Origin of the sequence: Streptomyces sp. WM6372, assembly GCF_001279655.1 — a bacterium.
GTDB lineage: Bacteria > Actinomycetota > Actinomycetes > Streptomycetales > Streptomycetaceae > Streptomyces.
In genome coordinates this window covers 55468-112009 of sequence record NZ_LGDB01000104.1, presented here as the reverse complement: position 1 = coordinate 112009, position 56542 = coordinate 55468, and the positions used below count along the sequence as shown (strand labels likewise).

At 69.6% G+C, this 56542-nt stretch carries 45 protein-coding genes and 7 pseudogenes (1 of these 52 cut by a window edge); 18 read left to right on the top strand and 34 right to left on the bottom strand.

Going from position 1 to position 56542, the window contains the following annotated elements; genetic code table 11:
• Positions 1 to 203 precede the first annotated feature (203 nt).
• Positions 204 to 530 (top strand): annotated as a pseudogene (locus ADK52_RS09650) (helix-turn-helix domain-containing protein); the annotation flags it as partial.
• 409 nt (positions 531 to 939) lie between these two features.
• On the opposite strand, the gene ADK52_RS09645 reads toward ADK52_RS09650, so the two are convergent.
• Positions 940 to 1884 (bottom strand): pentapeptide repeat-containing protein, encoded by a 945-nt coding sequence (locus ADK52_RS09645; RefSeq protein ID WP_053689351.1) that lies wholly within the window; start codon positions 1882 to 1884, stop codon positions 940 to 942.
• Between the two features lie 731 nt (positions 1885 to 2615).
• Positions 2616 to 2948 (bottom strand): cupin domain-containing protein, encoded by a 333-nt coding sequence (locus ADK52_RS09640; protein ID WP_053689350.1) that lies wholly within the window; start codon positions 2946 to 2948, stop codon positions 2616 to 2618.
• Between the two features lie 71 nt (positions 2949 to 3019).
• On the opposite strand from ADK52_RS09640, the gene ADK52_RS09635 reads away from it, so the two are divergent.
• Positions 3020 to 3967 carry a helix-turn-helix domain-containing protein gene (locus tag ADK52_RS09635; protein WP_053689349.1) on the top strand — a complete coding sequence of 316 codons (948 nt, stop codon included), beginning with the start codon at positions 3020 to 3022 and terminating at the stop codon, positions 3965 to 3967.
• Between the two features lie 327 nt (positions 3968 to 4294).
• Here the strand turns inward: ADK52_RS09635 and ADK52_RS42920 are convergent, their stop codons facing one another.
• Entirely contained in the window at positions 4295 to 6448 is a 2154-nt protein-coding gene (locus tag ADK52_RS42920; protein ID WP_199828476.1) for an NACHT domain-containing protein, read from the bottom strand.
• Between the two features lie 717 nt (positions 6449 to 7165).
• On the opposite strand from ADK52_RS42920, the pseudogene ADK52_RS44975 reads away from it, so the two are divergent.
• Positions 7166 to 7505 (top strand): annotated as a pseudogene (locus ADK52_RS44975) (transposase); the annotation flags it as partial.
• Between the two features lie 24 nt (positions 7506 to 7529).
• Here ADK52_RS44975 and ADK52_RS09615 read toward each other — a convergent pair.
• From ADK52_RS09615 to ADK52_RS09600, 5 genes and pseudogenes are all read right to left on the bottom strand, one after another.
• Positions 7530 to 7973 carry a DUF4279 domain-containing protein gene (locus tag ADK52_RS09615; protein ID WP_053689346.1) on the bottom strand — a complete coding sequence of 148 codons (444 nt, stop codon included), beginning with the start codon at positions 7971 to 7973 and terminating at the stop codon, positions 7530 to 7532.
• Positions 7974 to 8187: 214 nt separating this feature from the next.
• A complete protein-coding gene (locus tag ADK52_RS42915; RefSeq protein ID WP_199828477.1) occupies positions 8188 to 8607 on the bottom strand; it encodes a transposase family protein in 420 nt (139 codons plus the stop codon).
• Between the two features lie 313 nt (positions 8608 to 8920).
• Positions 8921 to 8989: pseudogene (locus ADK52_RS43505) on the bottom strand (hypothetical protein); the annotation flags it as partial.
• A gap of 557 nt (positions 8990 to 9546) precedes the next feature.
• The gene (locus tag ADK52_RS09605; protein ID WP_159045893.1) at positions 9547 to 10584 is read right to left on the bottom strand and encodes a hypothetical protein; all 1038 of its coding nucleotides are present in this window, start codon (positions 10582 to 10584) and stop codon (positions 9547 to 9549) included.
• 59 nt (positions 10585 to 10643) lie between these two features.
• Positions 10644 to 11330: an SDR family oxidoreductase gene (locus ADK52_RS09600; protein WP_053689344.1), complete on the bottom strand. Its 687-nt coding sequence runs from the start codon at positions 11328 to 11330 to the stop codon at positions 10644 to 10646.
• Positions 11331 to 11453: 123 nt separating this feature from the next.
• Between ADK52_RS09600 and ADK52_RS09595 the strand changes: the two genes are divergently transcribed.
• Positions 11454 to 12014 (top strand): TetR family transcriptional regulator, encoded by a 561-nt coding sequence (locus ADK52_RS09595; RefSeq protein ID WP_053689343.1) that lies wholly within the window; start codon positions 11454 to 11456, stop codon positions 12012 to 12014.
• 249 nt (positions 12015 to 12263) lie between these two features.
• Positions 12264 to 12431, top strand: a pseudogene (locus ADK52_RS39765) (IS5/IS1182 family transposase); the annotation flags it as partial.
• 50 nt (positions 12432 to 12481) lie between these two features.
• Here the strand turns inward: ADK52_RS39765 and ADK52_RS09590 are convergent.
• Complete coding sequence (locus ADK52_RS09590; RefSeq protein ID WP_063783802.1) at positions 12482 to 14908, bottom strand: helix-turn-helix domain-containing protein; 2427 nt, start codon at positions 14906 to 14908, stop codon at positions 12482 to 12484.
• A 300-nt stretch (positions 14909 to 15208) separates the two neighbouring features.
• Between ADK52_RS09590 and ADK52_RS09585 the strand changes: the two genes are divergently transcribed.
• Positions 15209 to 16678, top strand: a complete 1470-nt coding sequence (locus ADK52_RS09585; protein WP_053689342.1) for a phosphatidylinositol-specific phospholipase C domain-containing protein — start codon at positions 15209 to 15211, stop codon at positions 16676 to 16678.
• 492 nt (positions 16679 to 17170) lie between these two features.
• Complete coding sequence (locus ADK52_RS09580; RefSeq protein WP_053689341.1) at positions 17171 to 17485, top strand: hypothetical protein; 315 nt, start codon at positions 17171 to 17173, stop codon at positions 17483 to 17485.
• A gap of 477 nt (positions 17486 to 17962) precedes the next feature.
• Here ADK52_RS09580 and ADK52_RS09575 read toward each other — a convergent pair whose 3' ends face one another.
• The 5 genes from ADK52_RS09575 to ADK52_RS09565 all read right to left on the bottom strand — a co-directional run bounded on the left by ADK52_RS09575 (position 17963) and on the right by ADK52_RS09565 (position 20287).
• Positions 17963 to 18403, bottom strand: a complete 441-nt coding sequence (locus tag ADK52_RS09575; RefSeq protein WP_053689340.1) for a hypothetical protein — start codon at positions 18401 to 18403, stop codon at positions 17963 to 17965.
• Positions 18404 to 18644: 241 nt separating this feature from the next.
• The gene (locus ADK52_RS42905; protein WP_199828475.1) at positions 18645 to 18797 is read right to left on the bottom strand and encodes a hypothetical protein; all 153 of its coding nucleotides are present in this window, start codon (positions 18795 to 18797) and stop codon (positions 18645 to 18647) included.
• 81 nt (positions 18798 to 18878) lie between these two features.
• A complete protein-coding gene (locus ADK52_RS39755; RefSeq protein ID WP_324615894.1) occupies positions 18879 to 19310 on the bottom strand; it encodes a hypothetical protein in 432 nt (143 codons plus the stop codon).
• 221 nt (positions 19311 to 19531) lie between these two features.
• Positions 19532 to 19822 carry a DUF4287 domain-containing protein gene (locus ADK52_RS09570; RefSeq protein WP_053689339.1) on the bottom strand — a complete coding sequence of 97 codons (291 nt, stop codon included), beginning with the start codon at positions 19820 to 19822 and terminating at the stop codon, positions 19532 to 19534.
• A gap of 51 nt (positions 19823 to 19873) precedes the next feature.
• Positions 19874 to 20287, bottom strand: a complete 414-nt coding sequence (locus ADK52_RS09565) for a dihydrofolate reductase family protein (protein ID WP_234343595.1) — start codon at positions 20285 to 20287, stop codon at positions 19874 to 19876.
• 10 nt (positions 20288 to 20297) lie between these two features.
• On the opposite strand from ADK52_RS09565, the gene ADK52_RS09560 reads away from it, so the two are divergent.
• The 4 genes and pseudogenes from ADK52_RS09560 to ADK52_RS43500 all read left to right on the top strand — a co-directional run.
• Positions 20298 to 20924, top strand: coding sequence for a TetR/AcrR family transcriptional regulator (locus ADK52_RS09560; RefSeq protein WP_053689337.1), 627 nt, complete (start codon positions 20298 to 20300; stop codon positions 20922 to 20924).
• Positions 20925 to 21354: 430 nt separating this feature from the next.
• A pseudogene (locus tag ADK52_RS09555) lies at positions 21355 to 22594 on the top strand (IS256 family transposase).
• Between the two features lie 42 nt (positions 22595 to 22636).
• A complete protein-coding gene (locus ADK52_RS09550) occupies positions 22637 to 23620 on the top strand; it encodes a GNAT family N-acetyltransferase (RefSeq protein WP_053689336.1) in 984 nt (327 codons plus the stop codon).
• Positions 23621 to 23672: 52 nt separating this feature from the next.
• A pseudogene (locus tag ADK52_RS43500) lies at positions 23673 to 23837 on the top strand (IS5/IS1182 family transposase); the annotation flags it as partial.
• Between the two features lie 384 nt (positions 23838 to 24221).
• On the opposite strand, the gene ADK52_RS09545 reads toward ADK52_RS43500, so the two are convergent.
• Complete coding sequence (locus ADK52_RS09545; RefSeq protein WP_234343593.1) at positions 24222 to 25244, bottom strand: helix-turn-helix domain-containing protein; 1023 nt, start codon at positions 25242 to 25244, stop codon at positions 24222 to 24224.
• Positions 25245 to 25511: 267 nt separating this feature from the next.
• On the opposite strand from ADK52_RS09545, the gene ADK52_RS09540 reads away from it, so the two are divergent.
• Positions 25512 to 25949, top strand: coding sequence for an ATP-binding protein (locus ADK52_RS09540; protein WP_053689335.1), 438 nt, complete (start codon positions 25512 to 25514; stop codon positions 25947 to 25949).
• Positions 25950 to 26088: 139 nt separating this feature from the next.
• On the opposite strand, the gene ADK52_RS09535 is transcribed toward ADK52_RS09540, so the two are convergent.
• From ADK52_RS09535 to ADK52_RS09485, 11 genes and pseudogenes are all read right to left on the bottom strand, one after another.
• A complete protein-coding gene (locus ADK52_RS09535) occupies positions 26089 to 27408 on the bottom strand; it encodes an MFS transporter (RefSeq protein ID WP_053689358.1) in 1320 nt (439 codons plus the stop codon).
• A gap of 5 nt (positions 27409 to 27413) precedes the next feature.
• Complete coding sequence (locus ADK52_RS09530) at positions 27414 to 28052, bottom strand: isochorismatase family protein (protein WP_063783801.1); 639 nt, start codon at positions 28050 to 28052, stop codon at positions 27414 to 27416.
• 334 nt (positions 28053 to 28386) lie between these two features.
• Positions 28387 to 29106 (bottom strand): annotated as a pseudogene (locus tag ADK52_RS44970) (LysR family transcriptional regulator); the annotation flags it as partial.
• Positions 29107 to 29194: 88 nt separating this feature from the next.
• On the bottom strand, positions 29195 to 30175 hold the full coding sequence (locus tag ADK52_RS09520) for a hypothetical protein (RefSeq protein ID WP_053689332.1): 981 nt from the start codon (positions 30173 to 30175) through the stop codon (positions 29195 to 29197).
• Between the two features lie 11 nt (positions 30176 to 30186).
• Complete coding sequence (locus tag ADK52_RS09515) at positions 30187 to 31689, bottom strand: APC family permease (protein WP_053689331.1); 1503 nt, start codon at positions 31687 to 31689, stop codon at positions 30187 to 30189.
• A gap of 107 nt (positions 31690 to 31796) precedes the next feature.
• Entirely contained in the window at positions 31797 to 32507 is a 711-nt protein-coding gene (locus ADK52_RS09510; protein WP_053689330.1) for an ABC transporter ATP-binding protein, read from the bottom strand.
• A complete protein-coding gene (locus tag ADK52_RS09505) occupies positions 32504 to 34288 on the bottom strand; it encodes an ABC transporter permease subunit (protein WP_053689329.1) in 1785 nt (594 codons plus the stop codon). Before ADK52_RS09505 ends, ADK52_RS09510 begins: the two co-directional genes overlap by 4 nt.
• On the bottom strand, positions 34275 to 35135 hold the full coding sequence (locus tag ADK52_RS09500) for a branched-chain amino acid ABC transporter permease (RefSeq protein ID WP_053689328.1): 861 nt from the start codon (positions 35133 to 35135) through the stop codon (positions 34275 to 34277). The genes ADK52_RS09505 and ADK52_RS09500 overlap by 14 nt, the downstream gene beginning before the upstream one ends.
• Before the next feature lie 32 nt (positions 35136 to 35167).
• The gene (locus tag ADK52_RS09495; protein WP_053689327.1) at positions 35168 to 36388 is read right to left on the bottom strand and encodes an ABC transporter substrate-binding protein; all 1221 of its coding nucleotides are present in this window, start codon (positions 36386 to 36388) and stop codon (positions 35168 to 35170) included.
• Between the two features lie 539 nt (positions 36389 to 36927).
• On the bottom strand, positions 36928 to 37863 hold the full coding sequence (locus ADK52_RS09490; protein ID WP_053689326.1) for a helix-turn-helix domain-containing protein: 936 nt from the start codon (positions 37861 to 37863) through the stop codon (positions 36928 to 36930).
• Positions 37864 to 37967: 104 nt separating this feature from the next.
• Positions 37968 to 38957 (bottom strand): helix-turn-helix domain-containing protein, encoded by a 990-nt coding sequence (locus tag ADK52_RS09485; protein ID WP_053689325.1) that lies wholly within the window; start codon positions 38955 to 38957, stop codon positions 37968 to 37970.
• Positions 38958 to 39205: 248 nt separating this feature from the next.
• On the opposite strand from ADK52_RS09485, the gene ADK52_RS09480 reads away from it, so the two are divergent.
• Positions 39206 to 40213: a phenylacetaldoxime dehydratase family protein gene (locus ADK52_RS09480; protein ID WP_234343590.1), complete on the top strand. Its 1008-nt coding sequence runs from the start codon at positions 39206 to 39208 to the stop codon at positions 40211 to 40213.
• A gap of 97 nt (positions 40214 to 40310) precedes the next feature.
• Positions 40311 to 40991: an alpha/beta fold hydrolase gene (locus ADK52_RS09475; protein ID WP_053689323.1), complete on the top strand. Its 681-nt coding sequence runs from the start codon at positions 40311 to 40313 to the stop codon at positions 40989 to 40991.
• A gap of 215 nt (positions 40992 to 41206) precedes the next feature.
• On the opposite strand, the gene ADK52_RS09470 is transcribed toward ADK52_RS09475, so the two are convergent.
• The 8 genes from ADK52_RS09470 to ADK52_RS09435 are packed head-to-tail and all read right to left on the bottom strand — an operon-like array spanning position 41207 to position 48791.
• On the bottom strand, positions 41207 to 42388 hold the full coding sequence (locus ADK52_RS09470) for a 4-hydroxybenzoate 3-monooxygenase (RefSeq protein WP_053689357.1): 1182 nt from the start codon (positions 42386 to 42388) through the stop codon (positions 41207 to 41209).
• On the bottom strand, positions 42388 to 43512 hold the full coding sequence (gene pcaC / locus ADK52_RS09465; protein ID WP_053689322.1) for a 4-carboxymuconolactone decarboxylase: 1125 nt from the start codon (positions 43510 to 43512) through the stop codon (positions 42388 to 42390). The genes ADK52_RS09470 and pcaC overlap by 1 nt, the downstream gene beginning before the upstream one ends.
• Positions 43509 to 44882, bottom strand: coding sequence for a 3-carboxy-cis,cis-muconate cycloisomerase (pcaB, locus tag ADK52_RS09460; protein WP_053689321.1), 1374 nt, complete (start codon positions 44880 to 44882; stop codon positions 43509 to 43511). The genes pcaC and pcaB overlap by 4 nt, the downstream gene beginning before the upstream one ends.
• Positions 44869 to 45408 (bottom strand): protocatechuate 3,4-dioxygenase subunit alpha, encoded by a 540-nt coding sequence (gene pcaG / locus ADK52_RS09455; protein WP_053689320.1) that lies wholly within the window; start codon positions 45406 to 45408, stop codon positions 44869 to 44871. Before pcaG ends, pcaB begins: the two co-directional genes overlap by 14 nt.
• Positions 45405 to 46178, bottom strand: a complete 774-nt coding sequence (gene pcaH, locus ADK52_RS09450) for a protocatechuate 3,4-dioxygenase subunit beta (RefSeq protein ID WP_053689319.1) — start codon at positions 46176 to 46178, stop codon at positions 45405 to 45407. The genes pcaG and pcaH overlap by 4 nt, the downstream gene beginning before the upstream one ends.
• An 8-nt stretch (positions 46179 to 46186) precedes the next feature.
• Positions 46187 to 47377, bottom strand: a complete 1191-nt coding sequence (locus ADK52_RS09445) for a thiolase family protein (protein WP_053689318.1) — start codon at positions 47375 to 47377, stop codon at positions 46187 to 46189.
• Positions 47374 to 48024, bottom strand: a complete 651-nt coding sequence (locus ADK52_RS09440; RefSeq protein ID WP_053689317.1) for a CoA transferase subunit B — start codon at positions 48022 to 48024, stop codon at positions 47374 to 47376. Before ADK52_RS09440 ends, ADK52_RS09445 begins: the two co-directional genes overlap by 4 nt.
• Positions 48021 to 48791, bottom strand: a complete 771-nt coding sequence (locus tag ADK52_RS09435; RefSeq protein ID WP_053689316.1) for a CoA transferase subunit A — start codon at positions 48789 to 48791, stop codon at positions 48021 to 48023. The genes ADK52_RS09440 and ADK52_RS09435 overlap by 4 nt, the downstream gene beginning before the upstream one ends.
• 112 nt (positions 48792 to 48903) lie before the next feature.
• Between ADK52_RS09435 and ADK52_RS09430 the strand changes: the two genes are divergently transcribed.
• The 4 genes from ADK52_RS09430 to ADK52_RS09410 form a co-directional block, all read left to right on the top strand.
• Positions 48904 to 50580 (top strand): IclR family transcriptional regulator domain-containing protein, encoded by a 1677-nt coding sequence (locus ADK52_RS09430; RefSeq protein ID WP_053689315.1) that lies wholly within the window; start codon positions 48904 to 48906, stop codon positions 50578 to 50580.
• Between the two features lie 475 nt (positions 50581 to 51055).
• A complete protein-coding gene (locus tag ADK52_RS42230) occupies positions 51056 to 52345 on the top strand; it encodes an RICIN domain-containing protein (RefSeq protein WP_078988172.1) in 1290 nt (429 codons plus the stop codon).
• Between the two features lie 209 nt (positions 52346 to 52554).
• Positions 52555 to 55404 carry an ATP-binding protein gene (locus ADK52_RS09415; RefSeq protein ID WP_053689312.1) on the top strand — a complete coding sequence of 950 codons (2850 nt, stop codon included), beginning with the start codon at positions 52555 to 52557 and terminating at the stop codon, positions 55402 to 55404.
• A gap of 209 nt (positions 55405 to 55613) precedes the next feature.
• Positions 55614 to 56542, top strand: partial view of an RICIN domain-containing protein gene (locus tag ADK52_RS09410; protein WP_053689311.1) — the 5' portion only. It continues 274 nt past the right edge of the window; the window shows 929 of its 1203 coding nt (coding positions 1-929); it begins with the start codon at positions 55614 to 55616; the stop codon falls past the right edge of the window.

The window sequence follows — 56542 nt, the reverse complement described above, 5'->3', positions numbered from 1 at the left end:
CCGCCAGGATGCGAACCGCGCTGGGGTGGGCCCCTGTTCGCGGATACCGCGCCGGATCGACGAGCGAACGGAACCACTGAGCGTTTTCAGCGTGGCCACTGATCGGGTGATGCCGGTCAGGTCGAGGTGAGGGCCGCAACGCACAAAGCCCCGTGCCATTGAGGGAGGTGTCGACGTCTCAACCCACCGGCAGAGGAGCCCTGTTGGTTCCCTATCCTGCCGCACTCGACCTCCCTCACGCCCTGGTCGAGTGGGTCACCGTGCTCATCGTTACCCGCGAGGGTGACCGCCGCTGCAAGCTCCCGCCGCACCGGCGTGCGCTTGTCGCTCTGGTGCACCTGCGCCGCCACGACACCCTCGCCCGGATCGTGGCCGGGTTCGGGATATCCGTCGGAACCGTCCACGCGTACGGCACCAGCGGGGCCGGCCTGTTCGCCGAACGAGCCCCTGGCCTGCTCAAGACGCTGCGCGAGCATGATCCGGACTTCGTCCTGCTGGACGGGACCCTCGCCGAGTGCGACCGCGTCGGCCGGCCGTCAGGCAGCATTCGCAGCGGCACTGGCGAAACCTTCATCGAACAGTGCTGTCCGGGAAGACCACCGTGTTCCAGGGGGTGGGGAAGGCCGGCTCCACCGCACATGCGCGCACGGGCCGCCCCGCGAGGGCAGCCCGACACGCAGTTCGGTGTGCCCGGCTTCTCGCAGCTTCTCAACGTCAGGGGCGGTGGCGACCTTCTCTCCGTCGATGGTCAAGGGTGCGGGTTACCTGGGGCAGTGACGGTCGTCGTGGGCCGCGTTATGCCGGAGGAATGAGGTATCCCGATGACAGCGGCCTGACGGCTGAGGAGCGGGCTCGGCGTGAGCTGGTCCGTTGGCAGCCGTCCATCTGATCGAGGCAGGAGCCAGTGACCGGGAGCGCCAATAGGATCTCTGAATATCTCTAGCGGCTCGACGACGGCAGCCCTCGGGCACCTTCCACCTTCGCTCCGTTGAGCGTCATTCCTCTGAGACGTGCGCCAGTGAAGTTCGCGTTCGTGAGGTCTGCGTCGGTCAAATCCGCGTCGGTCAGGTCCGCGCCAGTGAGGTTTGCGCCGGTCAAATCCGCGTCGGTCAAGTATGCGCCGATCAGTTTCGTGTGGGCCAAGCTCGCGCCACTCAGTTTGGCTCCACCCAAGTCTGCACCGGTCAGATCCGGGCAGTAGTACATAGACTTCCCAGTCTCAGGGTTGATGAACGTGTCGGTGCCGCAGAAGCTGGTCTTGGTCAAGATCGCATTGTTCAAGTGCGCACCACTGAGATTCGTACCCAACAGGATTGCCTGCGTGAGGTTCGCGCCGAACAGCGACGCTAGGCTCAGGTCCGCATCAGAAAGGTCCGCGCCACGGAGGTCCGCCCCTGTCAGGTCCGCTTCGCGGAAGTTGATCGTGCCGGTTCCCATGGACTTCAGCCCGCTCAAATCAGTGCGACTCAGATCGACCTTCGTCCCCTTGTCGAAGGCGGGTCGGCGGTGAGCCAATACATTCATGACTGCCTGAACATCCGCATCCGGCGAGTTCTCTTCCAACGTAGCCTGCGACTTCTGGGTGCCGCCGGCCGGAAGAGGGGCGTGCTGACGTACGTACGCGGACAGGACAGAGACGACCGTGGGATGGTCGCGCGTGGAATCCTGCATGATGCGCTGCAGGGCGTATATTCCCCCGAGGCGTACATCGATCGACTGCGATCCCAAGTTGTTGATCGCGGCGTTGTACCGGGTGGTGATCTGTCCCTGCTCACTGATCCGTAGTTCCATACTGGCCTGCCCCACCTGCCTCCAGGTGAACAGCAGCGCGGCCAGCGCAGCGAACCCCGGCAAGCTCACCGCCACCAAGCCGACCCACTGCATACGATTGCTGCCCGTGGGACCACCCGCCGCGAAACGCGGGTTCCGTCGCCGCCTACGTCGCCCGGCAGCACGCCGATCTGCGATCCGCCTGAGCCATCCGATGCCAAGGTTCCTGGTCACTTCCCCATGGCACGCCACAGGACCGAAGCAGTTACGGCGCCACACCGCCAAGGCACACGAACGGGCGTTCACAGGCCGCAATGTGAGGCCCACACCACAAACCACGGACATAAACCTTCGAACGAACGAGTGGCGGTTCCTGGCCAGAGGAGACGCCTGCCCGTACGCCAGACCTCGGTCCGCGGGATGGTGGGCGGCCCGGTGCTACTGCCGCAGCCGCCGCGGCACATGCCACCCAGCCGATGCGTCTCCTGCGTGAAACCCTTGGAAATCTGACCGCCCGTACCCGGTCGGGTTGGCCGTCCTGTCTGCGCGCTCGATGGCGTGCCGACGGTGTTGCGTGAACCAGCGCCTACGGCGACCGGCTGGGTGACCTGCGCCCCGCCTACGGCCGTGTACCGCGCAGCCCGGCTCGCGTACGCGCAAGGATGCACGGGCTCGTTCCCCGCATTTCTTCGCCGCTGGAGTTTTCAGTCCACACCGCCCGCAACCACCCGCACAGTCGAACATCCTGCTCCCGGTCCGGGCCCCGTCCCGGGCACGCGCCGACCGGCCGGTCGGTCACCCGACCGGCCCGTGGTGTCGTGGTGGCCGAGGACGATGGGCCGTGATCAGTGTGCCCGCACCGTAACCCCCAGCATCCGTGCGCCTGTCTCTGTGCGGGGGCGGTGGCGGCTCCCCGGGGCGAACACCACGTAGGTCCCCGGACCATGGCGTTCCTCTCCCTCGATCACCTCACCGTTCAGTACGTAGTACCGCTCTTCGGTGTCGTGGACGTCGACGTCCGGCCACTGGGTGCCCGGGGCGAAGTCGATCAGCCAGCCGGTGGCGAATTCGGTCGCGGGGAGCCTGCGGCGGACGATGCCGGGAGCGACGCCTCCTGGCTCGATGTCGTCGATGTGGACCGTGGTTTTCAACGGGCCCGTAGGCGTTGTTTCGCTCATGCGCCCACGATCACGCAGAGCGGGTACCCGGGCCGAGAGTCTGGAAAGACATCATCAGGTACATTCCTGCCATGAGCCGCCATCAAGTGGTCGCGCTGCTGAACGCGCCGCAGTCGCCGTTCGAACTCGCCTGTGCCGCCGAGGTGTTCGGGTCCGTGCGGCCCGATCTGCCGGTGCACTACGACTTCACGGTCTGCGCCGAGCGTCCCGGAGTGCTCCCGGCGACGACCGGGCCCGCGATGTACGTCGAGGCCGGGTTGGACGCGCTGACGGACGCGAACACCATCGTCGTTCCGGGCTGGCAGCCCACCGGGGCGACCGTGTCACCGAACATCCTGACCACTCTGCGCGCGGCGCACCGGCGCGGGGCGCGGGTGGTGTCCATCTGCACGGGAGCGTTCGTGCTGGCGCAGGCCGGGTTGCTGGACGGGCGCAGGGCGACAACGCACTGGCGGCGTGCGGAACAGTTCGCTGCCGCGTTTCCGCGGGTGGAGGTCGACGCGGACGTGCTGTACGTCGACCATGGCGACGTGGCCACCAGCGCCGGGTCCGGAGCGGGCATCGACCTGGCCCTGCACCTGGTACGCCGCGACCACGGCGCCGCCTATGCCGCCCAGATCGCCCGCAGCATGGTGCTGCCCCCGCACCGGGAGGGCGGCCAGCTCCAGTACGCCGCCCAGCCCGTGGCCATCAGGACCGACCAGTCGCTCGCACCGCTGCTGGAGTGGGCCCTGACCCGGCTCGACACCGAACTGACCGTGGATCGCCTCGCCGAGCAGGCGGGAGTGTCCGCCCGCACACTCGCCCGGCGCTTCACCGAACAGCTCGGCCGCAGCCCCGGCAAATGGCTGCTCACCCAGCGCCTCGCCGCCGCCCGCATCCTGCTCGAGCAGACGGACCTGCCGGTCGAGGCCATCGCCAACCGGGTCGGCCTGTCCTCCGCCGTCAACCTGCGACGCCGCTTCCGGTCCATGCTGGGCACGACACCCGGCGCCTACCGAAGAGCCTTCGGCCGCTGAACGAACAGCTGACCTCGGGTGGCGACGACGAGCCCGGTGCCTCGGCCGGCGGCGTCTCCGTCGACCAGGGCCGAACCTCCGGCGTCCCGGCCGCACTGATCGGAAGTTGGAGCGGTGGCAGCTCCGACGGCTTCAAGTCCTCCGTGTATAGCTTCTACCCGGACGGCTCCTACAGGTTGGATATCGGCAACGGGCGCATCGTCGGCCGTTTCACGGTCGACGGGAACCTGCTCACGACCTACACCCAGGGGGGATCATCACAGACGTACCGGTGGGGGATCGGACCCCAGGGGTACCTGTTCCTCAACGGCCAGAGCTACGTTCCGTTCAGCTAACCCGGCCAACCTCCGCTGTCGAGGTGGCGGCCAACCACTTCTGGAATTCGCGGTGGCGGAACTGGTAGGCGCCGCCGGCTGTGCGGAGCAGACCGCCCTTGTACGCCCAGTCCAGAAACCGCCCGAGCCGCCGCGGCAGCCGACGACCCAGACACAGCACGAACACCAAGTAGCGGCGGCCTCCCCCGAAGAGCGACGCCCATTTCATGCACACGGCGAGCAGGCCCATGATCATCGCGTCGGGGCCGGGCGTGGAACCGAGCACGAGTACGTCTGAGAACGACATCACCCACCACGCGGCCATGACGGACATTCCCGCGGCGACGAGGGCCACGCAGCCGATGAGGAGGTCGCCTCGGAAGACGTGGCGCCACTTCACGGCGGCGTTGGTGTCGGGCGCGTACATCCGGCCGTACGCCTGGGTGATGCCGCTGCCGATCACGTTGACGATTCCCAGCCGGACCGCCCAGAAGGCGGCGAGGGCAGGAAGGAATGCGACGAAGGAAGAGAAGCCGGCCTCGGCCGCCAGCCAGGCCAAGGGGAGGGCGAGAAGGCCGCCCAGCGGGGCAAGGACGAGCACCGCCGGCAGCGAGTCAATCAACAGGGTCGCGGTCGCCCGGGAGAACACCCTCCCCCAAGGCACACAGGCCGGATCGGACGGGAATTGCAATGCCGTGTGAGCTGTGAGCGCGGCGCCCAGACAGATGGTCGCCGCCATCGCCCATGGGTTCGCACTCCCGCCGAGAAACGGGATCGGCAGGAGAAGGAGGAACGCCAGAGCGACCGTCACCGCGTCCAGACAACGTACCCGGATCCGGCCGGCGATCGGCCAGAGCCGCTGCCTGTGGATATCGGTACGCTCGGCGCCGACGGGGCCGGGTGCCAAGTGGCGGGCGATGGTGCCCAGCCAGCGCCGGATGCTCTCCGCGTCGTGCGACGTCGGGTGCAGGTCGACGACGGCCGGGATGAACAGGGAGAGCAGGTGTTCGCGCAGCGCCTGCTCCGTGGCGTAGCCGAAGAGCTCCGTGGGATCGCCGCCCCTTTGGTAGACGGTCTTGAGGAGGAAGAGCCACCAGGGCGTGGACAGGGTCTCGCGCAGCGCACCCGACCAGTGCGTGGGCAGGGCGGCAAGGAAGGCCCGCCAGCGCTCGTCGTGCCGGAAGAGGTGGGTCAGGTGGACTTCGATGTCCACGCGGCCGAGGGGGGCGATGTCGATGCCGGCCGCATGCCACAGGCGCTCGGCGACGGGCAGGGCGTTGTAGTGGCCGGTGCGGCACACCAGGATCAGCGGAAGTCCGGGCGCGACGGGCCCGTAAGCGTTGAGAGCCCTCAGCACCTTCAAGGCGCGTGGCGCCCGGGGGTCGGGTAGTTGCAGTCCGTCCGGGCCGTACACGGGGGCGCCGCCCTCCGTGGTCAGGCCCGGATCCATCTCGTCCAGTCCGTCCAGGACCGGAATCAACAGCCGGTGCTCGATGATCCAGGCTGCGCGCTGCGGTGAAATGCCATGGTTCTGAACTACTTGGGCGGCCAGGAAGTGCTCGAACGGGGTGTCGGTGTTCCATTCCGCCAGCGACAGCCGCACGGGTACGGGTGCGCCCGCGGTACGTCGCCCGATGAGTCGCATCAGCAGCTCCACCGACAGCACTGTCTTCCCCGCTCCAGGAGGTCCAGTGATGACCAGGCGTCCCGTCGACGTCCTCTCGTAGTAGGTGGCGATGTCGGGCACACCCGAGGCGCTGTCGTGTTCGAGCTGCCCATGGGGTGGGGCCTCGCCCGGGAGTCTGTCGTCGGGGCGGCGCGAGTAGGACAGGTTGAGCCGGTGCCCGTCCTGCCCCACCATGGCCCCCAGCCCGCCCGCTTCGTCCTTCGCGATCGTTCCGGCCAGCGTGTCGACCGCGCCTTCGGCGAGCCTCCGCGCGTCATCCGGCTGGCCGGGCGAGAGTCGGGCGGCGTTCAGGCCCGCCCGTGCGAGCAAGAGGCCGGCCACCGCGGCCACCATCGACACGATCGAGGAAGTGTCGCCCGCGTTCTGGCCACCTCTCGCCAGCTGTGTGATCCCCCACCCGCCCGCGGCGGCCAGCACAAGCCCCCCGACCAGTTGGAGACAAGCCTCCACCAGCCGGCCTCCCCGATGCTTCCGACTCATTCCAGAAGTGTGCTCGGGCCACCCGTACCGGACACCCCAAGGGATCGGACCGTGACAGAAACATTGGACGCGACACGCAGCATCCTGCACTCCGGAGTGCAGGTGTGATCTCCGCCGGGGTGGCTGCGGTCAGGTTCCCGGCTTTGCTGACTTACGGGCGTGCCAGCGCTGGCATCCCCATGTCCGCGTCGGGAGATTCGTGAAGCGATGGAAGCGATGGAGACGAGACCGGATACCGAGGGACGAGATGGGCATTCAGTCTCTGGATGAGAGCGGCCCGTACGGTTCGGCGTCTTTCCCGTGATCGGCCGTCTCGGCGCAGGCGGCATGCGACACGTCTATCTACGACGTTCACTCGCGGACGGCAGCCTGGCTGCTGCCAAATCCCCGATCTCCTCCGGGGAGGTCACCTCCGCTGACCGCCGACGGTTCGCCCGTGAAGTGAAACTGGCTCGCCTGGCACAGGGGGTGCACACGGCGCGTGGTGGCATCGGATGCCGGGGCAGAGCAGCCTTGGATGGCGACCGAGTACATCCCGGCCCCCTCAATGGCCGAACGGTCGCCCGCGGCGGCCCGCTGGAGGGCATGCAGCCCGGTGGGCGACCCGGCGCCCCGGCAGGGGTCGAACTCACCCTGATCTTCGGGTGTTCGACGATGAGGCAATCGACCTCGAACGGGGCCGTTCCCAGGGCTGCCGAGGCCTCGCACAAGAGAAGGTGGCGCGACTTCCGCGACCTGGTCGTCCGCGCCCGCATCCAGCTCGGCGGGCCGATCTTCCTGGTATGGGACAACGTCCGCCTCCATGCGACGTCCGGCATGCGGGAGTTCATCGAGGCGAGCGCCGAGTGGCTCACGGTGTTCCAGTTGCCCACCTATGCCCCGGAACTCAACCCGCAGGAGGGCATCTGGTCGCTGGTCAAGCGCGATATCGGCAACCTCGCTGCGCCCGACCTCACCCAGCTCACCCGAGCCCCTGAAGCGCCGGCTCAAGAAGATCCAGGACCGCCCGGGCCTCGTTGACGGCTGCCTCACCGGAACCGGGCTCACACTCGCCTGACCGCGCGAGACGGCCCTCGCGTCTTCAAGCGCGAGCGTCGGCCGCCTCTGGTTCGGGCGGATAGAGGTCGAGCACGACATCCAGCCCGAGCGCACCGACCTCGGCGAGCAGGCGTGCGGGCAGGACACAGCCTCCCTGACCATTCTCGCTGCCGAAGCCGAGACGCAACTCCAGGTCACAGTCGACGGACAGGCTCGCCAGCTTCTCGCGATGCCCGTCAACGAGCGCGACCAGCACGCGCACATGGTCCGTGAGATCGCTGTCATCAGACAGTCCGCTTCGCCTGATCCAGACGCTGCTCTCCCGTCGAGCGCTGGTCGGATTGCGAGGACTCATCGGGCTGTCCCGCTCGAACTGCTGGTCCGCCGCGATCCCCAGGCAGCCCGAGATCTCGCCAGCGGTGACTGTGCGGCTCGTGATCCGGATCGAACCGGCCGTCCACTTCGCGACCGGTGCGGCCGGCTGCATCCTTCGGTCCTCTGGCACGTCCTCACAATCGCAGGGCAGCCGACCGGGCGCGAACCGTTTTCCGAAGGTCTCAGGCACGGATGGAGGGCAACGCGACCGACATCACGAGTTCAGGTTCAGTGACGGCGCCGGTCGGCAGCTACACACCAACGAGTTCGTGCATGGTTGGCGGTGAGACGTGAAAAGGTGCAGGTCGGCCCGGTGGTCACTATGGCTAACCGGCCTTGCGGGTGACGGTTTGCAGGTGTGACAGCAGTCCGGCGATGGCTTGGATCGTGTCGCTCATGTCGCGTCGGCCCAGGTGCCGGGCGAGGGCTCGCCAGTTCTTGAGGTGTGCGATGCCGTGCTCGACGCGGATACGGCGTGCGGAATGCGCCTTGCGCTGCCGCTCGTGGATCTCTTCGTACCAGTCCGGCGGGTTCTTCTTGAACTTGCGGTGCGGTTGCGTCACGACGCGGCCACCGGTCTGAGCACCCAGCCCCTGATAGCCGGCGTCAGCGAGAACCTCCACGGCCGGGTCGTTGACCAGGTGCTTGACCAGGCCCAACTGCCGGGCATGGGTGATGTCGGCACACCTTCCCGGCTGGGCTGGACTGCAGAACAACAACCTGCCAGCAGAGTCGGTGAGGACCATGACCTTCACGGCGTTCTGCTTGTTCTTGCCGGAGATGACCTTCTCCCGGTCCTGCGGCCGGCCGCCGGACTCGGATCTCGGTGCCGTCGATGATTCCGGTCTCTCCGCTGACGCCGAGGTGGTCGATGAGCTGGGCTAGGGTGCGGAGCCGGATGCCGGATGCCGGATGCCGGATGCCGGATGCCGGATGCCGGATGCCGGATGCCGGATGCCGGATGCCGGATGCCGGATGCCGGATGCCGGTGGCGACGGTGCAGCCCCGCTCGGCGAGCAGCGCCCGCACCTCGCCGATCACCCGGGTGACCGTGGAACGGTCGACGCCGAACCAGCGGGCCAGCACGTCATGAGTGGTTGCGTGGCGGAGATGGACGAGCGGGGCCAGGAGCCGGTCGATGAAGACCAGCCGGTGCTTTCAGCCGGCCCCGATGGCCCGCATCCGCGGCCTGGACTCCAGTCCCGCCTGCTGCCGTTCATGCCATAACGGACCCCCTCGGAGACGATTTCCGCGATCACCTCGGCCCGCAGTCCTGTGATCCGCCGGTCGCTGACGATCGCTGCACGAGCCTCATTCCCCACCGCACGAACACGATCAGGGATCAAGCTCCAGCGTCGCACCGCCAACCATGCACGAGCTCGTTAGGGCCACCAGCCTGGGGCGCGGCAGGTACGGCCGCGGCGGAACGCCGGTCCGTGCGTGCGCTCCCCGCTTCTTCCTCGGCTGCGTCGTCTCGTGCGCCTGCTCCACGGCGATCTCCAGCCGGACCCAGCCCTCGGCCGGGGTGACGTCGAAGGTGACGAACGAGCAGCAGCCGCCTCGCGTGCCACCAAATCCCGGAACCTATCCTCGGCACCCGGCCCGCCGACGAGGTGAGCACGTGTCACGGGCAGCGGCACCGCAAGGGTCGTCGCCCGCGCAGGATGAGTAGAACGGCCGGAGCGTCAGGAAGCCTCAGCAGTGCGGCGCAGGCGGGACCGCAGGCCGAGCAGGAGCGCGGCGGTCACGGCCCAGGCGGCCAGGGTGAGGAGCGGGCCCGTGACGTGGGCGCCTCGGAAGTAGCTGAGGTCGGTGATGGCACGGACCGCTGCCCCCGGCGGCAGGAGCGCAGAGACGGCACGCGCGGCCGGCGGCAGGAGATCCGCGCTGATGGCGGCGCCACTGGTGGAGTTGCCCACGGTGAGCAGCAGCAGGGTCGCGGCGGGTACCCCGACGGGACCGAGGTGCGTCCCCAGCAGCTTGGTGGCGAAGGCAGCGGCCGCGGCCAGCAGCGTGAGGGTGAAGGCCAGAGGGACGATGGGGGCAGGTACGGCACCCAGGACGGGCCCGGCAAGGATCGCGGCCACGGTCCCGATTGCGGCGGAGACGGCGCCGAGCAGCCAGAACCGGTGACGCAGGTGGAGCAGGCCGGCGAGACCCAGGGCGTTCTGGGCGAGGACGAATCCTGCGAGGGTCACGCCGAAGGCCAGGTAGAAGCCGGCCAGGCCGCGCGAGTCGTAGCGGGTCAGGGGCACGACGTCCTGGGTGGTGACCTGCCGGCCCACGCCCTCGGCGTAGGCACCGACGAGGCTCTTGACGGCCGAGGTGGTGGACGGGCCGGAGGCCCCGGCGACCTCCAGGTGCAGCCGGCCGCCGGGGCCCTCGCCGAGCGCGGCCGAGACCTCGTGCCGCTCCAGGGCTCCGCGGGCGGCCGTGGCGTCGGTGACCGGGTGCACGTCGACGCTGTCGCCGAGTGCGCCGCTCACCCGGTCTGCGAGTTCCTGTCCGGTGACGGCGATGGTGACGTGGTGGGGCTGAGGGTCACGCTGCAGGCCGATGTAGCAGCCGATGAACGCGGCGGTCAGGACCAGCGCGATCACGGCAGGCTGAAGCCAGGCCCGTACGGGCGGGCGACGGCGGGTGCCGGGGACGGGCTGGGTGGGGGCTTCGCCCACTCCGGCGGCCGCAGGGACAGCCGGAAGGGATGTGACGGGGGAATTCATGGAGGGTCTTCCTGGCCCGGTCCGGCGGTGGCGGACTGCGGGCGGTCGGGGTGAGTGAGTCAGGCGGCGGACGGGACGCCGCCGAGCCCCTGCCTGACGCTGCGGGTGAGGTCGTCGGCGAGGACTTCCCGTGCTCCGGCGGCCAGGCCGTCGAGGGCCAGGGCCGCGACGAGGGCGGGGTCGGTCTTCTGGCCGGCCGGAATCCGGGCGGCCATGTCGGTGTCCATGTAGGCGACGTGGAGCGCGGTGACCGCGATGCCCCGCGGGGCCAGTTCCTCCCGGATCGCGTCGGTCATCGCCCAGCCGGCGGCCTTGGCGGCGGCATAGGCACCGACTCCGGCCGGGTGGACCCAGGACAGGACGGAGAGCACGTTGAGGACGGCCCCGCCCCGGTTGCCCTCGATGACCGGGGCGAACGCTCGGGTGGCGGCCAGGGGGCCGAAGAAATTCGTCTCCATCTCCAGCCGCACCGCGTCCCAGTCACCCGCAACCAACGGGGTGCCCGTCATGATCCCAGCGTTGTTGACGAGCAAGGTGGCGTCCGAGGCGATGCGGGCAGCCTCCCGCACCGACCGTGGGTCAGCCAGGTCCAGGTGCAGGGGTACGACGCCGGGCAGGTCCACCGACTCGGGGCGGCGGGCGGCGGCATGGACCTTGGCCCCGCGCTCGACGAGCTGGGCAGCGAGATGGCGGCCCAGGCCCCGGTTGGCTCCGGTGACCACGGCGACGGCGTCCTTCAGTTCCATGACATCTCCCAAGGGGTGGACGGCCGGCCGGGCATACACAGCTACCGGCCCATTTAGATTACGTCCATAATCTATACCCGGAGTAGGATAGATGCCAGCCGTCATCCAAATGAGGAGGTGCCCATGGGCCGCGTATCGCAGGCGCAGGCGCAGGAGAACCGCAGGCGGGTCGTGGAGATGGCATCGCGGCTCTTCCGCGAACAAGGCACGAGCGTGAGCGTCGCCGACCTGATGAAGGCGGCCGGCCTGACCCACGGTGGCTTCTACAAGCAGTTCGCCTCCAAGGAAGCGCTCATCGACGAGGCCGTCACGCACGCCTTCGAGGAACTGGCCGAGCGGCGCGCCACCGCACTGGAGGACAACGGCGGCGAGCGCCCCGCGGCCCAGCAGGTGGTGATCGAGAGCTACCTGTCCGCCCGGCACCGGGATTCCCCTGCCGCCGGCTGCCCCGTCGCCGCGCTGGCCACCGACATGGCCCGCGACCCCGGGGACCTCGGGGCGCACCGCACGTACGCCGACGGCGCGTCCGATTTCGCCGACTGGCTCGCCTCCGACGACCAGGACGGCATCGTCCGGCTGTGCACGATGCTCGGCGCGGTCGTACTGGCCCGCGCCACCAAGGGCACCCCGCTCTCCGACGAGATCCTGGACGCCGCCCGGGCCGCACTGACCCCCGCGCCCTGACGGACGGCACAAAACCGGGGGACCAACAGAGCACCGCGGCCGGGGGGCAAGGCATGAAAGAAGCCGCCGGCCTCGGCTTCGGACACGAGAAGCACCTGCCGCCGGGCCGCCGCGTCCGCGACCTCGCCTCCGGTACGGAGGGCGAGCTGATGGCCGTCGTCCGCGAAGAGGTCGCCACCCACACCGGCCGATGCCGGCCCCGGCGCGCCTGCATCCGCCCCGAAGCCGGCGGCCGGGGACCGCCGACCGCGGTGGACCGTCGAACGAACCTTGGCCCGGCTCATGAGCCACCACCGACTCACCCGCGACTACGAAGCCCACCCACACCGCTCCGAAGCCATGATCCACCTCGCGATGATCAACCTCATGACCCGCAGGCTCACCACCGAATCCACACCCACATGGCGTGGTCCATGAATCCCACTCAACCCGACAATCCAGGACGAAACAGCGGGATGGAACGCCCTCTAAGCGGTGCTGGCGGCGGCTTCCAGGGTGCTGAGCTCGGCGGCGGCTTCGAGCTGCCGGGGGTGGTTCAGCCGGACCAGGGCTTCGTGGGCGGCCGTCAGGGTTTCCCTGGCCTCCTCGTGACGGCCGAGGTGACGCAGGACGACGCCCAGCTCAAGCCGGGCGGTCTCGCTCCAGACGGACATCGGGTTCGCCGCACGCAGGGTCAGCACCTCACGCAGCGGGGCTTCCGCCTCGCCCCACCGGCCGAGCGCGGCCAGGTCGTTGCCGACGTACTGGCTGACCAGGGCCAGGTAGGAATTGCTCACTCCGGTCGTCCGCCCCGGGATGCCCGCCCGGCAGAGCGCCTCGCTGCGGCGGTGGATGGCCAGCGCCTCCTCGGGCCAGCCGTCCATGCGCAGGACCTGGCCCAGCGCGTTGAGGGCGGTGAGTTCGGCCAGCCTGCTCTCGCCGCAGGACAGCCCGGCGAACTGGGCGACCGACGACCTCAGCCGGGCGACGGCCTCCCCGGTCCGACCGATCCGTTGGAGCGCCCCCGCGCCGTACCCCAGCGCCCAGCCCACCTGGAGCTCGTCGCCCGCCTCCCGGGCCGCCTCCAGAGCGGTGTCCGCGGCGGCCAGCGCTCCGACGTAGTCGAAGACGCACATGTTGCGGGCCCAGGCGAGGTAGTTCAGCTGCACGGCCACCTCACGGGTGCTGCCCAGCGCCCGGGCGGAGTCGGCGGCCCGCCGGAACACCTCGGCCCACAGCTCCCAGTCCATCGTGGCGTCAGAGAACCAGTGCATCGCCTCCGCCGCGTCGACGACCTGCCGGTGACGGCCGGTCGACTGGGCGTGACGCAGGGCCCCGAGCCACTGGGCCCGTTCCTCCTCCAGCCAGGCCCGGGCCTGGTCGCGGCCGACCGACGCGGTGGCCGGGTCGGGGTCGTCTTCCGCGTCACCCTGGTCGGCGGCCGACCCGTACTCGGCCTCGAAGTGCAAGCCGGCGGCGGTGGCCCGGCGCAGCGTCCAGCGGGCGGCCCGGTCCTCGGCGGCGGCGATCTCCTCGGGCCCGTCCTCCTCGGCCAACTGCTCGGCGGCGAACAGGCGCAGGAGGTCGTGGTAGCGGTAGCGGTCAGCGGTGGGGTGAGGCTGGAGGAGGCCGGCGTCGACCAGGTCCTCGGCATACCGGGCGGCCGTACGGGTGGGCAGGTCGGCCAGTAGGGCGGCGGTCTGGGGGCTGAAGTCGGGGCCGTCGGCCAGGCAGGAGCGTCGGAAGACGGTCTGTGCCTGCGGGCTCAGTTGCCGGTAGGAGAGGGCGAAGGCGGCCCGGACCTCGAGTGAACCGGCCTTCAGGGTGTCGAGGCGACCGCCTTGTTCGGCGAGTTGGGTGGCGAGTTTGGTGATGTGTTCGGTGGGGCGGGCGGCGAGGCGTTGTCCGGCGATGCGGACGGCGAGGGGGAGGTGGCCGCAGAGTTCGGCGAGGTCGCGGGCGGCTTGGGCTTCTTGTGTGATGCGGTGGGGGCCGATGATGCGGGTGAGGAGTTCGACGGCTTCTTCGCGGCGGAGCAGGGCGAGTTCGGTGCGGTGGACGGCTTCGAGGCCGGCGAGGGCGTGGCGGCTGGTGACGAGGGTGAGGGAGGCACCCTCCCCGGGCAGTAGGGGCCGTACCTGGTCCTCGTCCGCCGCGTTGTCCAACAGGAGCAGGACGCGTCGGTCGCGCAGGAGGGAGCGCAGGAGGCCGCTGCGGTCTTCGGTGTCGGCGGGTACGTCGGTGGCGCCGAGGGCGCGTAGCAGGCGGGCGAGGGCGTCGCGGGGTGGGGTGGGTCGCAGGTCCATGCCGCGCAGGTCGAGGTGGAACTGCCCGTCGGGGAAGTGGGGTGCCAGGGTGTGGGCGGCGTGCACGGCGAAGGCGGTCTTGCCCAGGCCGGGCTGCCCGCAGACCACCGCCACCGGCGGACGGTCGGGGTCGGACTGCTCGGCCAGGGCCGCCAGCCGCGCCAGGGCGGGCCCGCGGGCAGTGAAGTCGCGCAGGTCGCGCGGGAGCGCGAGGGTGTGGCGGAAGGCGGGGTCCGGGGCGGTGGCGCCCGCCGGGCCGGCGCCTTCAGACGGCCCGGCCGCCGGCTTCCCACCGGCCGCCCCCGCCGGGCCGGCGCCCGCGTACGAGCCGGCCGCCGGCTCACCCCCGGCCCGGCGCGCGCGGGGCCGTCCCCGGCTGGCGGCCCGTTCCAGTTCCCCGGTGCCGGTCACGTCCAGCCCCAGCGCCGCGGCCAGGGCCGCCACGGTGCGCCGCTGCGGCCCCCGGGACCGGCCGCGCTCCATGTCCGACAGGGCCCGCACGCTCACCCCCGCGGCGTGCGCCAGCTCCTCCTGGCTCTGCCCGGCGTCCGTGCGCAGGCGGAGCAGGTGCTCGCCGAACCCGCCGGTGGCCGGTGTGTCCGTCCCCATGCCCGCTTGTCCCCCGGTGCTGCGCGGACCGGCCGGTCCGCCGGTCCTTTCGTCCGGCAAAAGTATGCCGGACCGTACTTCTGCCGGTGGAACTGCCTGGTCCGGATCGGCCGGCCGCGGTTGGCTGGGGCGACCCGGGAGGGAGCCCGACCAGCCCCCATCCGGGCGCCGGTCCGTCGCCGCTCCGCCCTCGCTCCCGCGTGCGGCTGCGCGCCGGGCGCGGGGGACCTCCGTACACCCGGTCGCCGCCGTACCGTGCCCGCGGTCGCCGGCGGCCGCTTCCACCAGGGGAATTTCACAATGAGAACCAGTGGTACCGCGCCCCGTCCGGGCGCCGACCGCCGTGCTCGCCTGCCGCGCCTGCTCGCCCTGCCGGTGCTCGCGCTCCTCGTCCTGGCCTCGGTGCTGACGGCTCCCACGGGGGCGGTGGCGGCGAGCAGCAAGTACGGGAACGCGCGCTACCACCAGTGGTCGTTCGTGACCTCGCACAACGCCTTCGCCAACACCGACATGCACTGGCCGGTCCCGCCGAACCAGTCGCAGAGCATCAAGGACCAGCTCGACGGCGGGGTGCGCGGGCTGATGCTCGACACGTACGACCCCAAGGGCACCGGTCCCGTCGAGCTGTGCCACGGCGGCACGTCCCTGTGCTACGAGCAGTTCAACTCCGCGCTGCTGACCGTCGTGAACTTCCTGCAGAAGAACCCGCAGGAAGTGGTGACGATCTTCCTGGAGAACTACGCGAGCCGCGAGACGCTCAGCAAGACCGTCACCGACCTGCTGGACGCCAAGGGCGCCGGCAAGATGCTCTTCGACCAGAACGACTGGGGCATCTTCAGCAGCAACTGGCCGCGGCTGAAGGACATGGTCTCCGCCAACCAGCGCCTGGTGATCTTCCAGGACAGCTGGGGCGACGTGGCCGCCGGCTCCGGCACCCTGATGAACACCTGGTCGCACACCGTGGAGAACCGGTACAGCTACGGCAAGGGGCAGCCGTTCGGCTGCGAGTCGCGGAACGACAATCCGCTGAACACGAACCCGATGCCGGGGACGACCGGCCTCACCCCGCTGTTCACCATGAACCAGTTCAGCTCGGACAACCTCGACCCGAAGGCCTACGCCAGGATCGACAACGGCACCCAGCTCAAGAACCGGATCGAGAAGTCGTGCCGGCCTGCCGCGGGCGGCCGCAACCCGAACTTCGTCGCGGTGGACCACTACCAGCTCTCCGACAACTCGGGCCTCACACCCGTGTCGGTGGTCGATGAGCTCAACCGCGACAACTACGTCTTCGAGCCCGACCCGGCGGTGTGGACCGTCAACGACGCCAAGCAGTACGTCAGCACTTACGGAACCAACCGCTGCATGGTGCGCGGCGACGAGTTCCCCGACGGCTCCGGCGGCCTGGTCATGCAGCGGGCCTGCGCGAACCCGGCACCCAGCAGCCACCAGTGGACGGCCACCAAGCCGAACTACGACGGCAAGGGCTACTACTGGATCAAGGCGGGCAACGGCTCCTGCCTGACCGTTCCGTACAACAACGGGACCCCGCCCGGCGACGGCACGCAGCTCTTCTGGTGGCCCTGCGAGACCAAGTGGTTCTCCGGCAGCCAGCTGTGGAACGTCATGCCGACCAACACCGACAGCAACGGACAGTCGCACGGCTACTACTTCATCAACCAGTGGACCGGCAAGTGCCTGACCCTGGACCCCGGCACGTCGACGGGCAAGGCCGGCAAGGTCACCCAGGCCGCCTGCCCCAAGCGCTGACGACGGACCGACGTACGACCGGACGGCCCGGTCCGGCACCGCACGGGGGCGGTGCCGGACCGGGTCGTTCCCGTGTCCGCCGGCGGTACTCGACCGTCAGCGCGGGCCGGGGCGCGGTGGCGGGGAAGAGATGCGCAGTCGCGCTCTGGGACATCCCGGCACGAGCGGCGCAAGGAAGCCCGGCGGCCGGGCGGCGCAAAGCCGCGTCGGACCCGGGCCGTCCTTTTCGGACCGCGCTCCCCCGGCTACCGCGGGGAGGCCACCGGTGGAGCCGATGCGGTGTAGTGAACCCCAGACGAGGCTGCCCGCGCCGACTTCGGCGAGCAGCGAGCGGCGAGCAGTCGGGGTGAACGGCAGCCGGCCAAAGCTGACGCGTGATCGGTCGGGCGCCATCGCCCCTGTCGGCGATGCCAGCAGGCTCCGTCGTCGGTCTCCTCGATGAGGAACCTGTGATTCCGCGACAGCCCGCCGCGGCGCTCGTAGGATGCCTGAATGCCCGAGCCGATACGGATGAGCCGCCCGCGGGTTGCCGCGTGGGCGGTGCAGTGCGCGGCCGGCCTCGCCGCCACCACCACCGCCACCGCCACCGCCACCGCCAAACTGAACGCTTCCTCGGCACCGGACCCGCAGCCCGACAAGCCCGTCAGCGCCGAGTGCGCCCAATACGTCGCGGACATCGAGATGCAGCTGGCCAAGACCAAGCAGGAAGGCACGGGAGACGGAGTGCTGGCCTTCTCGCGAGTCAAGGCCGGCACCGACGACGACTGCCGCGCCGAACTCCGCAAGCACTTCCGTGGCGACCGGTGAGCCGGGGTACCTGGCTCGCCGTGATGGCAGGGCTGACGTTCCTCAGTGCCGGGGCGATCATTACCGTGTGCGCCACGTCGGAACCGGAGCCGCGGCCCACTCCGCCGCGGGTGTACTCCTCCTGCCTGGCAGCCGACACCAAGCCGGTGCCTGCGGACGACGACCCGTGCGACGGGCACTGAGCAACGCCTGAGCGGACCGTCCGCCGCAGGATGACAGAACACCCGAACCCAAGTCGGGCTCCAGGCCGACGGCGCCACCACAAGAGCCGTGGGCATCGGGAGCCATCCGCTGCGAGGAGGCTCACGTTCGTCACTGACAGTGCGTCGAGCCACGGCCACTTGATTTCCCGTCAGGCGGCCGTGCGGGGAGATCTAACTGGCCACCGACACTTCGCAGGCTGGTTGGCCAGGCATCGCAGCGTTGGACAGTCAGATGACCACCCTCTCGACGCGCGGGTGCGCGGGTGATCCCCGATCAGCGGCGGCCGGTGGCCAGGATGACGAGGAACTGGCCGCCGCCCGCCTCGATGTCGGCGGTCACCGGCATCCCCGGTACCAGTCGGGAGAACCGGTCCACCAGCCAATCCGCCGCCTCTTGGGCGTCTTTCCGGGTCGGACAACGGCCCACCATCTCGCGGCCCCCCTTGCGCTCCAGCCTGTCGGCAACGGCGATCAGCGGCGCGGGTTCGACCACGTACAGGCGCTCCGACCAGGCGATGACCACCTTGACCGCACCCTTGCGGGTATTGCACCCGCGGTGCGCGAGCCGCTCGGCGACCTTGGCCTTCCGGTCGGCGGTCCGGCTGTCGACGCTGGGCCCCCGCGGGTCGTTCACCGACTCGTCGGGGTCGACCGGTTCGTCACACACCCAGCACCGCCAGCCGTCGCGCTCGGCCACATCATCAAGGAGACTCATCCAAGCAAACTAGCCTGTCCGGCTGCCGCCCGCGCACCAGGGCCCCAGGCAGCGTCTCAAAACCGGCCAACAGCGCTGCGACACCTGGCCGACCAGCATGCAAGGCCACGGGCGTGGCGCGGGCCAGGCCGCTCGTGCGCGGCCTCGATCACCAGCCGGGTCTCCTCATCCCCCACGCCCACGGGAGGTAGATCGTCGGCTGCGGCCGGAAGACGAAGTCGAAGCCGGTGACCTTCACCCGTCACCCCAGCGCCCCGGCCCGCCGCGTCAACTTCGGGGAGTCCCCTGCGGCAAGCCGGTCGGCCACGAGCCGCTCCGCGTACGGGTGCCGTTCTCCCTCACCGGAGAGGTTCCGCAACTGCTCCTCGGTGACCAACGGAACGGTGACCTGCACCCCGTGGCAGTGAGCCCCGGCGCCCGCAGCCGGAGCGCACCGCGCTGCCGGTACGTGGACACGTCCCAAGGCTTTTCGGGGTCAGCCCCGCCCGCGAACAGGCCGGTCGGCAACCTGTTCAAGGAATTCCCGAAGCACCTGCCGCACGATCTCCGGGTTTCCAGGTGTACGTCGTGCCCCGCTTCGGGGACGCTCACGGCCGCCGTCCCGGGTCGCCGTTGGAGCATGGATTCCTTCTCGCACAGGGGGGATGATGCCGGATTGCCCCAGGATGACCAGCGTCGAGCAGGCAATGGCTGCCCAGTCGTCCCAGAAGGAACGCCGGGCATTCTCCGTCAGCGCGTCGACCATCACGTTACGGTCGAAGCTCGGCCACCAGCCGCCGGCGCGCTCTTCCAGTCCGGCCGCCCGACCCTCGGCGACAGCACCGCCGCCGAAGAACTCGACGGCGACCCGGCGCGAGGGGAACGGCGTCGGCCACGCGTCGAGCGCTGCGCCGATCTCGGCCTGCACGGCTGCAGGTTCCGGGCGAGGGTGTCCCATTCGCCTGCGCGGCCGGCCAGTCCGTGCAGCAGGACGACCCGGGGGCCTTATCCGCCCCAATCGCGGCAGGAGATACGGACGCCTTCGCGTACCACGGTGCGGTCGGTCCAGGTCATGCCGGGTTCTCCAGGAGGTGGGCGCGGTCTGTGAGGTGGTGTGCTTCAGGCGCTTGTGGGGACAGGCACGCCGCTTCAGGAGGGGCGCGCCGCCTTGCCGTCGAGCCAGAGAGTGTCGGAGTCGTCGCGGTGCGAGCCGGTCGTGCCGACGTGCTTCGCGTCGATGCGAGGGCCGTGCTTGATGACGTGGACCAGCGCCATGCCGTGGCCGCGCCCCAGGTCGTATTCCTCCTTGAGCCACGTGAGGATCGTTCCCGCCTTGGTGGACGGGGCGTCGAAGCCGCGCTCCTGTGCCAGTGCGATGAAGGCGCGGGGCGTCAGGCCGGTCTTGGTCTCGATGGTGTCCAGGTAAGCCTGGAACGACATGGGGTCCTTCTTTCCGATGGTTGATGGCTGGGGCCGGGGCCCGTGGGCAGGTCAGGCGGGCTGGTAGGTCAGGTCCAGCACGCCGGTGGAGAAGGTGGCCGAGGCGGTGAGCCGCAAGGGGGTCAGGCCGGTACCGTCCGGGAACAGACGCTTGCCGGCGCCCAGCACGATCGGGTGCACCAGGAGCCGCAGTTCGTCGAGGAGACCGGCTTCCAGGAGGGTTCGGGTCAGGGAGATGCTGCCGGAGAGGTTGATGTTCCCGCCCGGCTGCTGCTTGAAGTCCTTGAGGAAGGTGATGAGGTCGCCGTCGATGACGGTGGTGTTGTTCCGATCTTGCGTCCTGCGGTCGTCATGACCGCTCCCCTCCGTTGGTGATGGCGCCCGGGTCGACCTCCGGTGGTGGTACTGGACCGTACAGTACCCAAACGAGTACTGAGCAGTCCAGTACTCTTCAGGGAGTATCAAGGAGGCAGGCATGCAAGCACCCGAGGACGGCCGCTCGGCCCGCAAACGCAAGGCGATCATGGAGGCGGCCACCGACCTGTTCCTACGCAAGGGCTACCCGGGCACCAGCATGGACGAGATCGCCGCGACGGCCGCGGTGTCCAAGCAGACCGTGTACAAGCAGTTCACGGACAAGGAGACGCTGTTCGGCGCCATCATCACCAACGCCAGCAGCAGGGTCGGCCTGTTCGTAGAGGTCATCGACGCCTTGCGCGAGACCGATGACCTCAGCGGGGACCTGGTCGAGCTCGCCCGGCGCTACATCACCACCGTCATCCAGCCCGGAGGGCTGCAACTGCGCAGGCTGCTCATCGCGGAGGCCGGCCGCTTCCCCGATGTGGCGGCCGACTATTACCGGCGCGCTCCCGAGCGGACCATCGCCGCCCTGGCGGCCTGCTTCGAACACCTCGCGGCACGCGGGCTGCTGAGGTTGGACGATCCGATGCTCGCCGCCCGTCACTTCGCCTGGCTCATTCTGGCCATCCCCATGGACCGCGCCATGTTCTCCGCCCGCGACGACCTCCAGACCCCGGCCGAACTCGAACGGCTGGCCGACGAGGGCGTCCGTGTGTTCCTCGCCGCGTATGCAGACCGATAGGCGGCCAAGCCGCTCACGTCTCACGGGGTGGGGAGTGGGCCAGGCGCTGGTAGGCGCAGGCCACTGAGGAGCCGATGCAGCTCGGGCCGATGATCCGATCACAGCCTTCTGCGTGCTGCGCTCTCTCGGTTTCGTGTCAGCGCGTGACCTGCCCATCCTCACCAGATGACAGCGAACAGACCCCACCTCTCGCCTCCGTGACAGTGAGCGTGAACGGCAAACACCGCCCTGCGGGCTCTGAAAGGGGGATCTGACGGGTCCGAATCCTGTCGACAGAGGCACGTTCGGCTCGAAGAGAGCAATGCTCATGACCTGTGGATCGGCCTCGGGTTGGACGCGAAGGGCGTACCTTCCCGAGTGATCGACTTCTGGTCATCGAGTAGGCCGACGTTGCACCGTCGGTTGGGAAGGCACGCCCGTGCTGAGCGTAGTGAATGCCGATGGAACGACCGAGACCGGCTCTCTGATCGACGACATCGTCCGCGAGGGCGCGAGGGCGCGAGGCGGATGCTGGCCGCCGCTCTGAAGGCTGAAGTCAATTCCCACATCGCCGAGTTGGCCGACCAGCGAGACGAGAGTGGGCGCCGCCTGGTGGTCCGCAACGGCTATCACCAGACCAGGAAGGTCGCGACCGCGGCCGGGGTGATCGAGGTGAAGGCCCCACGCATCAACGACAAGCGCATCAACGAGGCAACCGGCGAGCGCAAGCGGTTCTCCTCGGTGATCCTGCCGCCGTGGTGCCGCAAGTCCCCGAAGATCAGCGAGGTGCTGCCGCTCCTCTACCTCCACGGCCTGTCCAGCGGGGACTTCGTGCCCGCGCTCGAGCAGTTCCTCGGCTCCTCGGCTGGCCTGTCGCCGGCCACCGTCATCCGGCGGACCGCCCAGTGGCAGGCCGACCACAAGGCGTTCAGCGAGCGCGACCTGTCCACCACGGACTACGTCTACGTCTGGGCCGACGGTATCCACCTGCGCATACGGCTGGAGGAGGCGAAGGCCGCGGTCCTGGTCGTCATGGGCGTGCGCGCTGACGGAACCAAGGAGCTGATCGCGATGGCCGACGGCCATCGCGAGCCCTCGGAGTCCTGGGCGAGCCTGCTGCGGGACTGCCAGCGGCGCGGCATGCGCGCTCCCGTCCTCGCCGTCGGCGACGGAGCCCTGGGCTTCTGGAACGCGTTGAACGAGGTCTTCCCCGAAACCCGCCACCAAAGGTGCTGGGTTCACAAGATGGCCGACAGCCTCCCAAGTCAGCTCAGCCCGCGGCGAAGAAGGCCATCCAGGACATCTACAACGCCGAGGACAAGGAGCACGCGGCCGCCGCGGTCAAGGCGTTCGCCAAGCAGTACAGCGCGAAGTTCCCCAAGGCCGTCAAGAAGATCGTCGATGACGAGGATGAGCTGCTGGCGTTCTACGACTTCCCCGCCGAGCACTGGATCCACCTGCGGACAACCAACCCCATCGAGTCGACCTTCGCGACCGTCCGTCTGCGAACCAAGGTCACCAAGGGCGCCGGATCCCGGGCCGCCGCCCTGGCGATGGTCTTCAAGCTCGTCGAGTCCGCCCAGGCCCGCTGGCGAACCGTGAATGCACCCCACCTCGTTGCCCTCGTCCGCGCTGGGGCTCGCTTTGAACGCGGCCAGCTCCTTGAACGGTCGCAGACGACCGCGGCGTGAATAGGGTGGCGGACCTGCCTCGAAGTTCGAGAACATCTGGTCATGTTGGATGGCACGGCAGGACAGGACCTTCCGGTCGGCCTCGGGTTCCGGCCGTATCGCGGCGACGCAGACCACGGCGCCATGGCCGCGGTGCGGCTGGGGTGTGTTGAACGGGACCGGGTCGATGTCCATTCGGTAGTGGAAGGGCTCCCGACAGCGGCCGAGATCGCCGAAGCTTCTGCCAAGTTGGAGGAGCCGTCCAAGAACCAGATCCTGGTGGTGCTCGACGAGAGCGTCGTCGGCTACGCGACGATCCGGTGGTGGCAAGAGCGGGACGATACGTGGCTGTACCTGCACCGCGGCTACCTCTTGCCCGATCATCGCGGCCAGGGCATCGGCTCAGCCATGCTGAGCTGGGCCGAAGAGCGGATCCGCCAGCTCGTCAAACAGCATGGAACGGTGCGGACGGCAGTGATCGGCGCGAACGCCATGGCCTCCGAGCAGGACGCCACGGCACTTCTGCGCGCAGCCGGCTACCGACATGTCTTCAGCCTGGTCGAGCTGGAGCTGGGCGATCTGCAGCAGGTGCCCGAGCCGGGCAGCGAGCTGCCAGCCGGGATACGGACAGGACCGATCGGGACAAGCCACTACCGTGCAGCCTGGAGGACGGTCGTCGATTCGTACGCGGACCGCGGTTTCACTCAGAGATGGCCTTTCCAGGACTTCGTCGACACCGCCGACCCGGCATGCTGGAGGGCTGCCTGGAACGGGCAGGACATGGTCGGCGTCGCCCTGTGCTCCATCCGGCGTCACGACCACACCGTGGGCGAGGTGGAAGAGCTGAGTGTCCGGACGGACCAGCGACGCCTCGGAATCGGCCGGGTCCTGCTGCTGGACGGGCTGCGGAGCCTTCGCGAGCAGGGTGCAACGACCGCCCGGCTGTTCACGGGCACGGCAAATCCACACCGGTCCTACGACCTTTACGAGAGTGTGGGGTTCCGGCAGCAGAACGAGTACGTCCGTTACCGAAAGCCGCTTGCTTGATAGACCGGCCATTGGGCTGTCGGGTTAGTCCACAGGATTTGACAATGCCTCCTCGAAGATCCACTTGATCATCGAGCGGACTGGGCTGCCCCTGTCCGTCGGAATCTCCGGGGCGAACCTCCACGACAGCCAGGCCCTCCAGCCTCTCGTCCGCGGCATCCCGCCGATCCGATCCCGCCGCGGAACCCGTCGCCGCCGCCCAGGCAAGATCCACGGGGTCATGACGTAGATGGGCCGAGGCCAGGGGCGCGGGGCAGGCCAGGGCGTCCGGCGCACAGCGCCTGGGGTCCCCTCACCGATGAGGGAGACCGCAGTCGGCCTCACCGGTGGGTTCCGCACTGACCGTCAAGCAAGGAACCGGGCACCTGGCCCGGCGAGTTGGCTGCGCGGGCCGTGCCGAGCTTCGTCGTGCTGACGTGGAAGTTCGAGAACCGCGTCGACCAGGTCAGCCCGCCCGCCTTCATGACCTTGTCGAGGGTGTCGGGGGTGGATCCGGTCCGATGGCTGGGTCAGCGGAATGCCGTCCTCGACGAGTGTGTCGCGATGCGGCTTGACGACCGGATCCGTCGCCTGGCGGTCTGGGCGGAGGCTCTGTCGCTCACTATGCCCTGCCGAACTCCCGCCATTCGCGTGGGGTCATGCCGTTCGCCGCGCGGAACGAACGGCTGAAGTGGGCGGGGTCGGCGAACCCCCATCGGTGTGCAACGGACGCGATCGTGACGGCTGCGCGGCCTTGCCGGCTCAGCTCGCGCCGGGCCTCCTCGATCCTGCGCTGCTGGATCCACCGGTGCACGGTGGTTCCTTCGTGCTGGAAGAGTTTGTGGAGGTATCGCACCGAGATGTGGTGAGCCCGGGCGATGTCCTCCGGGGAAAGGCCGGGGTCGCGCAGGTGCTCGTTGATGAAGGCGCGGATCTGCAGCAGCAGGGACGCCTGCCCGTCCCCCTGGGAGTACCCCTCCCTTCCGCTCCGTTCAGCGACGAGGGTCTCCAGCAGGCAGACCACGCCGGCGGCCAGCCGGGTGGTGCTGTCCTCGCCGTACGATCCGCTCTGCACCGCCAGGCCGGCCAGAAATGGGCTGACCAGGCGTCCCAACCCCTCATCGCCACGGACCGCCTCGGCGCTCATCCGGCGGAGATCCGCTTCGGGAACGCTGAGGAGCCGGCGTGGCAGCATGAACACGCTCCACTCCACCGGCTCGGGGAATCCGAGCGTGAAGGGGCGGGCCGGGTCGTAGAAGGCGAGGTCCCCCGGGCGGAGCAGTGCCTGGCGTCCGTCCTGTTCGACATCGGCTTGGCCTTTGCACAGCAGCCCTATGTGGATGGATTGCTCATCTGCATCCGAGCTGATCAGGCGGGGCTTGCGGATCACATCGTGCGGGTCGGCCCCGACCGTGGCGATCCGCAGTTGCCCCACCTGGTGACTGGCCAAGGAGCCGCGGAAAGCGCCGGAGCCGGGGGCCGCTACGTCGAGGGCGACGAACGTGGCGCACACGGCGTCGTGCCAGAGGGTGAGCTGCTCACCCACCGGCGACGCGCTGGTCGAAAACCCGTCGCTCATAACCAGTTCATGGTACGGCACCACCAGGATGTGACGCAGGGTCGACGCATCATGCCACTGCGTCACGAACTGCGGCCCGCACGTGGAAACGTGCGTTCTCCGCCAAGGCGCGGTGCAGGGCCGTCCTAGATCACTTGCGGAGAGCTCTTAGCGTCGATGCCAAGACGGGCGGCCCCCGCCCGAGCACACGCCGGAATCCGCGAGAGTGTGAGAGCCATGACCCTGACGATGCCCCCTCCGCGTCACAGCGTCTCCCCTGGACCCTCCGTCGGCTCTGACGGCGTCTCAAGCCTCCGTGGCGGTGCCGTCGCCGAGGCGGACGGAGGTTCAGCGGTGCTGTTCAAGGTGTCCGCCGATCTCGGTTCCGCGCACCTCACCCGCAAGCTGGTCGTGCAGGCTGCCCGTCGTTGGAGGCTGCTGAGCGAGGCAGCGATGGGTGACCTGGAGCTTTGCGTCGGGGAGATCGTGGCCAACGCAGTGGAGCACACCGGTTCCACGAGCGAGGTACGTGTGTCGGCGACAGCTTCCGGCGTGCGGGTCGAGGTCGTAGACAGCGATCCACAGCTGCCGATGTCCGCGGCGCCCGATGCCGATGGGGAGTCGGGTCGAGGCCTGCTTCTCGTCGATGCGCTCGCGAGTGGGTGGGGTGCCTTCCGGGTCGGCGCGGGCAAGGCCGTCTGGTTCGAGATCGCTGCCGACCTCGCAACAGCCGGATACGGCGGGGGACGGCAGCACGACCACGATGCGGTGGGGCACTGCACCACCGCGTGAGACCGTTCCCCGGGGGTTCCGAGGCAGGAACGGCCTTCACTCCCTCCCGGTGAACCGCGCGCCGACCCGTCCCGGGGCCGGACCCGGCCGCAGCCGGGTGCGGCCGGGGTGGATGTGCCGGGTGGCGGCCGTGCCGGGTCTACAGCTCGGCTGTCCTGACGCTGCCGACGTCGCTCTTGGGCGGGGAGCCGGCTCGGGTCGGCGCCGTCTCACGGAGCAACGAGGTCGCCACCACGCAGAGCAGAAGGCCTCCGAGTGCCAGGTACAGCACGTACTGGATGCCGTAGTTCTGCGCGAGGAAGCCTGCGAGGGACGGCGCCACTCCCCCGCCGAACATCTCCGATACGCCCATGACGGTTCCGGCAGCGGCGGCCATCAGGCCCGCGGGGACCGATTCCACCGTCACGGTGCCGGCCAACAGTGCCAGGCAGCCGTTCGCGCCGAAGGCGACGAAGAAGAGCAGCAGGAACAGCACGGGGACGACCGGCCCCTGAAGGATGAAGGCTATGAGCATGCACATGGCCATCACCAGGGCGACGACGGCCACGGGTTTGCGGCCGAACCTGTCCGACAGGCCGGGAATGGCGAGCTGTCCGGCGAAGGCCCCGAATCCGATGCCGGATGCGATGATCCCCATGGGGGACGTGCCGAGGCCCTGGTGGTCGACAAGGTAGCTCGGCATCATCGCGCTGAGTACGAAGATGCAGGTCATCGCTCCGCACAGGGCGAGGATGGCCAGGCGGATGTTGCGGTACCGCAGGACTTCCATGCAGCGGACGCGGTTCACGGGCATGGTCGACGACGGCTCGGGGGATGCGCCCGGCGTGGGCACCGCCGATGCTGCGGCTGGTACGGCGGATTCGAAAGCCGGCAGCTGATGCGGTTCCCTGATCGTCCGGAGGAGGACGTAGGCCAGTACGAGTCCGGGCAGCAGCATGAGCCCGAAGACCCAGTGCCAGCTGGGCAGGACCAGCAGCAGCTGCGTGGCGATGATGGGGCCCAGCCCGATGCCGAAGAGCGCAAAGGTGCTCTGCTGCGTCCCCATGTTCAGGCCTCGGCGATGTGGCCGTGACGCTTCCGCCGTGGCGGTCACCGCTGTCGGGCTGAAGGCTCCCTCGGTGATGCCCATGACGACCCGGATGAGGATCAGGCTGATGAGGCCCGTGGCGAATCCGGTCAGCAGGGAACAGACCGAGAACAGGACGAGGGATCCGACGAGGATTCTGCGGCGCCCCAGCCGGTCGGAAATTCCTCCGATGAGGAGGGAGGCGCATCCCCAGGCAAGACCGAGAGCACCGACGATGTTGCCGAGGTCCTGGTAGTCGAGACCCAGGTCCTCCATCATGGACGGAAAGATGGGGCTGATGATCCAGCGGTCCAGACCCACCAGGCCGAATCCGAGGGACAGCAGCAGCACGGCCGAGCGTTCATACCGAATGTCGTACTCTCTTGACTTCATCCCGCTCACCCTTCTCTTCTTTCACGGATTTCGGCGGTCAGCTCTCCGGTGGATAGCACCCTGCCGAAGAATGCGGCAATGTTGCGTTCCGTTGCGCGCTGGGCCTCGTCGCTCAGGGCACCGGTGGCGTCCCCGACGAAGGCCACTTTGTAGTCGCGCATATAGGCACCACGCGCGGTCGAATCGCAGCAGACCTCGGTGAGGGTGCCGACAATGATCACGGTGTCGACCTGGCGGGGTCCGGATATGTTCGCCAGCACCGTCTCCAACTGTGTGTTGTGGAAGGCGTCGTAGCGGTGCTTCCGGATGACGACGTCGTCGGGCTCGGGCCTCAGGCCGTCGACGACCTTCGAGCCGAAGCTCCCCTTGCGCATCCCGGCCGCCAGGAGCGCCGGGTTGTACGTGGATTCGAGGGGCGACACGTTGAAGCCGTCCAGCAGGATGTGCTCGGTGTAGATCACGGGTATCCCGGCCGCCCGGCACTCGCCGACGACCTCCTGCATCCGCGGTATTCCCCGGCGGGCCATCGGCACCTCCATCGGATATCCCTGCAGCACGAAATCGTTCTGCATGTCGATGACCAGCAGCGCGGATTTCTGCGGATTCACATGCCATGTCGCATTCAACGGAGTGACCTCCTCCACGTTTCACGTGCAGCCGAATCTTGAATCGGCCATTGGAGGTAGACCTTAACTGCGAAACACATCCGTGCGGCCATTGCGATTTCTTATGCCCTGACCGGACCGAAGAATTTGACTCCATGGAGGTCATTTCTCCGGAGAGGGCCCGGGCCACGGACCGGGTGAACCCGGCGCTCACTCCGTGCTCGAGGCCGGCGTCACTGATGCCTGCGGTCACGTTGATCTTCGGCAGCAGACCGGGCAGGCGGGTGGAGGGGAGCCGGGGATCCGGCCCCCCTTGCTCGCGCAGCACAACACCGGCCGGCAGGACGGTGATGCAGTCCCCGAGCCCGATGAGCACCCTCGCGGTGCGGAAGTCGTCGACGACGTGGAAGCGCGTGATCTCATAGGTGTCGATGAGCGCGCTCGTGATGCGCGCATGGTGGGTGAGCACCGGGTTGTCGAAGAGGACGAACCGGTGGCGGGCAAGGAGTTCCTTCACCGCCGTGACGCTGATCTCCTCCGGCATCGTCCCCGGCGGGTGTACCAGCACCAGCTCCTCGGTACCGACGGTCTCGGTGTGGAACGCGAGGTCCGTATCCGTCGAGTAGAAGAGTCCGGCATCGAGCTGGTTCAGTTCGAGCAGGTCGATCAAGGTGGAGGCCGGACGGCTGGTGACCCGGAACTCGTCGAGAGCACAGGTGCGCAGGGCGCCGCTGACCACAGCGTGCACCGCCTTGTCGGAGAGCCAGTTGTCGATGCCGAACACGATCTTTGGGGGGTGGTCCGCCACCTCGGTGAAGCTGCGGGGCATCGGCAGGTCGTGTCGGCCGAGTACGGCGGAGGCATTCGACAGGTCCCGAACGAGCTGGGCGGCGTAGGGCAGGAAGTAGACGCCCTGCCGGGTCAGCCTGACGCCGTTCCAGGACCGCTCGAAAAGGGCGAAGCCGAGGCTCTCTTCGAGGCGTCGCAGCCGCTGGCTCATGGCCGGCTGGGTGGTGTAGAGGGCGGCGGCCGCCTTGGAGATGCTTCGGTGTTCGGCGACGGCCAGGAAGGATTCGATGATCTCGAAGTGCATGGGCCCCTGCTTCCGGACATGTGGCTTTCGGACCGGTTGACCATCAAGGAACAGCGAGGCGGCGGACCTTCGTCCGGCCCGGGTGTTGTCATGCCAAAGCCTGTTTCCGTGACTGTGTGAAGAGAGCCCGGGGGTCGCCGCAGTACGACCAGGGGACGGCGGTGGGACGGTCCCCGAGGTGGTGGAAGACGGAGGTGGCATCGTTGATGCGGCCCGCGAAGACCAGCCCATGGGCCAGCAGGTTGAGGTCGGCGACGTCCTGTGCGTACTCGACCGGCGCCCGGTGTGCGATCCAGCGGGCGAGCGTCGCGTCGAGGTCGGGGGCCACTGCTTCGTGCGTCCAGTGGAACGAGAGCCCCAGCGATGCCCTTCCCTCGGTGCGGATCAGCTCGCGGTAGTGCTCGACGCGGGCGGCCTGGGTGAGGACGGCGAGGGGTGAACCCGGGGGCGCGGCCACGGCCACGTCCCGGGCGAAGTCGTACATGCGGCCGTGTGAGCCGTGCCATCGGGCGGAGACGTGGCGCAGCATCTGGTGGTGTCCTTCACGTGAGTTGCGGTCACGGGCCCGGAGTTCCGCCCACCAGAGCCCCGTGTCGGGGTGCCCTCCGCCGTAGAGGCGGGACAGGGTGAGCAGCGAGATCCAGGGCATCGGGTCGGCGGGGCAGGCGTCGGCGGCGCGGAAGCAGGAGCGGGCGGCGTGGTGCAGGCGGTTGCGGTCGAAGGCGTCGCGGTCCGGGGGCCGCTGTGTTTGCGGTGGTGCCTGGGCCAGGGCGCAGAAGAGCCGCATCACGTCCGTGTCGGCGCGCAGGGCAAGGGCGTCGGTGTCGTGGGGTTCGGCGATCTGCCAGCTCTCCACCGTGCGGGAGCCTGCGGCCGTCTGGGCGAGGAGGCGGATGCGGTGGGTACGGCGGTCCCAGTCGTGCCTGGTGCCGCGCAGCAGCTCGCGTGGGCCTTGCCAGCGGCCCAGGCGCAGGTCCTCCAGGGCTGCCGCGAGCGGGCGGTCGCCGTACGTGGGGTCGAAGCCCGGGCTCCGGGTGCGGCGGAAGCGTTTGTGGTCGCGGGAGTTCACGGCGGTGCGTGTCAGAGGTCGCTGACTCGGGCGTCATGCGGTGCCGGCACGGCGGTGGTGATGTCGTCGTACGGTGACTCCACTCCGTCCGCGACGGCCGCAGGCAGTCGGGCGTGGGGGCCGGCGTAGTACTCGCTGTCCGCGACCATGTACCAGATCAGTGGGAAGATGCCGGCTGCGAGGGCGCCGATGCCCATCAAGAGGACCGTTGGCTCCAGGCTGAGCAGAGACTGGTAGAGGACCCACAGCATGAACAGGGCTCCGCACAGCGGCCACAGACCGATGAGCAGGGCATGCCTGACCGACCGCAGGAGCAGTCTGCGGTAGGCGACGACGACGGCGATGCCGGCGAGGGAGTAGTAGACCGTGATCTGCAGGCCGATGGCGGTGAAGGCGTCGGCGAGGACGGTATTGACGGGGCCGAGTGCGCTGGAGGCCGACAGCAGGACCAGTGCGACCGCCGAAACGGCGGCGACGGCCACCCAGGGCGTCTGCCATCGGTGATGGGTGCGTCCGAAGGCCGCCGGGAGGGTGCGGTCGCGTCCCATGGCGAAGAGGGTGCGGGTGACCTGGATGAGTGTGGTCTCCAGGGTCGCAACGGTGGACAGCACCACCGCGATGACCATGGCTCTGCCTCCCCAGCCCGGCCAGAGCGCGTCACCGAGATCGGCCAGGACCGTGCCGCTGTTCGTCCGGATGTCGGCCTGGGACATGACGAGGTTCACTGCGATGGTGACGATCTCGAACACGACCAGGACGCTGATCACGCCGAGTACCGCCCCCGTCCCGGAGCTGCGGTGGCTGTTGCTGGTTTCCTCGCCGAGGTTGGCGGTGACGTCCCACCCCCAGAAGTAGAACGCCGCGATGAGAGCGACGCCGGCAAAGCCTTCGGGGCCGCTCAGGCTGGTGACGTCGAACAGCCAGGCCCAGGAGAAGACCTGTTCGCCGCCCCCTCGGATGAGCACGGCAACCCCGATCATCAACAGGATCGCGACTTCGATGCCGGTCATCACCCACTGGGCGCGGGCCGTGATCCGGGCGCCCTTGACCACGAGGCCCGCCATGAGCAGCAGCCAGAAGGCTCCTACCGCCGTCGCGAGGGGCTGGTTCTGCGCCCAGGCATCGGAGAACAGCGACAGGGTGTAGGAGCCCGCGGGAAGCGAGCCGGCCACCATGAACAAGGTGGCGGAGACCACCAGGGCCCACCCGCTGAGAAAGCCCAGCGCAGGGTGGAGGGACCGGCCCACCCAGGCGTAGCTGGCTCCCGCGTTGACGTCCAGCCGTCCCAGGTATCCGAAGGCCAGAACGATTCCCATCATGGGGATGGCGCACCACAGCAGGGCCGCGGGGCTTGCCAGGCCGGCCGCGCCCGCGAGCAGCGCAGTGGTCGCGGCAAGTGTGTACGCGGGCGCGCTGCCGGCTATCGCCATCACGACGGCGTCCGCCGCTCCCAGTACATCGGCCCGCAGCCCTCGCTCCCGCTGGGCACTGCCGTCCCGGATCTTCCTGCTCATCACTGTTTCGCCGCTCCAGAAGAGGTTGCCGCGACCGGGCGTGGCCGCCCGGTCCGGGCGTGGGGAGGGTTCGGTGCGGGATCGGTCCGACCGCCGCTGGGGGTGTTTCAGGCGGACAGATAAGCCTGGTGGAGGACTCCGGGCCTGGCGTCGAGTTCGGCAGGTGTACCGGAGAAGACGAGGCTGCCGCGGTCCAGTACGTGCACGGTGTCGGCGATCGGAAGCACGAGATGGGCGAACTGTTCCACCAGCAGGACGGTGATCCCCTGCTCCGTGAGCGAACGGACGACGGGCACGAGCCGGGCGACGACGATCGGAGCCAGCCCCAGACTCAGCTCGTCGAGCAGAAGGAGGCGGGGCGCTCGGCCCGGCGCCGGGCTCAGCAGCGCCCGGGCGAGGACCAGCATCTGCTGCTCACCTCCGGACAGCAGCGCGGCGCGGATGTGCATCCGCTTCTCCAGTTCCGGGAACGGCTCCAGCGCCTTCGCGTGCCGAGACCGGGGGGCCGCGACGGCGAGGTTCTCCGCGACAGTGAGATCCGCGAAGACGGTACGGCCCTGTTCTACGTGACGGATGCCCTGCCGGGCCCGGTCGGTGCGAGAGAGCCCGGCCAGATCCCTGCCGTCGAAGCGGATCCGGCCGCCACGCGTCGCGACGAGTCCGGAGACCGCATCCAACAGTGTCGTCTTGCCTGCGCCGTTGGCACCCAGCAGAACGGCGAGTTCTCCGGGGCACACGTTCAGGTTGATGGTGCGCAGGACATCTCCCTGGCCTCGGCTGACGGTGAGGTCGCTGATGTGGAGCAGTGGTGCCGTCATGAGATGACCGCCGTTTCGAGGTCGCCGCCGGAGGCCGGCTCCGTGGAGGGGGTTTCCGGCGCCGCACCGAGGTAGGCGCGTACGACGACGGGGTCGGCGAGGACTTCGGCGGGGGTGCCACGGGCGATCACCTTGCCGAAGTCGAGTGCTGTCGCCTCGTCGCAGCATGTGGTGACCAGTTCGATGTCGTGTTCGACCAGGAGGACCGCGCAGCCGAAGCGCTCCGGTATGGCGGCGATGCCGGCGCCCAGGCGCAGGGACTCCTGGGTGGACAGTCCGGCTGCCGGCTCGTCGAGCAGCACCACCGAGGGCCTGCCGGCCAGCGTGGCGGCCACTTCGACCAGACGGCGGGTGCCCACATCGATCGCTGCCACCTTGGTGGAGGCCGGCGGGCAGCCGAACGCGTCGAGCAGGTCGAGGACCAGCCGCCGGTCGGCGCTGCCCCGGCCGGAGAGGATGAGGTACTGCCCGATGGTCAGCTGCGGGTTCACCCGGCCCTGCTGGAAGGAGCGGCGCAGGCCGAGACGGGCCCGCCGGTGCGGCGGTACACCGTCCAGCGGTACGTCACCGAGCAGCACGCGGCCGGCGTCCGGCGTGACGAAACCGGAGAGCAGGTCGATGAGGGTGGATTTGCCGGCCCCGTTCGGGCCGATCAGTCCGTGTACCGTCCCCTCCCGGATGGTCAGGTCGGCTCCCTGGATGGCTTTCACCGCCCCGTAGGCGACGGTCACGCCGCGGGCCTCGAGGGCGGGCCTGGCGCTGCGCGGCGGCGTTTGCGAGCGGCCGGAGGCGGTCGCGGCCGGGCCGGTGCCGATGGCATGGGGCGGCCGCGGTGGCTGCGACCTCGCCGACCGCTTCCTGCCGACCGCAGCTCTGAGCTGTCCGGCGACGCCGTCGGAGCCCGCGGCGAGAGCCTGCAGCGCGGCCACGGCGAAGACGGCGGGGGCCACGTCCTGCGGCAGGCCCAGCCGGTGCAGCAGTTCGGGGACGAACGTCGCCGCGAGCCCGGCCAGGAGCGCGCCTTCGACATGGGCGGCCCCGAACGCCACCGCCGCGGTGAACACGGCTATGGAAGCCATGGGCTGGAAGCCGATGCCGCTGAGCACGCCCAGCTGGCCTGCCATCAGGGCGCCGCCGAGCCCCGCGATGAAGGCACTGACGGCGAACGCGAGCAGCTTGGTCGTCGTCACGCTGTAGCCGAGGGCCGCCGTGGCACGTTCACTGTCCCGGACCGCAGTCCAGCGGGCTCCCGTGGTGCGCTTCGACAGCACCGCCATCGCCGCGCCGGCCAGGGCGAGGACAACAGCCGAGAGGAGGAAGTAGCCCGCTTCCGAAGCGGCGAAGGAGGGTCTGGTCACGGGGATGCGCTCGGCCGCACCGGGGAAGCCCTTGTCGAACACGACGACGGCCACGGCACCGCCGAAGGCAAGCGTGGCCACGGCCAGGTTCACGCCGCGCAACCGCAGCGCCGGCAGTCCGATCGCCACACCCACCGGTACGGCTGCCAACGCGCCCAGAACGACCAGGACGAGGAAGGGCAGACCGGTATGGACGTTCAGCCAGCCGACCGTCCACGCTCCGATACCGGCGAAAGCGAGCGGGCACAGCGCGACCATGCCCGCGCGCCCGTAGACGACGCCCACGCTCAGTGCGATCAGGGTATTGAGTGCCGCGCTGGTGGCCAGGTAGATCCAGTACCCGGGCAGTCCGAACGCGGCGCCCACCACGGCGAGCATCAACACGGCACCCGCCACCAGCATCTTGGGGTCAGCGAGCTTCATCCCACACCTGCTTCCGTTGAGACCAGAGGAGGGCGGCGATCACCAGGAGGAAGGGCAGTACCGCCTTGTATCCGGAGACGGCCGGCCAGCTCACCGACACCGACTCGACCGCGCCCAGCACGAGCCCGCCCACCAGGGTCACCGTCACGCTGCGGAAGGCCCCGACGAGGACGGCGGCCAGCGCGGGCAGGATGAGCATGCCGAGCGTGCGGAAGTCGTCGGAGCGGGCCGGGGCGACCAGCAGCAGGGCCGCACTCGACAGCGCACCGGTGAACGCCCACATGCCGAGCGACAGCAGCCGCACCCGCACCCCGAGGAGTTCGGCAGTCGCAGGGCGCACCGACACCGCCCGGAGGACCGCGCCGAGCCGCGTACGGGCCAGCACGGCGGCCGATCCTGCGGCGAGGACAACGGCGAGGCCCAGCGCGACGACGATGTCCAGGCCGGCGGTGACAGCACCGGCGCCCACGGTTGTCGCGGGGACGACGGGTGCGACCGACAGCGGGGTGTCGCCGAACAGGCGGAGCCCCAGGGTGAGCAGCCCGACGGTGACGGCGATCATGGCCGTGGCCCGGACCGCCGTCCGGCTGTCCGGGAACAGCCAAGACATCAGGAGCCCGACGAGAAGTGAGAGTGCCGTGCCGGCGAGCAGGCCGACGAGCGCGGCGGAGGCTGCTGTCAGGCCGAGCACGTCATAGGTCTTGGCCGCCGTGTAGGCGCCGAAGGCACCGAGCACGGCCTGGGAGAAGTTCAGCACTCCAGTGGTACGGAACAGCAGGACCACGCAGCAGCCGATGATGGCGTACGCGGCTCCGGGCGCCAGCCCAGCCGCGATGAGTTGAATCATGGCAGTTCACCTCCTCGGGTGTACGACAGCGGTCAGGAGCCGGACGGGAGCCTGATCCAGTCGTTCGTGGCCGTGGTCCAGACGCCGTCCTTCAGCACCATGAACTTGCTCGACTGGTTGGGCGCGTGCGTGGCGGCGGTGCCGAAGGAGTACGGCGAACCGCTCATCGGGGTGTCGTACGACGTCAGCGTGGCGAGCCGGTCGGTGACGGTCTGCCGGTTCACCTCAGTGGTCATGGACAGGAGGGTGTCCTGGGCGATCGTTGCCGCCAGGTAGCCGCCCTGCGCGAACGACGTCAGCGGAATTCCGTTCTTCGCCATCAGCCCCCGCCAGTCGCGAAGGGGGGCGGCGTCGGTGCTGGTGAAGGGCTCGAACTCCGAATTGGCCTGGAGGCCGTCGCCCGTGGTGCCGAGCTGCTTGGCCACGTTGTCGGTGTAGTAGGAGGTGAGCCCGATCCAGGTGATCCCGGTCAGGCCGTTCGCCCTGATGGCCTTCCCCACGGCCAGGCCTCTGGCCTCGGGCCCGTCGAGCACCACCGCGTCACATCCGGCCTTCCCGGCCTGGAGCAGCAGCGGGGTGACGTCGTCGGTTGCCTTGCCGACCGCACCGGCATAGGCGAGCTTCTTGCCGGTGATCTTCTCCCAACGGGCGGCTGCGACATCGAAGGCGGAGGCGAAGCCGGGGACGTCGAAGAGCCTGATCCGGCAGACCTTCTGCTTCTTGAGGACCTCGCTGGCGTAGTACAGCGAGACGGTGACACCGGTGAACGGGCCGGTGTTGACTGGTGAGATGTTCGGGGAGCCGTAGCAGACCGGGTCGACCCCGATGCCTTGGATGGAGCCGATCTTCTGCTGTGCGTAGTACGCCGAATTGACCGCACATTCCAGCAGACTGGCGCTGCCTACGTTGAGCACCACGTTCCGCTGCTCCACCAGGCGCCGGGCGGCCTGCGCGGCGGTTGCGGGATCGCCTTGGTCGTCCTCGACCGTGAAGTGGACGGGGCGGCCACCCACACCTCCGCAGGTGTTGAGCCGGTCGAAGACCGCCTTCGCGGCCCTGGACACCTCCGGGAAGGTGCCGGGGCCGGTGAGAGAGCTGACGTTGCCGATCTCGATCGGTGTGCCGGTGGCCTTCTTGGGTGTCAGCCCGGCGGGACACGGCTCGGCCTGCGCGGAGTCCTTGGCCTGGATACCGTCGGCCGGACCCGAGCGGGCGCAGGAGACGGAGCCGAGCAGGAGCACTCCCGTGATCATTGCGGCAGTGATCCGGGGCAGATGACGCGCGGTTCGCCGGCATCTGCGAAAGGCGGAGGTGTACATGTCGGTCTCCAGGCAGGGGAAGGAGGCGGGGGTAGGTCACGGGTGGCGGGGCGTGGGCTGAGCGGACTGCCGCGGGCAAGAGGAGCACGTCCGGCCAGGTGCCGTGGCGTCTGCTTCGGTCTTGCAACCGCGGGGAAGACCGGCGCGGGGCCCCGGCGGGCGGCGTGGCGCGGCAGGTCACCCCTGGCGGGACAGGTCCTGCCCAGTGGGTTGACGGTGGCGGCTGCCGGATCGCGGTCAGGTGCTTGCCGTACTCCGTCGGCCACCCGGCCGAGATGCGAGGTGCCGCAACGTTAGGAGCCACCCGTAGCCTTGGTGCGGCGTTCCGGGCAGAGGCCTGCGGCATTCCGGGAACGACGCGCGGGACTGGCAGCGGGCCATGGGGAGGGGCCACGGGGAGGGGCCTTGAGGCCTCCTCATTGAACCGTGCTCAGCGCAGAAACCGGCTGCGGAGGTGGTGTCCTGCCCTGGGCTCAGACGGGCTGACTGCCGGTGCGCAGGTCGGTCGGGGTCATGCCGTACCGACGGACGAAGGCCCGCGTGAAAGTGGTCCGGTCGGCGAAGCCGGAGTGCGCCGCCACGCCGGCGATGGTGCGGTGTGACTGACGCGGATCGGTCAGGGCGCGGTACGCGGCCTTCAGCCGCTGGTCACGGATGAAGGCCGCAGGTGACGTGCCCGCCTCGGCGAACAGGTCGGCGGCGTAACGCAGCGAAATACCCTGGTGGCGGGCCAGGACAGAGGGAGTGAAGGCGGGATCGGTCAGGTTCTCCATCACACAGCAGCGCATCGCCCGCAGCAGCGCCTGCCTGCCCGTCGGGGCGGCGGGCTTGCCGTCAGCGGACGCCCGGAGCGCCGTGGCCAGGAGGTCGATGGTGGTCCGGCCGAGCTCGGCCCGCTGTTCGAGGGGCAACTCCTGCGAGACGGCGGCGAGCTCCCTCAGGAACACGGCGAACACCCGCCAGGCAGCTGCTTCGGCCGGCAGCGCCCGGCTCGACAGCTCCTCGATGTCTTCGACCCGGTCACGCAACGGCCGTCTGGGAACCTGCAGCACGATCTCCCGGCTGTCGGCCGGAAAGTGCAGCTGGTACGGGCGTGCGGCGTCGAACAGGGCTCCCGTCCCCGGCTGGAGCACCGCTTCCCGGTCGTTCTGGAGTCCGACACCGTCGCCGCCCAGATGCAGAGAGAACAGATAGCTCTCGCGGGGTTCGACCCGGGTCAGCCTGTCGGTGCGCAGCACCGCCGAGTGCCCGTGGGTACGGATGTCCGCCACGCTCACCCCGGGCAGCAGGACGGTCTGCTCGACCGAGCCGTGGAAAGCAGAGCTCATGTTCGTCAGCGAGAGCGGTACGAGGCTCTCGCCGAGCACCTGGGCCCATTCTTCGGCGCTGTTCGCGTGGAGCGCTCCCATGCAGGGGACTCTAGGAGACGGACATTACGAAACCATCTCTTCCGTGCCTCGGTCGCGCGGCCGCGGGGAGCCGGCCGGGCCTGGGGCAGGCAGAGAGGGCCTGGTCAGCCCGGCAGGGGCCGGCCGGTCCCGGACGTGTCACGTCCGTCTGCCAGTTTCTGCCATTCGCGCGGCGACATGCCGTAGGCGGCACGGAAGGCGCGGCTGAAGTGGGCGGGGCTGACGAATCCCCATCGGTGTGCGACAGCCGCCACGGCCGGCCTGCTCCGGCGTGGGCGGTCGAGCTCCCGTCGGCATTCCTCGAGACGGCGGCGCTTGATCCACCCTCCGACCGTCGCTCCCTCTGCCTGGAAGAGGCGCTGCAGATGGCGCACGGAGATGTGGTGGGCAGTGGCGATCGCCTCTGCTGACAGCTCCGGGTCGCCGAGGTGGGAGTCGGCGAAGGCCCGGATCCGCAGCAGCAGCGTCCGGCAGGAAGCGTCTGCTGCGGCGGCGTCCCTGCCGAGTCGTTCCGCGATGACGGTGGTGAGCAGGTCCACCGCGTTGCGGGCGAGCATCTCCCCGATCTCGGAGCGGTGGGTACCGGCTTCGGCGGCGAGGGTGGACAGAACAGGCACCATCATCGCGGCCAGGCCCTGGTCCGCTCCCATGGTGACGCCGGTGATCTGCCCCAAATCCGAGCTGCGCAGTGCGAGTGCCGACCGGGGTATCTGGAAGACCAGTAGCTGGAAGCGGTCGGGGAACTCCAGCGTGTAGGGGCGGGTCGTGTCGTACAGCACGAAGTTCCCCGGCTCCAGGGGCGCCGTCCGTCCGTCCTGGACCACCGCGCCCGTCCCGCGGCGCTGTAGGCCGACCAGCAGGTATTCGTCCTGGTCCCGCGCGATCAGATGTCTGCCGCGTCGGACCAGCTGCTGGTCGGAATCGACCGTGGTGATGCGCAGGCACCCGAGCCGGTCAGAGGCGACGGCCCCGCTGAAGGGCCCGGTCTTGGTGGTGGTGACGTCCGAGGGGACGAAGGTCTGCCAGACGGCAGCCTGCCAGTAGGCCAGCCTTTCGCCGGGCGGTACCGAACTGGTGGAGAGGACAACCGCCACCACGCCTCCTCTGTGAGCCGGCGAGACGACCGACTGAGGTCGCAGCCAGGTGTACCGAGCCGACCACACGGTATCCGGCCTCCTGCACGGTCCCGCCGGGGCGGTGTCCGTGGTCGCTCCTGGTCAAGTCTCCGTGCGCCCACGGTCAAAACTCGGGGGATGTTCGCTCGTATCGTCCAGACATGCTGGACCTGGCCCGAGAAGGAGTCGAGATGCCCAGAAATGGCCGGCAGGGCCACACTCCCCGAGTGCCCGCCTACACCGTCCGCTTCCCGGAGGAAACCAAGACGTTCGTGTTCGCCCAGTACGCCTGTCAGGCGCCGTCGGCCGAGGAGGCTGCGCGGGGCGCGGCCTCACTCTCGCAGCTGTTCACCGGGCCGTTCAAGCCCGATGTGCTGGACCGCGGCTCGTTCGTCGACACCGCAGGATCACACAACGTGGTGTGGCTGGCCTATTGGCACAACCCCGTGGCGTACAGCCTGTGGCAGGAATCCGGCACCGTCCGCTCCGCATGGGACGGGCTGCCCGACGAGGGTCGGGTCGGACACTGGCGCGAGACGTGCGTCATCCCTCTCGAGCGGAACGAAACGCTGCACAGTCACCGCCACGAGGACATCGCGACCAGCGGGCTGTCGCAGCACCCCGCGGTCACCATGCCGGAGACGCCCGTGCACGACTACTGGGGCGCCGCACGTGACCGCATAGCCGCCTCGGCCACCGAGACGCTGGAGCCCGAGCTTCCGGTGTTCCGGCCGAGCGTCCCCGCGGAAACCGGGCATCGCAGCCGACGCGTCACCGTCGAAATACCGGACAACGTCACACTGATTCGTACCGCGCAGGACTGGTCCGCCAGCACGGTGTACCGCGAGAAGTACCTGGCCGACGTCAAACCGGTCAAGGACCGCGGAGTCGACTTCCTCGCGGAGAACGCGGACTCCGGCTGCATCGCGGCCCGCAACATCCTCGAGGAGACGTCCGACGGCGCTCCGCTTGCCCGTGCCTGCACCATCGCCTGGTTCGCCTCGCTCGACCACCTCATGACCTGGTGCCGGTCCCATCGCACCCACCTGGAGATCTACGCCAGCTTCTACCAGATGGCCAGTGGCGGTGAAGGACCGCTGGACGTCGCGTTCTGGCACGAGGTTTCGGTCCTGCCCAGCGGGTCGGTCTCGGCCGAGTACGTCAACTGCCACCCGTCGACAGGGTTCCTGGCGCTGCCTGAACACCGCCACCGCGACACGGCGTCGAACACCTGACCCTTCTTCCACCCCACCACTCGCCGCCGAGGCTTGTGGCCCGTAATGCGACCGTCATCGCCCGCACGACTCTTCTGCCCTTTCGGAGGCACCTCACATGACCACCATCGTTCTCGTCCACGGCCTCTGGTCCGACGGCTCCGCGTGGAGCGACACCATCACCGAGCTCCGCGCCCTGGGGCACGAGCCGGTCGCCGCCCAACTGCCCCTGGAGTCCATGGAGGACGACATCGCAGCCGTACGCCGGGTGCTGTCCACCGTCGACGGACCGGTCCTCCTCGTCGGCTGGTCCTACGGCGGAGCGGTGATCACCAACGCCGCCGTGGGCCAGGACAAGATCAAGGCCCTCTCCTACATCGCCGCCTTCGCCCCCGTCGAAGGCGAGTCGGTCAGCGACATCGCCCACCGCAACCCCGGCAGCCTCATCCGGGAGAACATCAGGGTGACGGAGGACGGCCACTCCTACCTCGACCGGGCCGCCTACGGAAAGGTGGTGTCCGCCGACGCCCCCGCCGAGCGAACCGCCCTCGCCGCGGCCGTGCAGAAGCTCCCCCGGCTGGGCATCGACTCGGCCCCCTCCGGTCCCCCGGCGTGGCGCAACGTGCCGTCCCACTACCTGATCGCCACCCAGGACAACGCCCTGCCCTCGGCCACCCAGCGCGAACTGGCCGACCGCATCAACGCCAAGGCCACCGCATGGGACACGGGCCACGGCCCCATGTACGCCCGCCCCAAGGACCTGGCCACCTACCTCCACGACATCGCCAAGGGGCTGTGACGCACTCGAGCAGTCATGACTGAACGGCCGCCTCAACGATGGGCGGCCGCCCCCCAGCGGCGGCGCGACTTCGCGCCGCCGCTGGCTTCGTGCCGCCTCCGGCTTCGTGCCGCCGGCTACCTTGCCGGTCACTCGTGCTGTCGTCGTAGGGGATGGCATGGCTCCGCCCCGCAGCGCAAAGGCTCGCTGCGGGGTCGGGGATTCCCTTCCGCGGATCAGCCGAGTGGCAAACCGGTGTAGTTCTCGGCGAGTTCCGCCGCCGCGTGAGCCGAGGTCGCCACGCGTTCCAGCTGCGCGATCTGCAGTCGGGTCTCGAAAGCGGACTGATTCGGGTCCGTGTGCAAGGTGGTCGTCATGAAGTAGGAGAAGTGCTCGGCTCTCCACACCCTCTGCAGGCAGGTGTCCGAGTAGGTGTCCAGCAGCTCGCACGAGCCGGTGTTGCGCCACCGGGCCAGGGCACGGGCCAGCACGATCACGTCGGCGGCGGCCAGGTTGAGCCCCTTGGCCCCGGTCGGCGGCACGATGTGAGCGGCGTCTCCGGCCAGGAAGACCCGCCCGTAGCGCATCGGCTCGGTGACGTGGCTGCGCATCGGGAGCACGGCCTTCGAGGTGATGGGGCCGCGTTCCAGTTTCCAGCCGGGATCGCTGTCGGTCGCGAACCTCGCGTCCAGCTCGTCCCAGATTCGCTGATCGGACCAGGCGGCAGGGTCTGTGCCGTTGGGTACCTGGAGGTAGAGGCGGCTCACGGACGGAGAGCGCATGCTGGCGAGGGCGAAGCCGCGCTCGGAATGGGCATAGATCAGCTCGTTGTAGACGGGTGGCGCTTCGGCGAGTATGCCGAGCCAGGAGTAGGGGTAGGTCCGCTCGTAGGAATTCCGCAGGGAGGCGGGAACGGCATTGCGGGCCACACCGTGGAAGCCGTCGCACCCGACGACGTAGTCGCACGTCAGCGTCTGCTCTCGGCCTTCGTTGACGAAGTGGACGACCGGATTGGCAGTGTCGGCGCCTTCGATGGACGTCACCTGGGCCTCGAACAGCAGCGGGCCGCCTGCTGCGAGCTGGAGGGCTATGAGGTCTTTCACGACCTCGGTCTGGGCGTACACGGTGACGTTTCGTCCACCGGTGAGCGAGGGGAAGCCGATGCGGTGGGTACGGCCCGCGAACCGCATCTCGATGCCGTCGTGGGGCATGCCCTCGCGGTCCAGTCGCGCGCCGGCTCCGGCGGTGCGCAGCGCGTCGACGGTGGCCTGTTCGAGAATTCCGGCCCGCTGCCTCTGCTCGACGTAGGTGCGGTCGCGCCGTTCCAGCACGACGCTGTCGATTCCTTCGTTGTGCAGCAGTCTGGCCAGCAGCAGCCCGGCCGGGCCGCCACCGATGATGCCGACGGTGGTGTGCATCAGCATTTCCCTTCCTCGATTTCGTTCAGGATGCGGTCCGCCACGGCGAAGGCGGAGTTTGCGGCGGGCACCCCGCAGTAGACGGCGCACTGCAGGAGCACCTCGCCGATCTCCTGCGGGGTCAGCCCGTTCCGGACGGCGGCCCGGATGTGCATGGCGAGCTCGTCCTCGTGCCGCCCTGCGACGAGTGCGGTGAGGGTGATGCAACTGCGTGTGCGCCGATCCAGGAGGTTGCTGCTCCAGATCTCGCCCCAGGCGTAGCGGGTGATGAGGTCCTGGAAGGGCGCGGTGAACGGCGTGGTCCCCGTGACGGCCCGGTCGACGTGGGCGTCGCCGAGTACGGCGCGGCGGACGGCCATGCCGGGTGAGCAGGATGCGAAGTGGGCTTGGAGCGCACCGAGTACGGCCTGGGACTGCTCTACGTTCGCCAGGTGCGCGGCGTGGGGCACTTCGAGGAGCTGGGCGTTGCGGATCCCGTCCGCGAGTGCACGGGAGTGGTGGGTCGGGGTCGCCTGGTCGTCGCGTCCGGCGATGACGAGTGTGGGTGCCGTGACGCCGGCCAGGTCGGCGCGGAGATCGGTGCCGGCGAGGAGGTCGCAGCAGCGGGCGTAGGCCTCCGCGTCGACGGAACGCTGATCGGCGACGAGCGCCTCGTACCGGGAGAACGCGGGCGTGAACCAGCGCGCGGGTGCGTTCGCGGCGAGTGAGTCGGTGCCGTTCTTTCGCACGGTCTCGGCGCGTTCTCGCCAGGGCTGGGGATCCCCGAAGCGGGCCGATGAGCAGACGAGCGCGAGTGCGGTCATGCGACTGGGGTGGTGTGCGGCAAGCCACGTGCCGACGGCGCCGCCGAGGGAGATGCCTGCGTAGGAGAAGGCGTCGGCTCCGAGGCTGTCGGCGAGGTCGAGGACGAGTCTGCCCAGGGCTCCGATGCCGGACCCGGTGGGAAGCAGGCCGGCCGGGGAGCCGCCGTGGCCCGGGAGGTCCCAGCGCACGACGCGCCACTGCCGGGCGAGTGCCGGGACCTGGGGGTCCCAGACGGACAGCGAGGTCCCCAGCGAGGGGCCGAGGACGAGGACGGGGGCGTCGGCCGGGCCGTCGATGCGGTGGTGGAGTGCGGGGGTCATGGGGTGTCCTGGGATTCAGGGTCGGGAGCGGGCGGGTGTGCGTGGGTGCTCACGGGGCCGTGGCCGCGTGTGAGGGCGCGGTCGACCAGGGCGGGCGCGGAGCCCAGGTATCCGGCCGGGTCGCAGAGACGGGCAAGGGTCGTGGCGGGGAGCCGGGTCGTGAGCTCCGGGTCCTGGAAGAGGCTGGTGCCCTGCCGCGCGGCGCGGTGTGCGGCCGCGGTCACCACGCGGCGGGCCTCCGCGCGGCCCAGCGTCGGTACCAGCGCGGCCAGGACGTGCTCGGTGAGCACCAGTCCGCCGGTCAGTGCCAGGTTGGCTCTCATCCGGTCGGGGCGGACCACCAGGTCAGCGCACAGGTCCGCGGCCGCATGTGCCGCGCCGCCGGCCAGCCGCAGTGCCTCGCGCAGGGGCAGCCATTCCGCGTGCCAGGCTCCAGGGGGACGTTCGTCCTCGGCGGTCAGGGAGCCGAGGAGGACCGAGGCGAGCGCGGGCAGTTGGCGGGCAGCTGCCGCGATCAGCGTGGACCGTGCCGGGTTGCTCTTGTGGGGCATCGCCGAGGAGCCGCCGCCGGTGCCTTCCGCCAGCTCGCCGACCTCGGTGCGGGACAGCACCAGGACGTCAGCGGCGATCTTGCCCAGTGCGCCGGTGCAGGACGCCAGTGCCGCGCCCAGATCGGCGATCGGCGTGCGCAGGACGTGCCAGGGCAACACGGGTTCGGCCAGGCCGATCTCCCGTGCGAAGGCGGCCATGAGAGGCAGGCCCCGGTCGCCGAAGGCGGCCAGCGTCCCCGCGGCACCCCCCAGCTGCGCGGGCAGGGTGCCCCGGACGTGCGTCAGACGGTCGTGCGCGTCCAGCACGAGTGAGCGCCAGCCCGCCGCCTTGAGTCCGAAGGTGGTGGGGACGGCGTGTTGGGTGAGGGTCCGGCCGGCCATGGGCGTGTGGCGGTGACGGGCGGCGAGAGCGCCGAGAACGTCGGCCGTTCGCCGAAGGTCGGCGACCGCCAGGTCCACGGCCCGGGCCGCCACGAGCATCAGGGCGCTGTCCAGGATGTCCTGGCTGGTGGCACCCCGGTGGACGAAGTCGGCGTGCCCGGGGTTGCGTTCGGCGACGGCCGCGGTGAGATCGGCGACCAGGGGGATCACCGGATTCCCCCCGGCCCGGGCGCGCAGGGCCAGGGAGCGTGCGTCGAACAGGCCGGGCGTGCGGGCGACGGCAGTGACGGTCTGTCCGGCTTCCGGATGGTGGGCCCGCGCGATCGCCGCCTCCGCGTCCAGCATCGCCCGCAGGACGGCCTGGTCGCCCGTGGCCGCCTCGACCGGGGTGCCTGCCCACACCGGGGCGAGAAGCCCGACGTCTTCAGCGGAATTCAAGGAACACCGTCTCCTTCTCCCCTTGCAGGTGGATGTCGAAGCGGTAGGTCCGTGCGCCGTCGGGCACGGCGACCAGGGTGGACCTGCGTTCCTCCGGCAACGCGTCGAGCAGCGGTTCGGGCGCCGTCTCGTCGAGGTAGGCCCGTGTGAACAGGTGGTGTGTCAGCCCGCGTGCGAACACGCACACCGACAGGTACGGCGCGTGCTCCGGCGGTGGGAGGGTGCGTACGGCCCAGCGCCCGTCGGCATCGGTCGCCACGCGGCCGAAACCTGTGAAGTCCACGCCGTTGCGGCCGGCGTATCCCCCGGTGACCGGGTCTCGGCGCAAGGAACCGGCGCGGCCTGGGCCCTGCCAGAATTCGAGGAGTGCGTCCGGTACCGGGATCCCGTTCCCGTCGTGTACGCATCCGTGAACGGTGACCGCGGCGGGGTGCCCGGCGGGGGCTACGTCTCCGCCCCCGGGGAACGGGAGGGCATACCCGTAGAAGGGGCCGATGGTCTGCGAGGGTGTCGGGGCGAACGTCACCGTTCCTCCTCCGGGTCGGGGAGCGTGGCTGCCGGGCCGTCGAGGACGATGTCCCAGCGGTAGCCGAGGGACCATTCGGGGGTCGAGAGGTCGTGGTCGTACGTGGCGACGAGCCGGGCTCGCGCCGCCGGGTCGGTGACTGACTGAAGGATCGGGTCGTAGGGGAAGAGCGGATCGCCGGGGAAGTACATCTGTGTCACCAGCCGCTGGGTGAACGCCGTGCCGAAGAGCGAGAAGTGGATGTGGGCGGGCCGCCAGGCGTTGCCGTGGTTGCGCCATGGATAGGCGCCGGGTTTGACCGTGGTGAACGCGTACGTGCCGTCGGCCTGCGTCAGGCAGCGGCCGGAGCCGGTGAAATGGGGGTCCAGCGGTGCGGGATGCCGGTCGCGTTGATGCGCGTACCGTCCCGACGCATTGGCCTGCCAGATTTCGACGAGCTGTCCGCGAACGGGCCGTCCCGACCGGTCCAGGATCCGCCCGGTGACGGTGATGCGTTCGCCGAGCGGCTCACCCGCATGCTGCCGGGTCAGGTCCGCGTCGAGTTCGGTGACGTCGGTGACGCCGAATACCGGTCCGTGAAGTTCCACGGCCTCGGGGTCGCCTCCCACGAGGACGGGCGGTCGTTGCGGGTGCCGCAGGACGCTGCTGCGGTACGGGGCGAAGTCGCGGGCGGGGTGGCCCGCTGCCGGGGCGCCGTCCCTGGCCGCTTGCGCGGCGATCGCGTGCGCCGCGGTGATCTCTGCACTGATCTGCCGCTGGGTGGGAATCATGGGACCTGTCACCTTTCCAGGACGAGCGCCAGGCCCTGCCCGACGCCGATGCACAGCGCCGCAAGGCCGGTTCCGGCCCCTGCGGCGGCGAGCTGATGGGCGACCGCGCCGGTGATCCGGGCACCGGATGCGCCCAGCGGATGGCCGACGGCGATGGCGCCGCCGCGCGGGTTGAGGACGGCCGCGTCGAGACCGGGCAGCTGATCAAGACATGCCAGAGCCTGGGCGGCGAACGCCTCGTTCAGCTCGAGGGTGCGCAATTCGCCCAGCTCACGGCCCGCCTTCCGGAGAGCGCGGCGGACGGCCTCGACGGGGCCTGCCCCGAAGTACTGCGGCGCGATACCGGTGACGGCCGAGGCCCCGATGCGGGCGAGGGGTTCGCGGCCGGTGGCGCGCAGGCCGTTCTCGTCCACGAGAAGCAGTGCGGCGGCGCCGTCGCTGAGCGGAGAGGCGTTTCCGGCGGTGACGGTCCCGTTCGTGCGGAACGCCGGCTTCAGTCTGGCGAGCGCCGCCGACGAGGTGCTGTCGCGGATGCATTCGTCGCGGGTCAGGTCCACGCCGTCGACGGGGACGACCTCTTCGTCGTACAGGCCTTCGGCCCAGGCGCGGGCGGCGTTGCGGTGGCTGTCGAGGGCGAACGCGTCCTGTGCCTCGCGGTCGATCCCGTACCGCTCGGCGATGAGCTCCGCGCCCTCACCGAGGCTGACCGTCCACTCGTCGGGCATCCGCGGGTTGACCATCCGCCAGCCGAGGGTCGTCGAGTACATCTGTTGGTGGCCGACGGGGAACCCGTGCTCGGGCTTGCGCACCACCCAGGGGGCTCGGCTCATCGACTCCACACCGCCTGCGACCGCGACCGACGCGTCGCCGACGGCGATGGCGCGGGCGGCCTGGACGACGGCCTCCATTCCGGAGCCGCAGAGCCGGTTCACCGTGGTGCCGGGCACGGTGACCGGCAGTCCGGCGAGCAGGACGGCCATCCGGGCCACGTCACGGTTGTCCTCGCCCGCGCCGTTGGCGTTACCGAAGAACACGTCGTCGATACGGGCCGGGTCGAGTTGCGGCGTACGGGAGACGAGGGCTGCCAGTACCCCGGCGGCGAGATCGTCGGGGCGCACACCGGCCAGGGCTCCGCCGTACCGGCCGACCGGGGTGCGGACGGCATCGACGACGTACACGTCACGCAGACGGCCTGTCATGTCAGCTCCTTCGTGGAGGCGTCCCTGACGGGAGCCGCTGTGCTGTGGCGTACGTCGTCGTAGGTGACGCCGGGCGCTGTTTCGACGAGCACGAGCCCGTCGCCGGTCACGTCGAGGACGCCGAGGTTGGTGATGACCCGGTGCACGCACGCCCGGCCCGTCAGGGGAAGCGTGCACTTCCGGAGGATCTTCGGAGAGCCGTCCCTGGTGGTGTGGTCCGTCAGGACGATCACCCTGCGGGCGCCGTGGATGAGGTCCATCGCGCCTCCCATGCCCTTGATCATCTTTCCGGGTACGGACCAGTTGGCCAGGTCTCCGCCCGCGGAGACCTGCATGGCACCGAGAACGGCGGTGTCGATGTGGCCGCCCCGGATCATGCCGAAGGACAGGGCGGAGTCGAAGAACGCGGCTCCGGGCCGGGTGGTGACGGTCTCCTTTCCGGCGTTGATCAGGTCCGGATCCACCTCGTCCTCGTGCGGGTACGGCCCGACGCCGAGGATCCCGTTCTCCGAGTGCAGGACGACGTCCACGCCGGCCGGGAGGAAGTTCGGTACGAGGGTGGGCAGTCCGATGCCGAGATTCACATACGATCCGTCGGTGAGTTCGGCGGCCGCGCGGGCGGCCATTTCGTCGCGCGTCCAGCTCATCGGTGCGCCGCCGCCTTCCGTACGGTCCTCTTCTCGATGCCCTTGGCGGCCGCCTGCTCGGGGGTCAGCGGAAGCACCCTCTGGACGAACACCCCCGGGACATGGACGGCGTCCGGGTCGAGCTCGCCCGGTTCGACCAGCTCCTCCACCTCGGCGATCGTGACCCGCCCGGCCATCGCCGCGAGAGGGTTGAAGTTGCGGGCCGCCTTGCTGAAGACCAGGTTCCCGTGGCGGTCCCCCTTCGCCGCCCGCACGAGCGCGAAGTCGGTGGTGATGGCGTGTTCGAGGATGTGGTCGCGCCCTCCGAAGGTCCGCAGCTCCTTGGCGGGGGAAGGCAAGGCGACCGACCCGTCGGGGGCGTAGCGCCAGGGCAGTCCCCCTTCGGCGACCTGGGTGCCGACGCCGGCTGGGGTGTAGAAGGCGGGTATGCCGCAGCCGCCGGCGCGCAGCCGCTCGGCGAGCGTGCCCTGGGGAACGAGTTCCACCTCGAGCTCGCCCTGGAGGTACTGGCGGGCGAACTCCTTGTTCACACCGATGTACGAGCCGGTGACGCGGGCGATGCGGCCTGCGGCGAGCAGGATGCCGAGGCCACCGCCGTCGACGCCGCAGTTGTTGGAAACGACACCGAGGCCGACCGCACCCTGGGCGTACACCGCTTCGATCAGGACGTTCGGCACACCGCTGATGCCGAATCCGCCGACTGCGAGCGAAGCGTGATCAGTGATTCCGGCGACCGCCTCTGCGGCGGAGCGTTTGATCTTGTCCATGGAGGCTCTCGCCGCCCCTTCCGGTTGTTCGCCAGATGAACTAAGGTTCATTTTTGACTCGCCGCGAGTGTGCGTGCACCCGGCACGCATGTCAACGCCCCTGGAGCACCGAATGCAGGCCGACCTTCCCGCCGAAGATCCGACCACCGCACCTGCCGAGGCCGTGGGACCCCTGATGCGCGGCATCGCCGTACTGCGAGAAATCAGCGACGCAGGCGGCCGGATGTCCCTGAGCGATGTCGCCCGCGCCACCGGGCTCGCCCGCTCCACCATCGACCGGGTCGCCGCGACCCTGGCGCGCATGGGCTATCTGCGGCTCGACGAACATCAGGCGAGGCTCGCGCCCCGCTTGATGGAACTGGGAAACGCATACCTGGCCGCTCTCCACGTCCCGGGGCCGCTGCACGCGCTCTGCGAAAACCTGGCCGAGCAACTCGACGAGTCGGTGTCCCTCGCAGTCCCCGACCGTGACGGCATCCTCTTCGTGCACCAGACCACCCGGCGGCGTGCTTTGTCGCTGACGTTCCGCATCGGCGACCTGCTCCCGGCCGAGCGCACGGCGCCCGGTCCTCTGCTCGCTGCGACGAGCTGGACGGAGGAGGACTGGGCCGCGTGGCACCGGCGCCGGGCCGCGGACCCGCAGGACCGGGCGTTCCCCTACGTACCACCGCGATTCGCAACGGACCGCGCCAAGGACTTCGCAGACTTCGGGGAACGGGCTGCTCTCTCCGCGAAGGACGGCTATGCCGTGGACGACCAGCGCATCGAGCCCGGGCTGATCGCGCTCGCCGTCCCCGTGCGCGACGCCCGGGGACGGGTCGTCTGCGCGCTCAGCATCGTCAGCCACACCAGTCGGCACAGTGCCGACTCGCTGCGAAGGGCCGTACTGCCCCGGGCACGGAAGACCGTGGCCGCGATGGAGCGCACGTTGCTGAGGTCCGGGCCCACAGCAGCGGAACCGAGCACGGAACTCGCCGGCTGGACCGCCGCCTCCAAGCAGGAGCTCGGCGCGGAGTTCGTGGAGTCCCTGGCCCGCGGTCTGACCGTGATCACGGCTTTCGGCGAGGGAAGGGCGCAGCTCCCGCTCAGCACGATCGCCGAGACCACCGGACTCGCCAGGGCCACCGCGCGCCGCGCCCTCATCACCCTGGAACACCTCGGCTACGTCGCCTCACGGGACCGTCTCTTCCACCTCACCCCGCGCGTACTCTCACTCGGCTATCCGGGCCTGTCGCGTACGACGCTCCCCGAGATCGCCGTACCGCACATGGCACGGCTGGCCCGGACCGTCCACGATTCCACGTCCCTCGCCGTCCTGGACGGCGACGACGTCCGCTACACCGCGCGCGTCGCCGTCGAACGCATCATGGACGTCAACATCACCATCGGCACCCGCTTCCCCGCGTACGCCGCCTCCATGGGGCGTGTCCTCCTGGCCGGGCTTCCCGAGGGGGAACGCACGGCCTATCTGGCCCGTACCGGCCTCCGCCCCTTCACTCCCCGCACGGTCACAGAGCCCGACTCCCTCCGCACACTCCTCCTCCGCGTCCGGCACGACGGCTACGCCCTGGTCGACGAGGAACTGGAGGAAGGCCTCCGCTCGATCGCGGTGCCCGTCCACGACAGCTCCGGACGCACGGTCGCCGCCCTCAACGTCGCGATGCACAGCAGCCGCCGCACGGCATCCGCCTGCGTAACCGACATCCTCCCGGAACTCCGCGCCACCGCCGCCGACATCGAAGCCGACCTCCACATCGCAGCCCGCTTCACCCGGATCCCGGAGGCCTGACACCCGGCTGCCGGTGTCACGCGGAACGGGACCCGGCGGGGCGGTCGGCGACGAACTGGAAGCGGTTCACCGGCGCGTCTCCCCGGCGAAATTGCGTGATCCTCTTCTCGTGGCGGGGAGCTGTGGGACGAGCACGCAGCCGACAGGTGATCTCTCCGCCAAGGATGCGGCGGAATCCTCCGGCAGAACATGACACGTGGGCAGCTGAGACCTGTTCGTGACCATTGAAAATGGGTCAGTGCGGCGACCAACCGCGGTCAGGGTTTCGCTACTTGACTCCCTTTGCCTTTCGCCTGCACGCTTCATCTCCCCAAGAGGCCAAGGAGAGTGCACCGTCCGCGTTCCGAACCACGGGTACAGGTCGTTGCGTTTCCCCTCATCGGGCGGCTCCATCCCTCACCCGCCCCGTCAGGCCGGCTCATGACTGCCTTCTCCGCACATCGCGGCCTCTTGCGTACTTGCAACAAGGAGCACCGTGACCCAGACGGCCGCCGGCGAGGACCCCCTGGTCCTGCAAGCCTTCCGCACACTGTCCCCGGCATCGCAACAGGCCCTGTGCCCCGAAATAGCCGAAGTCCCCGAACACACCGGGCTCCGCCGGGCGGAGCGACCTGACCGCGACGCCTCCGCAACCCCCTCGGCCGCCCGCACGCAGCTGTGCGAGGCATACCTGCGAACCTACGTCGCACAGGCCCCAAGCCGGACCTGCCGCCATCTGACCGCCGCGATGGATGACACGGCGCAAGGAGGCGTCTCCGATGCATCGAACGTCCTCACCCAGCACACCACAGCCTGCCGTAGCTGCTCAGATATCCGGGCCAATCTGGCCATCCTTCGCAGTGGAAGCCAGGCAGTCCTCACCGGCCTTCTCCTGGAGGCGGCACAGAACGCAGCCACCTCCCGCGCCGACACCCCCCACGTCGACTCGCAAGCACCGACGCCCGCGGCGTCCGAAGTGAGCACGACCGCCGGCCCAGGCTTCCCACCCCCGGGACCGCGCCCCCGCAACCGGTCCGTCACGCGGTCCCGCGCCTCGCTCCTTGTGGCAGCCCTCTCCGTCACCGTAGCGGCCACGGGCATCGTCACCGCCGTCGAGACGACCGGCCCCTCCGATGCCGGCCCTCCGCCCCCGGCCCACGCCACCATCGTGCCCCCCGTACCCGCGGCCGCCGGTGCCACCACGGCGTCTCCTGCTCCCTCCACCGTGGCCCCCGCCCTGGCCTCCTCCACTCCGTCGAGCACGCCGGAAGACCCTGTGCCCGAAGACACCTCCTCCCCCACACAGAGCAGCCCTCCCATCGGTTTCCCGCTCGTCAACAAAGCGACCGGGCTGTGCGTCGGCGCGCTGAGCCGCGCCGCAGGGGCCGCACTGCGCCTTGAGGAGTGCCGGGACGCGGCCCTGCAGCGGTGGGAGACGTTCAAGGACGCATCCGGCGCGTACCGGCTGCGCAACACGGGCAGCGACAAGTGCCTCGACGGTACCGAGGGTGGCGGAAACATCGTCCGCGTCGTCCTCAACGAATGTGATGACCGCTCTTCAAGCCGCCACGGGGTACAGCTGTGGAGCATCAGCCCGGAGAAGGGATCAGACGCGTTCCGCTTGCAGTTCGTGCCGCGTGTCGCATCGAGCGATTACTCCTCACACCTGTTCGGCCCAGAGGACTGGTGGAAGGAGAATCCACCTCACGGGGGCTCCTATCTCGCGCACCTGCCCAACTACTACAACTCCGAGAGCTTCGTCTTCACCATGAACCATGGTGAGTGAGCAGGCCCTTCAGCCCTGTCTCTGTTCCCGGGGTCCGGTTCTGGCCCGCCGTGGTGACGGCCCGGCCGTCGGGCCTCCGAGGGCCGCTCTCGCCCATGGCTGGGCATGCATTCGTCTCTCCGGAGCCGGTACGGGATCCCCTGCAGACGGCTGTTCCGGCAAGAGGACTTCGCCGAGCGGGTAGGCACTGACAACGGGGAGAATCGGTCGTGGAGTTCTTGGCGCATCGCCTGGTGGGACGGGACACCGAAGAGGCGGAGCTGTCCGCTTTGGCGGCAGCCGCGGCGCGTGGATCGGGACGGGCCGCGTTCGTCGTCGGCGAGGCAGGGCTGGGCAAGACCGCGTTACTGCGGTGCGCGGCGGCGGGCGCTGAGCGCGCGGGCATCAAGGTGGTGTGGGGGTCCGCGCGGGAGTTGGACAGAGCTCGCCCGTTCGCTCTGATCTCGGCTTGCCTGGGGGTCGGGGACGCTCCGGTGGGCTCGTTGCAGGCTCGGGCCGGCGATGTGCTGCGCGGTGAGGCGCGGTACGGACTGCCGGGTGCGTCGGGGAGCGTCGATTTCGCCACCGTGGAGGCCATGATCGTTTTGGTCGAGGAGATGTGTGCGCAGGGGCCGCTGGCGCTGTTCCTTGATGATCTGCAGTGGGCTGATCCTGCGAGTCTGTGGGTGTTGCGGCGGCTGGTGCGGTCGGCGGGCCAGCTGCCGCTGCTCGTCGTCGGCGCGTTCAGGCCGGTCCCCAGGGCCGTCGAGATCGAACTGTTCAGCCGGGGACTGGGGGCCAGCGATCACACAGTCCTGGAGCTGGGTCCGCTCGACGCCTCGGCGGTGTCCCTGCTGGTGGCCGGCGTGTGCGGAGGGGCGCCCGGTCCGCGGCTTCGCCGCCTGTGCGAGGGCGCGGCGGGAAACCCGCTGTACGTGGGTGAGCTGATCGCTGCCCTGCAGCGGGAAGGCGCGATCACCACGCACGGGGCTGTCGCGGAGGCCGCTGCCGGTTGCCCCGCACCGCCGCTGCCCGTGCTGATCACGCACCGGCTGGCGTATCTGCGTGACGAGGTACTGCAGGTGCTGCGCGTGGCGTCGGTGTTGGGCACTGGCTGTACCGTTCGCGATCTGGCGGCGGTACTGGGCGCACCCACGCATGTCCTGCTCACAAGCATCGCTGAGGCCGAGGCGGCCGGGGTTCTGGCCGACACCGGCCGGAGCGTCGTGTTTCGCCATGACCTGGTGCGGCAGGCTCTTTATGACGCCGTGCCGGGTTCAGTCCGCTCCATGCTCCACATCCGGGCAGCGCACGCTCTCATCACGGCTGGGGCAGTGCCCGAGCGAGTCGCCCTGCACCTGCTGGAGGCGGCACCCACGGACCGGGAGCTGCTGGTCCCCTGGCTGCTGCGGTCCGCGCTGCAGCTCACCGCGCGTGCGCCCGCGCTGGCGTTGCGGCTGCTGGACGCGGCGCTGGATACCACTGATCCCGCTGATCCGCGCTATGACGAGTTACGACTGCACCATGCCGTGGCGCAGCTGTCGTCCGGTCTTCTGGCCGAGGCAGAGGAGAGCGCCCGTGTCGCACTGGCGCGAGTGGGCGAGGGTGGTTTGGAGTTCGTGTTGCGCTGGATCCTGGTTCAGGCCGCGTTCGCGCGTGGCCGGCCCGATGTGGCGCTGGCAGAGACCCGGGCGGCGTGCAGGAGCGCGGGCGTGTCTCCGCTCGATGCGGTTCGGTTCCATGCCTTCGGCGCGGTGTGCCTCTTCGCCCTCGGGCAGTTGGCCGACGCCGGGGCTGTGGCGACCGTCGCCCGGCGGTCGGCAGCCGAGCGGGGCGACGGGACGGCTCTGGCCTATGCCTTCCAGGTCCTGGCTGCCAAGCGTTTCATCGAGGCTCCGGACTTCGAGGCGCTGGAGCTCGCCCGGCAGGCGTCGCGCCTGACTCCCGAGACGATTCATCCGGCGCAGTGGCTCGGTTTGCAGCTCGCTCTGGCCAACTGCTACATGGATCTTGATCTGATCAGTGACGCCGCGCGCACTCTGGAGGGCGTGCGTGAAAGCGCGGAGCCCCTGGGGGGCGTTTTCCTGCCCTGGTACCACCTGTCGTGCGCATTGTTGGCGTTCCATGGCGGCCGTTGGCAGGACGCGATGGCGGAGGCGGAGGCGGGTCTCGATCCCGGCGTCCACTTCGCGATGAGTCGGGCCTTGCAGGCACTGGCGGGTCTGATAGCCATTCATCAAGGCCGGCGGGCCGACGCGCAGGCCCGCCTGGCCGACGCGTCTGCGGCGCAGGACAGCGGGACGGTCACCTGGTTCTACGAATACGTGTTCTTGTGTGCCGAGGCCCTGATGGACGAGGCACAAGGCGATCCGGAACGCGCCTACCGCCGGCTCGCCCACTCCTTCGACAGCGGAATCGGGCATCTGCCCGGTGAGCTGATCCTCTGTTTCCTGACACCCGACCTGGTGCGACTGGCCCTGGGCCAAGGTGACACGGCCGGCGCCCAGCGCTATGCGCAAGCGGCCCGCTCTCGCGCCGAACACAGCGGCGCGCCCTACCACCTGGGGGACGCCCATCGGTGCCAGGGACTCATCGACCAGGATCCGGAGCTGATACTGGAAGCGGCCCGCCGGTATCGCGAGGCCCCCCGGCCGCTGAGCGAGGCACACGCCTACACCGACGCGGCCGAGATGCTGGCCGTGCGCGGGCAGCTCAGCGATGCCCGCCTCCTGCTCGACCAAGCCCTGGCGATCTATGGACGTCTGGACGCCGCCTGGGACGCGGCGCGCGCCACATCCCGCCTTCGGGCCGTCTCCGTCAGCCGCGGCACGCGTGGACCACGCAGCAGTGGCCGCCTGGGATGGGAGGCGCTGACCGTCACCGAGCGCATCGTCGCCGGCCACGTCGCCGAAGGGCACTCCAACCCCGAGACAGCCACGCGCATGTGCATCTCTCGCCGCACCGTCAGCACACACGTCTCCAACATCCTGCGCAAGCTCGGCCTGACCTCCCGAGTGGAACTGGCCACCGAGGTGATCCGCCGCAACGGCTCCGCGCCGCAGTCACCCGAGGAAGGATGAGCCCTTCGCCCGGCAGCGGCCCTGAACCGTACGTCAGTTGGCGGAGGTCTCCGTCCTATCAGCGGCCTACGTTGGCATCCGTTCGACATCGGCCTCCCATCCTCCCTCGCGTCGTCGATCCTCCGGCTCGCCGAGGTCCGGGGGCGGCGGCGGGCGCTGTCGGACGAGCATCAGCAACTGGAACGTGAAACGTGAAACGGAAGCCCCCCATGATCCTTGCCCCCGCGCGCCTGCCGGCGCCGCGTGTAAGCGCCACCGTGCTGGCGATCTCGATCGCCTCCGCCGCCACCGTCCTGTCCCCGCTCACCACCGGGACCGCGCACGCGGACACCGGCGCCCAATCGGCCCTCTCAGGTCTCACTCTCAGGTCACACCAGGAGGCCCCTTCCGGGAACGGCGTCTCCAACCCGAAACTGGAACTCGCCGCGGACTCGCCGGACTACGGCACCGAAGTCGTCATACGCATGGTCCCCACGACCGGGTCCTGGAGCTTCCTTCCCAACGAGGACGGAAGCTTCCTCATCCGCAACGACAAGACCCACAAGTGCCTTGACTACAACACGGACAACGGCCACCTCGTCGAGCCCGTCTACTGCGACGCCACCAACCGCAAGCAGAACTGGTACCTCCAGCCCTCCGACGTCGACGGACCCTGGCCCCGCTACATCCTGCGCAACGTCAGCAGCAACAAGTGCATGGACGTCTACGGAGGCCACAGCGGCGACGGAAGCACAGTCGGGCTCTGGGACTGCAAGAACCGGTACGACAACCAGGCATGGATCATCACCGACCAGGACCCGCACGGCACGGACACCAAGCTCAAAGCCCTGGCCACCCGGTACGCCCTGACCCAGCGAGACGCCGGATCCAACGTCATCGCCTCCGCCACGTACCAGGTCGATCACAGCAAGAGCAGCGCCGCGGTCCGCACACAGTTCAAGGACGTGACCGTCGGCCCACCGGTGTACAACGGAACGACCGACCCGGTGGACAAGCAGATCAACTGGAATCAGACCACGACCAGCAGCTACACCACAGGTGGATCGGTCACCGCCACCGTCGGCATGGCCGTCAAGGAAGCGGGACCGCTCGAGGTCACCGTCTCCGCGTCCGTGGCCGTCGCGTTCAACTGGTCGAC

Bases quoted from the DNA above. Each gene is read 5' to 3' on its own strand.
- ADK52_RS09645 (WP_053689351.1), bottom strand. From the start codon at position 1,884: ATGCAGTGGGTCGGCTTGGTGGCGGTGAGCTTGCCGGGGTTCGCTGCG.
- ADK52_RS09640 (WP_053689350.1), bottom strand. From the start codon at position 2,948: ATGAGCGAAACAACGCCTACGGGCCCGTTGAAAACCACGGTCCACATC.
- ADK52_RS09635 (WP_053689349.1), top strand. From the start codon at position 3,020: ATGAGCCGCCATCAAGTGGTCGCGCTGCTGAACGCGCCGCAGTCGCCG.
- ADK52_RS42920 (WP_199828476.1), bottom strand. From the start codon at position 6,448: ATGAGTCGGAAGCATCGGGGAGGCCGGCTGGTGGAGGCTTGTCTCCAA.
- ADK52_RS09615 (WP_053689346.1), bottom strand. From the start codon at position 7,973: ATGCAGCCGGCCGCACCGGTCGCGAAGTGGACGGCCGGTTCGATCCGG.
- ADK52_RS42915 (WP_199828477.1), bottom strand. From the start codon at position 8,607: ATGGTCCTCACCGACTCTGCTGGCAGGTTGTTGTTCTGCAGTCCAGCC.
- ADK52_RS09605 (WP_159045893.1), bottom strand. From the start codon at position 10,584: ATGAATTCCCCCGTCACATCCCTTCCGGCTGTCCCTGCGGCCGCCGGA.
- ADK52_RS09600 (WP_053689344.1), bottom strand. From the start codon at position 11,330: ATGGAACTGAAGGACGCCGTCGCCGTGGTCACCGGAGCCAACCGGGGC.
- ADK52_RS09595 (WP_053689343.1), top strand. From the start codon at position 11,454: ATGGGCCGCGTATCGCAGGCGCAGGCGCAGGAGAACCGCAGGCGGGTC.
- ADK52_RS09590 (WP_063783802.1), bottom strand. From the start codon at position 14,908: ATGGGGACGGACACACCGGCCACCGGCGGGTTCGGCGAGCACCTGCTC.
- ADK52_RS09585 (WP_053689342.1), top strand. From the start codon at position 15,209: ATGAGAACCAGTGGTACCGCGCCCCGTCCGGGCGCCGACCGCCGTGCT.
- ADK52_RS09580 (WP_053689341.1), top strand. From the start codon at position 17,171: ATGCCCGAGCCGATACGGATGAGCCGCCCGCGGGTTGCCGCGTGGGCG.
- ADK52_RS09575 (WP_053689340.1), bottom strand. From the start codon at position 18,403: ATGAGTCTCCTTGATGATGTGGCCGAGCGCGACGGCTGGCGGTGCTGG.
- ADK52_RS09570 (WP_053689339.1), bottom strand. From the start codon at position 19,822: ATGTCGTTCCAGGCTTACCTGGACACCATCGAGACCAAGACCGGCCTG.
- ADK52_RS09560 (WP_053689337.1), top strand. From the start codon at position 20,298: ATGCAAGCACCCGAGGACGGCCGCTCGGCCCGCAAACGCAAGGCGATC.
- ADK52_RS09550 (WP_053689336.1), top strand. From the start codon at position 22,637: ATGTTGGATGGCACGGCAGGACAGGACCTTCCGGTCGGCCTCGGGTTC.
- ADK52_RS09535 (WP_053689358.1), bottom strand. From the start codon at position 27,408: ATGAAGTCAAGAGAGTACGACATTCGGTATGAACGCTCGGCCGTGCTG.
- ADK52_RS09515 (WP_053689331.1), bottom strand. From the start codon at position 31,689: ATGAGCAGGAAGATCCGGGACGGCAGTGCCCAGCGGGAGCGAGGGCTG.
- ADK52_RS09510 (WP_053689330.1), bottom strand. From the start codon at position 32,507: ATGACGGCACCACTGCTCCACATCAGCGACCTCACCGTCAGCCGAGGC.
- ADK52_RS09505 (WP_053689329.1), bottom strand. From the start codon at position 34,288: ATGAAGCTCGCTGACCCCAAGATGCTGGTGGCGGGTGCCGTGTTGATG.
- ADK52_RS09500 (WP_053689328.1), bottom strand. From the start codon at position 35,135: ATGATTCAACTCATCGCGGCTGGGCTGGCGCCCGGAGCCGCGTACGCC.
- ADK52_RS09495 (WP_053689327.1), bottom strand. From the start codon at position 36,388: ATGATCACGGGAGTGCTCCTGCTCGGCTCCGTCTCCTGCGCCCGCTCG.
- ADK52_RS09490 (WP_053689326.1), bottom strand. From the start codon at position 37,863: ATGGGAGCGCTCCACGCGAACAGCGCCGAAGAATGGGCCCAGGTGCTC.
- ADK52_RS09475 (WP_053689323.1), top strand. From the start codon at position 40,311: ATGACCACCATCGTTCTCGTCCACGGCCTCTGGTCCGACGGCTCCGCG.
- ADK52_RS09470 (WP_053689357.1), bottom strand. From the start codon at position 42,388: ATGCACACCACCGTCGGCATCATCGGTGGCGGCCCGGCCGGGCTGCTG.
- pcaC (WP_053689322.1), bottom strand. From the start codon at position 43,512: ATGACCCCCGCACTCCACCACCGCATCGACGGCCCGGCCGACGCCCCC.
- pcaH (WP_053689319.1), bottom strand. From the start codon at position 46,178: ATGATTCCCACCCAGCGGCAGATCAGTGCAGAGATCACCGCGGCGCAC.
- ADK52_RS09445 (WP_053689318.1), bottom strand. From the start codon at position 47,377: ATGACAGGCCGTCTGCGTGACGTGTACGTCGTCGATGCCGTCCGCACC.
- ADK52_RS09440 (WP_053689317.1), bottom strand. From the start codon at position 48,024: ATGAGCTGGACGCGCGACGAAATGGCCGCCCGCGCGGCCGCCGAACTC.
- ADK52_RS09435 (WP_053689316.1), bottom strand. From the start codon at position 48,791: ATGGACAAGATCAAACGCTCCGCCGCAGAGGCGGTCGCCGGAATCACT.
- ADK52_RS09430 (WP_053689315.1), top strand. From the start codon at position 48,904: ATGCAGGCCGACCTTCCCGCCGAAGATCCGACCACCGCACCTGCCGAG.